Origin of the sequence: Pseudomonas sp. LAMO17WK12:I1, assembly GCF_900177315.1 — a bacterium.
Classification (GTDB): domain Bacteria; phylum Pseudomonadota; class Gammaproteobacteria; order Pseudomonadales; family Pseudomonadaceae; genus Aquipseudomonas; species Aquipseudomonas marginalis.
The window spans coordinates 402392-453726 of the sequence record NZ_FWZV01000006.1 but is presented as its reverse complement, the minus strand read 5'-3'; the positions used below and the strand labels follow the sequence as shown (position 1 = coordinate 453726).

At 61.1% G+C, this 51335-nt stretch carries 45 protein-coding genes (1 of these 45 cut by a window edge); 15 read left to right on the top strand and 30 right to left on the bottom strand.

Annotated features, from left to right (window positions below):
• Positions 1–201 precede the first annotated feature (201 nt).
• From tauD to B9N88_RS14365, 7 genes are all read right to left on the bottom strand, one after another.
• Positions 202–1038 (bottom strand): taurine dioxygenase, encoded by an 837-nt coding sequence (gene tauD, locus B9N88_RS14395; RefSeq protein ID WP_027605157.1) that lies wholly within the window; start codon positions 1036–1038, stop codon positions 202–204.
• 11 nt (positions 1039–1049) lie between these two features.
• Complete coding sequence (tauC, locus tag B9N88_RS14390) at positions 1050–1886, bottom strand: taurine ABC transporter permease TauC (protein WP_027605156.1); 837 nt, start codon at positions 1884–1886, stop codon at positions 1050–1052.
• Positions 1883–2662: a taurine ABC transporter ATP-binding subunit gene (gene tauB, locus B9N88_RS14385; protein ID WP_027605155.1), complete on the bottom strand. Its 780-nt coding sequence runs from the start codon at positions 2660–2662 to the stop codon at positions 1883–1885. The genes tauC and tauB overlap by 4 nt, the downstream gene beginning before the upstream one ends.
• 18 nt (positions 2663–2680) lie before the next feature.
• Positions 2681–3658 carry a taurine ABC transporter substrate-binding protein gene (gene tauA / locus B9N88_RS14380; protein ID WP_027605154.1) on the bottom strand — a complete coding sequence of 326 codons (978 nt, stop codon included), beginning with the start codon at positions 3656–3658 and terminating at the stop codon, positions 2681–2683.
• 189 nt (positions 3659–3847) lie between these two features.
• Positions 3848–5431, bottom strand: a complete 1584-nt coding sequence (gshA, locus tag B9N88_RS14375; RefSeq protein WP_027605153.1) for a glutamate--cysteine ligase — start codon at positions 5429–5431, stop codon at positions 3848–3850.
• Positions 5432–5645: 214 nt separating this feature from the next.
• On the bottom strand, positions 5646–6029 hold the full coding sequence (locus B9N88_RS14370; protein ID WP_051429334.1) for a PaaI family thioesterase: 384 nt from the start codon (positions 6027–6029) through the stop codon (positions 5646–5648).
• Positions 6029–8365 (bottom strand): Tex family protein, encoded by a 2337-nt coding sequence (locus B9N88_RS14365; protein ID WP_027605152.1) that lies wholly within the window; start codon positions 8363–8365, stop codon positions 6029–6031. The genes B9N88_RS14370 and B9N88_RS14365 overlap by 1 nt, the downstream gene beginning before the upstream one ends.
• A gap of 356 nt (positions 8366–8721) precedes the next feature.
• Between B9N88_RS14365 and ompR the strand changes: the two genes are divergently transcribed.
• Both ompR and B9N88_RS14355 read left to right on the top strand, forming a co-directional pair.
• Positions 8722–9462, top strand: a complete 741-nt coding sequence (gene ompR, locus B9N88_RS14360) for an osmolarity response regulator transcription factor OmpR (RefSeq protein ID WP_015373500.1) — start codon at positions 8722–8724, stop codon at positions 9460–9462.
• Between the two features lie 116 nt (positions 9463–9578).
• Positions 9579–10892: an ATP-binding protein gene (locus B9N88_RS14355; protein ID WP_027605151.1), complete on the top strand. Its 1314-nt coding sequence runs from the start codon at positions 9579–9581 to the stop codon at positions 10890–10892.
• Positions 10893–10989: 97 nt separating this feature from the next.
• Here the strand turns inward: B9N88_RS14355 and rimK are convergent, their stop codons facing one another.
• From rimK to B9N88_RS14340, 3 genes are read right to left on the bottom strand one after another with little or no spacing between them, the layout of a single operon-like run.
• Positions 10990–11895 carry a 30S ribosomal protein S6--L-glutamate ligase gene (rimK, locus tag B9N88_RS14350; protein WP_003171022.1) on the bottom strand — a complete coding sequence of 302 codons (906 nt, stop codon included), beginning with the start codon at positions 11893–11895 and terminating at the stop codon, positions 10990–10992.
• Positions 11892–12341 carry a retropepsin-like aspartic endopeptidase RimB gene (locus B9N88_RS14345; protein ID WP_169899741.1) on the bottom strand — a complete coding sequence of 150 codons (450 nt, stop codon included), beginning with the start codon at positions 12339–12341 and terminating at the stop codon, positions 11892–11894. Before B9N88_RS14345 ends, rimK begins: the two co-directional genes overlap by 4 nt.
• A gap of 46 nt (positions 12342–12387) precedes the next feature.
• Positions 12388–13167: a S6 modification regulatory phosphodiesterase RimA gene (locus B9N88_RS14340; protein WP_027605150.1), complete on the bottom strand. Its 780-nt coding sequence runs from the start codon at positions 13165–13167 to the stop codon at positions 12388–12390.
• Positions 13168–13283: 116 nt separating this feature from the next.
• On the opposite strand from B9N88_RS14340, the gene B9N88_RS14335 reads away from it, so the two are divergent.
• Positions 13284–13691, top strand: a complete 408-nt coding sequence (locus tag B9N88_RS14335; RefSeq protein WP_027605149.1) for an RNA-binding S4 domain-containing protein — start codon at positions 13284–13286, stop codon at positions 13689–13691.
• 42 nt (positions 13692–13733) lie between these two features.
• On the opposite strand, the gene B9N88_RS14330 is transcribed toward B9N88_RS14335, so the two are convergent.
• Positions 13734–14537 carry a phosphatase PAP2 family protein gene (locus B9N88_RS14330; protein ID WP_027605148.1) on the bottom strand — a complete coding sequence of 268 codons (804 nt, stop codon included), beginning with the start codon at positions 14535–14537 and terminating at the stop codon, positions 13734–13736.
• 126 nt (positions 14538–14663) lie between these two features.
• Between B9N88_RS14330 and hslO the strand changes: the two genes are divergently transcribed.
• Both hslO and B9N88_RS14320 read left to right on the top strand, forming a co-directional pair.
• Positions 14664–15566 carry an Hsp33 family molecular chaperone HslO gene (gene hslO / locus B9N88_RS14325; protein ID WP_027605147.1) on the top strand — a complete coding sequence of 301 codons (903 nt, stop codon included), beginning with the start codon at positions 14664–14666 and terminating at the stop codon, positions 15564–15566.
• 179 nt (positions 15567–15745) lie between these two features.
• Positions 15746–17287 carry a phosphoenolpyruvate carboxykinase gene (locus tag B9N88_RS14320; protein WP_027605146.1) on the top strand — a complete coding sequence of 514 codons (1542 nt, stop codon included), beginning with the start codon at positions 15746–15748 and terminating at the stop codon, positions 17285–17287.
• Positions 17288–17414: 127 nt separating this feature from the next.
• Here B9N88_RS14320 and B9N88_RS14315 read toward each other — a convergent pair whose 3' ends face one another.
• From B9N88_RS14315 to B9N88_RS14305, 3 genes are all read right to left on the bottom strand, one after another.
• Positions 17415–17771, bottom strand: a complete 357-nt coding sequence (locus tag B9N88_RS14315; RefSeq protein WP_027605145.1) for a DUF1493 family protein — start codon at positions 17769–17771, stop codon at positions 17415–17417.
• Between the two features lie 711 nt (positions 17772–18482).
• The gene (locus B9N88_RS14310; protein ID WP_027605144.1) at positions 18483–19082 is read right to left on the bottom strand and encodes a putative adenosine monophosphate-protein transferase Fic; all 600 of its coding nucleotides are present in this window, start codon (positions 19080–19082) and stop codon (positions 18483–18485) included.
• Positions 19082–19252 carry a YhfG family protein gene (locus tag B9N88_RS14305; protein ID WP_003236014.1) on the bottom strand — a complete coding sequence of 57 codons (171 nt, stop codon included), beginning with the start codon at positions 19250–19252 and terminating at the stop codon, positions 19082–19084. The genes B9N88_RS14310 and B9N88_RS14305 overlap by 1 nt, the downstream gene beginning before the upstream one ends.
• Positions 19253–19428: 176 nt before the next feature.
• Here B9N88_RS14305 and B9N88_RS14300 point away from each other — a divergent pair, with 176 nt between their 5' ends.
• From B9N88_RS14300 to B9N88_RS14290, 3 genes are all read left to right on the top strand, one after another.
• Positions 19429–20604, top strand: a complete 1176-nt coding sequence (locus tag B9N88_RS14300) for a tetratricopeptide repeat protein (protein WP_027605143.1) — start codon at positions 19429–19431, stop codon at positions 20602–20604.
• Between the two features lie 226 nt (positions 20605–20830).
• Positions 20831–22768: a RecQ family ATP-dependent DNA helicase gene (locus tag B9N88_RS14295; protein WP_027605142.1), complete on the top strand. Its 1938-nt coding sequence runs from the start codon at positions 20831–20833 to the stop codon at positions 22766–22768.
• A gap of 23 nt (positions 22769–22791) precedes the next feature.
• Positions 22792–23223: an acyl-CoA thioesterase gene (locus tag B9N88_RS14290; protein ID WP_027605141.1), complete on the top strand. Its 432-nt coding sequence runs from the start codon at positions 22792–22794 to the stop codon at positions 23221–23223.
• 82 nt (positions 23224–23305) lie between these two features.
• Here B9N88_RS14290 and B9N88_RS14285 read toward each other — a convergent pair whose 3' ends face one another.
• The 4 genes from B9N88_RS14285 to B9N88_RS14270 form a co-directional block, all read right to left on the bottom strand.
• Entirely contained in the window at positions 23306–23779 is a 474-nt protein-coding gene (locus B9N88_RS14285; protein WP_027605140.1) for a glycine zipper domain-containing protein, read from the bottom strand.
• 205 nt (positions 23780–23984) lie between these two features.
• The gene (locus tag B9N88_RS14280) at positions 23985–26333 is read right to left on the bottom strand and encodes an FdhF/YdeP family oxidoreductase (RefSeq protein ID WP_027605139.1); all 2349 of its coding nucleotides are present in this window, start codon (positions 26331–26333) and stop codon (positions 23985–23987) included.
• The gene (gene fdhD / locus B9N88_RS14275; RefSeq protein ID WP_027605138.1) at positions 26330–27169 is read right to left on the bottom strand and encodes a formate dehydrogenase accessory sulfurtransferase FdhD; all 840 of its coding nucleotides are present in this window, start codon (positions 27167–27169) and stop codon (positions 26330–26332) included. Before fdhD ends, B9N88_RS14280 begins: the two co-directional genes overlap by 4 nt.
• Positions 27170–27266: 97 nt before the next feature.
• The gene (locus B9N88_RS14270) at positions 27267–28154 is read right to left on the bottom strand and encodes a LysR family transcriptional regulator (RefSeq protein WP_027605137.1); all 888 of its coding nucleotides are present in this window, start codon (positions 28152–28154) and stop codon (positions 27267–27269) included.
• 132 nt (positions 28155–28286) lie between these two features.
• On the opposite strand from B9N88_RS14270, the gene lysM reads away from it, so the two are divergent.
• Positions 28287–28727 (top strand): peptidoglycan-binding protein LysM, encoded by a 441-nt coding sequence (gene lysM / locus B9N88_RS14265; protein WP_027605136.1) that lies wholly within the window; start codon positions 28287–28289, stop codon positions 28725–28727.
• 47 nt (positions 28728–28774) lie between these two features.
• Here the strand turns inward: lysM and yrfG are convergent, their stop codons facing one another.
• Complete coding sequence (yrfG, locus tag B9N88_RS14260) at positions 28775–29437, bottom strand: GMP/IMP nucleotidase (RefSeq protein ID WP_027605135.1); 663 nt, start codon at positions 29435–29437, stop codon at positions 28775–28777.
• 87 nt (positions 29438–29524) lie between these two features.
• On the opposite strand from yrfG, the gene nudE reads away from it, so the two are divergent.
• Positions 29525–30091, top strand: coding sequence for an ADP compounds hydrolase NudE (gene nudE / locus B9N88_RS14255; RefSeq protein WP_027605134.1), 567 nt, complete (start codon positions 29525–29527; stop codon positions 30089–30091).
• Positions 30088–30924: a 3'(2'),5'-bisphosphate nucleotidase CysQ gene (cysQ, locus tag B9N88_RS14250; RefSeq protein ID WP_027605133.1), complete on the top strand. Its 837-nt coding sequence runs from the start codon at positions 30088–30090 to the stop codon at positions 30922–30924. Before nudE ends, cysQ begins: the two co-directional genes overlap by 4 nt.
• A 66-nt stretch (positions 30925–30990) precedes the next feature.
• On the opposite strand, the gene B9N88_RS14245 is transcribed toward cysQ, so the two are convergent.
• Genes B9N88_RS14245 through rfbB form a run of 7 tightly spaced genes read right to left on the bottom strand, consistent with a single transcriptional unit; the run spans position 30991 to position 38053 of the window.
• Positions 30991–31446: a YiiD C-terminal domain-containing protein gene (locus B9N88_RS14245; protein WP_027605132.1), complete on the bottom strand. Its 456-nt coding sequence runs from the start codon at positions 31444–31446 to the stop codon at positions 30991–30993.
• 26 nt (positions 31447–31472) lie between these two features.
• Positions 31473–32849, bottom strand: coding sequence for a sigma-54-dependent transcriptional regulator (locus B9N88_RS14240; RefSeq protein ID WP_027605131.1), 1377 nt, complete (start codon positions 32847–32849; stop codon positions 31473–31475).
• Positions 32846–34654, bottom strand: a complete 1809-nt coding sequence (locus tag B9N88_RS14235) for a sensor histidine kinase (RefSeq protein WP_027605130.1) — start codon at positions 34652–34654, stop codon at positions 32846–32848. The genes B9N88_RS14240 and B9N88_RS14235 overlap by 4 nt, the downstream gene beginning before the upstream one ends.
• Before the next feature lie 36 nt (positions 34655–34690).
• On the bottom strand, positions 34691–35560 hold the full coding sequence (rfbD, locus tag B9N88_RS14230; RefSeq protein ID WP_027605129.1) for a dTDP-4-dehydrorhamnose reductase: 870 nt from the start codon (positions 35558–35560) through the stop codon (positions 34691–34693).
• Entirely contained in the window at positions 35557–36102 is a 546-nt protein-coding gene (rfbC, locus tag B9N88_RS14225; protein WP_027605128.1) for a dTDP-4-dehydrorhamnose 3,5-epimerase, read from the bottom strand. Before rfbC ends, rfbD begins: the two co-directional genes overlap by 4 nt.
• Positions 36099–36974, bottom strand: a complete 876-nt coding sequence (gene rfbA, locus B9N88_RS14220; RefSeq protein ID WP_027605127.1) for a glucose-1-phosphate thymidylyltransferase RfbA — start codon at positions 36972–36974, stop codon at positions 36099–36101. Before rfbA ends, rfbC begins: the two co-directional genes overlap by 4 nt.
• Positions 36971–38053: a dTDP-glucose 4,6-dehydratase gene (gene rfbB / locus B9N88_RS14215; protein ID WP_027605126.1), complete on the bottom strand. Its 1083-nt coding sequence runs from the start codon at positions 38051–38053 to the stop codon at positions 36971–36973. The genes rfbA and rfbB overlap by 4 nt, the downstream gene beginning before the upstream one ends.
• A 146-nt stretch (positions 38054–38199) precedes the next feature.
• On the opposite strand from rfbB, the gene B9N88_RS14210 reads away from it, so the two are divergent.
• The 3 genes from B9N88_RS14210 (at position 38200) to B9N88_RS14200 (ending at position 42778) form a co-directional block, all read left to right on the top strand.
• Positions 38200–41100 (top strand): aminotransferase, encoded by a 2901-nt coding sequence (locus B9N88_RS14210; RefSeq protein WP_027605125.1) that lies wholly within the window; start codon positions 38200–38202, stop codon positions 41098–41100.
• 121 nt (positions 41101–41221) lie between these two features.
• Positions 41222–42328: an agmatine deiminase gene (gene aguA / locus B9N88_RS14205; RefSeq protein WP_027605124.1), complete on the top strand. Its 1107-nt coding sequence runs from the start codon at positions 41222–41224 to the stop codon at positions 42326–42328.
• 234 nt (positions 42329–42562) lie between these two features.
• Positions 42563–42778 carry a hypothetical protein gene (locus B9N88_RS14200; RefSeq protein ID WP_027605123.1) on the top strand — a complete coding sequence of 72 codons (216 nt, stop codon included), beginning with the start codon at positions 42563–42565 and terminating at the stop codon, positions 42776–42778.
• Positions 42779–42849: 71 nt separating this feature from the next.
• Here B9N88_RS14200 and B9N88_RS14195 read toward each other — a convergent pair whose 3' ends face one another.
• Complete coding sequence (locus tag B9N88_RS14195; protein ID WP_027605122.1) at positions 42850–44937, bottom strand: TonB-dependent receptor; 2088 nt, start codon at positions 44935–44937, stop codon at positions 42850–42852.
• 408 nt (positions 44938–45345) lie between these two features.
• On the opposite strand from B9N88_RS14195, the gene B9N88_RS14190 reads away from it, so the two are divergent.
• Positions 45346–46662, top strand: coding sequence for an OprD family porin (locus tag B9N88_RS14190; protein ID WP_027605121.1), 1317 nt, complete (start codon positions 45346–45348; stop codon positions 46660–46662).
• A gap of 73 nt (positions 46663–46735) precedes the next feature.
• On the opposite strand, the gene B9N88_RS14185 is transcribed toward B9N88_RS14190, so the two are convergent.
• The 3 genes from B9N88_RS14185 to B9N88_RS14175 form a co-directional block, all read right to left on the bottom strand.
• Positions 46736–48865, bottom strand: a complete 2130-nt coding sequence (locus B9N88_RS14185; RefSeq protein WP_027605120.1) for a M48 family metallopeptidase — start codon at positions 48863–48865, stop codon at positions 46736–46738.
• A gap of 301 nt (positions 48866–49166) precedes the next feature.
• The gene (locus B9N88_RS14180; protein WP_027605119.1) at positions 49167–50324 is read right to left on the bottom strand and encodes an AAA family ATPase; all 1158 of its coding nucleotides are present in this window, start codon (positions 50322–50324) and stop codon (positions 49167–49169) included.
• A gap of 347 nt (positions 50325–50671) precedes the next feature.
• Positions 50672–51335, bottom strand: the 3' end of a protein-coding gene (locus B9N88_RS14175) for a TonB-dependent siderophore receptor (protein WP_027605118.1). The gene runs 1760 nt beyond the window's last position; the window shows 664 of its 2424 coding nt (coding positions 1761–2424); its start codon lies off the right edge, out of view — the gene reads right to left on this strand; it ends in the stop codon at positions 50672–50674.

Below are 51335 nucleotides of genomic sequence, written 5' to 3'. Positions count from 1 at the left end.
CTTTTAGTGAAGTTGCCAGAAAGCCAATCAGCTACCAGCTTGATTCTTTGATTCATGGGGGACTCTTGGTTCCAGGGCATGATCAGTTACCTCCTGATCATGCGTATTAGCCTGTAAACCATGTCCCCGGTTAGAAATGTAAACGATGTCCCCGGTTTGTACCGGGGCAAGCCCCCTCCCACATTTGATTTGCAGTGTGGTTTAGAACGGCACATCCCCAAGAATCGTCGCCCGATGCATCACTCGCCGTTGCGGCCGGTAGTCATCCACCGCGTAATGCTGGGTCACGCGGTTATCCCAGAACGCCACGTCGTTCTCCTGCCAGCGCCAGCGGAGGGTGAATTCCGGGCGTGTCGCGTGGGCGAACAGCAGCTTGAGGATCGCCTCGCTTTCCGCCGGTTCCAGTTCATTGATCCTGGTGGTAAACCCATCACTGACAAACAGCGACTTACGCCCGCTCACCGGATGCGTGCGCACGACCGGGTGCGACAGCGGTGGGTTTTTCCTGCGGGTTTCTTCCCAGCGCGCCAGGTCTTCGGCGCTGTTGCCAAAGCGTTCCAGCGGAAAGGATTTGGTGAAGTCGTGGGTAGCCGTCAGCCCATCGAGCAACCGCTTCAACGGCTCGGACAGCGCCTCGTACGCCGCGATGCCACTGGCCCACAGCGTATCGCCACCGTACGCCGGCAGCAGCTTGGCACTCAGCACCGCGCCGAGGGCCGGGGTGGGCAGAAAGGTCACATCGGTGTGCCATACGGCGTTGTCGCGCACGTCGGTGACGGCGGTGTCGAGGATCAGCACTTCGGGCTGTTCCGGCACGTTGGGGTAGATCGGATGGATGTGCAGGTCACCGAAGTTCGCCGCGAACCGCACCTGTTGCGGCGGGGTGATCGGCTGGCCACGGAAGAACAGCACCGAATGGCTGAGCAACGCCTGTTCGATGGCATCGCGGTGTTCGGTGCTCAGCGGCTGGGTAATATCGACGCCACTGATCTGGGCGCCCAGGGCGGTGCTCAAGGGGGTAACGGTCAGGCTGCTCATGCTGTTCTCACTCAATGTGCCTGGCCATGCCAAGGCACTAACTTACGCTGCAGGGCGCGCAGGCCCATTTCCATGGCGAAGGCGATCAGGGCGATCACCAGGATCCCCAGCACCACCACATCGGTCACCAGGAACTGCGCCGCCGACTGCACCATGAAACCCAGGCCGCTGGTGGCCGCGATCAGTTCGGCGGCGACCAGGGTCGACCAGCCCACACCCAGGCCGATGCGCACCCCGGTGAGGATGTCGGGCAGGGCGCTCGGCAAGATCACATGGCGAATCAGCTGCGCACGGGTGGCGCCCAACGACTGCGCCGCCCGCAGCTTGGCCGGGTCGACGGTGCGTACGCCGGTCGCGGTGGCGATGGCGATCGGCGCAAAGATCGCCAGGTAAATCAGCAGCACCTTGGACAGCTCGCCGATACCGCACCAGATCACGATCAACGGCAGGTAAGCCAGGGGCGGAATCGGCCGGTAAAACTCGATCAGCGGGTCGAGAATGCCGCGGGCGATGCGGTTGGCGCCGATGGCAATGCCTACCGGCACGGCGGTCAGCACCGCGAAGCCCAGGCCCAGGCCGATCCGGCTGAGGCTCGCGCCCAGGTGCTGCCACAAGGTGGAATCCATATAGCCCGTGGTCGCCAGCAGCCAGCCTTTTTGCAGCACGGCCGAGGGCGGTGGCAGGAACAACGGTTCGATCAGGCCGGTGGCGGTGACGGCCCACCAGAGGGCCAGCAAGGCCACCAGGGTCAACAGGCTGATCCAGCGTGTACTCAGGCTGCGACGCACAGGAATGACCGCGTGCGCCACCGGCTTGGCAGCGGTGGCGGGGAGTTCGTAGCTGCTCATGCGTACACCTGCCGTTGCGAGAACACTTTGCCCAGCACGTGTTCGCGGGTTTCGATAAAGCGCGGGTCGGACTTGATCGCCCGCGCCGACTCACCGGCCGCATAGCGCTGGCCGAAGTCCAGGTGCAGGCGTTCGACGATCTGGCCCGGGTTGGGCGCCAGCAGGATCAGGTCGGTGGCGAGGAACACCGCTTCTTCGATGTCATGGGTAATCAGGAACACCGGCTTGGCCGTGCGCCGCCAGACTTGCAGCAACAGTTCCTGCATCTGCTCACGGGTGAAGGCATCGAGGGCGCCGAAGGGTTCGTCCATCAGCAGCACGCGCGGGTCGGCGGCCAGCGCTCGCGCCAGGCCGACACGCTGTTTCTGGCCGCCAGAAAGCTGCCAGATACGGCGGCTGTCGAAGCCGGCAAGGTCAACCAGGGCGAGCATTTCCCGGGCGCGTACTTCACGCTGCGCCTTGGGCACGCCGGCCAGTTCCAGGCCGAAACCGACATTGGCCAACACGTCCTGCCAGGGCAGCAGGGCGTCGTCCTGGAACACCACGCCGCGTTCGGCACTGGGGCCTTTGACCGGCACGCCATCGAGGGTGATGCGCCCGGCGGACGGCTCGACAAAGCCGGCAATCAGGTTCAACAGCGAAGTCTTGCCACTGCCGGACGGGCCGAGGGCCACCAGCAATTGCTGGGGCCCCAGGTCGAGTGAAATGTCGGACAGTACCGGTTCTGTGGCGCCTGGGTACTGTGCGCTGATGCGCTCCAGTTGTAGCAAGGCCATCGCGATGAACTCCTTGAATCAGTTAGTGATGAACTTGGCGCTGACGTAAGGGGCATAGTCCGGCAGCACGGCGTCGACCTTGCCTTGTTCCTTGAGGAACGCAGCGGTATCGGTCACGGCCTTGGTGGTCGGTGCGCCCAGCAGGGTCACCTGGTCAGCGGCCAGCGGGTAGACGTTGCCTTGCAGCAGCAGCGGGATGTCGCTGGCCTTGGCGCCGGAGAGTTTCACCAGTTTGTCGACGTTGCCTGTGTCGGCGAGCCAGGCTTGTGGGTCTTTGCGGTAGGCGGCGTAGGCATCCAGGGTGACTTTGGCGAAGGCGGTGACGATTTCCGGGTGCTTCTGCGCGAAGTCCTTGCGCACGATCCAGGCATCGAAGGTCGGCGCGCCGAACTTGGCCAGCTCGCCGGAGGTGATCAGCACCTTGCCGTTTTCCTTGGCCACGCCCAGGGCCGGGTCCCATACGTAGGTAGCGTCGATGTCACCGCGCTTCCAGGCCGCGATGATCGCTGGCGGTGCGAGGTTGAGGATGGTGACTTTCGATGGGTCGATGTTCCAGTGCTTCAGCGCGGCCAGCAGGCTGTAGTGGCCGGTGGAAACGAAGGGTACGGCGACTTTCTTGCCGATCAGGTCCTGGGGACTGTTGATCCCGGAACCATTGCGCGCCACCAGGGCTTCGGCACCGCCGATCTGGGTGGCAACCAGGAAGGTTTCCACCGGCACCTTGCGGGTGATCGCAGCGGTCAGTGGGCTGGAACCGAGGTAGCCGATCTGCACGTCGCCGGAGGCGATGGCGGCGATGATGTCGGCACCATTGTCGAATTTGCGCCAGTCGATCTTGGCGTTGGTGGCTTTTTCATATGCGCCGTCGGCCTGGGCGACTTTGGCCGGGTCTACGGTGGTCTGGTAAGCGATGGTTACATCCGCCGCCTGGGCAAACAGGCTGGCACCGGCCAGGGACAACGCGGCCAGGAGGCGCAGAGGGGTTAACAGTTTCAAGGGGAAGCTCCTCAATCAGGCGGCCGAGGGTCGGCGTGTGAGGAGACTAAATGATCTAAGAATCCGAAAATAAATAACATTTTCGAATTAGCTTATGGGCGAAAGGTTGAAGCGAATCTTGAGCTTGATGAGGGCAAATGTGGGAGGGGGCAAGCCCCCTCTCACATTTTGAGCCGGGTTCGGCTTCAGTTAGTTGCTGATGGCCAGAATGCTCGCCTGGTACGAGCCGACAAACACATCAAAATCGCCCACTTCGTTCTGCTCCAGTTCCGCCTGCTGCGCCAGCGACGTGCGCGCCAGCTCTTCAAAGCGTGCCTGCTCTTCAGCCGGCAACGGCTCGCGGCGGAAGTACTCGGCGTGCACCTCGCTCTGATGCAGGGAGAACTGCGCGAAACTCTCTTTGCGCTCGGCCATCGCCGCCAGTACCTGCGCCGAAGGGGTCAGGGACGGGTCCTTGACCTTGGCCAGTTGGGCGTCCAGTGCCTGGCTGTGTTCGGTGATGCCGTGGCTTTCATCCAGCAGCGCAGCCAGCGGGGCAATCTTCTCCAGCAGCTCGGTGGCCCATTCCTTCATGTCCACGGCCTGGCCCTTGCGCTGCAATTGCAGGCCCGGGCGCCGGCCTTCCTTGACCACGCTGAGGAAGTTGGACGTGGCGTTGCCGCACTCGTTATCGGCGAACAGTGGGCTGTCGTTCAGCGCGCAGTACAGCAGGAAGGCGTCGAGGAAACGCGACTCCGGCAGGTCGATGCCCATCGGCAGGAACGGGTTGATGTCCAGGCAGCGCACTTCGATGTACTGGATGCCACGGGCCATCAGCGCCTGGATCGGCCGCTCGCCGGTGTAGGTCACGCGCTTGGGGCGGATGTTGGAGTAGTACTCGTTTTCGATCTGCAGGATGTTGGTGTTGAGCTGTACCCACTCACCGTCCTTGTGGGTGCCGACTTCGACATAGGGCGCATAGGGCGTTGCCACCGCTTCGCGCAGGCTGTCGGTGTAGCTGGCCAGGTCGTTGTAGCACGGCGTCAGGCCGGCCTGGGCGTTGCTCTGGTAACCCAGGTCGCTCATGCGCAGGCTGGTGGCGTACGGCAGGTACAGGGTGTCGGCGTCGAGCACTTCCAATTGGTGCGAGCGCCCCCTCAGGAAACCCGCGTCCAAGGCCGGCGATGCGCCGAACAGGTACATCAGCAGCCAGCTGTAGCGGCGGAAGTTGCGTATCAGCGCGATATAGGCCGTGGACTGATAGTCGCGGTCGGTGCCGACGAAGCCTTCAGTCTCCTTGAGCAGCGGCCACAGCTGTTCCGGCAGGGAAAAGTTGTAGTGGATGCCCGCGATGCACTGCATGGTCTTGCCGTAACGCAGGGCCAGGCCCTTGCGGTACACGTACTTGAGCTGTCCGATATTGGAGGTGCCGTAGTAGGCAATCGGAATGTCTTCCTCGGCCGGCAACGGGCACGGCATCGAGGGGCTCCACAGGTATTCGCTGCCGAGCTTGGTGTAGGCAAAGCGGTGGATCTTGTCCAGGCTGCTCAAGGTATCGGCCGGGTTGGGCAGGGCCGGAGTGATGAACTCCAGCAGCGATTCCGAGTAGTCGGTGGTGATCTGTTCATGGGTCAACGCGGCGCCCAGGGCTTCGGGGTGCGGCGTTTGCGCCAGGCGACCCTCACCGGTGACACGTAGGCATTCACGCTCGATGCCGTGCAAGCACTGCTCTAGCAGGGAGAGGTGTTCGCGCTTGCCGAGCAGGGCCAGGCGGCGGTTGAGAAGTTCGCTCAAGTTGGATTCCTTCACGCGTCAGTCGCCCCAATATGGGGGTGGGCAGGACGGTCTACAAGGGTGAAGTTAAAACTGGCGTGATCGCCTGGTTTTGAGTCGATTTGACCCGCGTTAAAAAAGCCTACTTCACTCCATGAATTGGGCTATAGCGCAGCAAGAAAATTCCGACGCTGTTATCGCAGCGCCGAAATTAACTCAAATCGGGGGCGGGGAGCTATAGGACAGCGAACGTGCCCTGTGCTTTTGCGACAAGTCTTTCGTCCTGATACACATCGGCCTCGACCACCAGCGTGCGCCGGCCGGCGTGAATCACGTGGCTGGTGCACAGCACATCGCCGTCTTCCACGGCGCGGATGTAGTTGATCTTGCATTCGATGGTCGCGCTCTGCTGGTCAAACCCATGGGCGCTGGAGCAGGCCAGCCCCATGGTGATGTCCACCAGACTGAAAATCGCCCCGCCATGGAGCTTGCCCGCGCGGTTGCGCAGGTGCGGCTCCAGGGTCAGGGCCACCTCGGCAACGCCTTCTTCGAGGCGTTGCAGGCGGCAGCCGATCAGTTCGCTGAACGCGCTCTGGGTCAAACCGGCGGGGATTTCCATCAGCGTTTCTTCAACTGCTTGGCGTTGGCGAACAGCGAGGCCATGGCGTTGTTGCTTGGCGCTGCGGTGGCGGTTTCCTTGCGCGGTTGACTGTTTTCAGAGCGGTTCTGCGACTGGCGCGGTGCCGAGCCAGGACGTGCACCACGGGCGCCGTCGATTTTTTCGCCGGGGGTGTCGCCCATGCGCATCGACAGGCCAACGCGTTTGCGCGGGATGTCGACTTCCATGACCTTGACCTTGACCACATCACCGGCTTTCACCGCTTCGCGCGGATCCTTGATGAACTTCTCCGAAAGCGCAGAGATGTGCACCAAACCGTCCTGATGCACGCCGATGTCCACAAACGCGCCGAAGTTGGTCACGTTGGTGACCACGCCTTCGAGGATCATGCCCAGTTGCAGGTCCTTGAGGTCTTCGACGCCGTCCTGGAACTCGGCGGTCTTGAACTCGGGACGCGGGTCGCGGCCAGGTTTTTCCAGCTCTTGCAGGATGTCGGTGATGGTCGGAACGCCGAAGGTTTCGTCGGTGTACTTCTTTGGATCCAGGCGCTTGAGGAATGCGGCGTCGCCGATCAGCGAGCGGATATCGCGGTCGGTCTCGGCGGCGATACGTTGCACCAACGGATAGGCTTCCGGGTGAACGGCTGACGAATCCAGCGGGTTGTCGCCGTTCATCACGCGCAGGAAGCCGGCGGCTTGCTCGAAGGTTTTTTCACCCAGGCGGGCGACTTTTTTCAGCGCGGCGCGGGTTTTGAACGCACCGTTTTCGTCGCGGTGAGTGACGATGTTCTGCGCCAGGGTGGCATTGAGGCCGGAGATACGCGCCAGCAGCGCCACGGAGGCGGTGTTCACGTCCACGCCCACGGCGTTTACGCAGTCTTCGACTACCGCATCCAGGCCGCGTGCCAGTTTCAGCTGCGACACGTCGTGCTGGTACTGGCCGACACCGATGGATTTAGGATCGATTTTCACCAGCTCTGCCAGCGGATCCTGCAGGCGACGGGCGATGGACACCGCGCCACGGATCGACACGTCGAGGTCCGGGAATTCCTTGGAGGCCAGTTCCGATGCCGAGTACACCGAAGCACCGGCTTCGGAGACCATCACCTTGGTCATCTTCATGGCTGGGTACTTCTTGATCAGTTCGGCGGCCAGCTTGTCGGTTTCACGGCTGGCAGTGCCGTTGCCGATGGCGATCAGGTCCACCGCATGCTTGGCGCACAGGGCGGCCAGGATGGCGAGGGTCTGGTCCCACTTGTTGTGCGGAACGTGTGGGTACACGGTGGCGTGGTCCAGCAGCTTGCCGGTGGCATCGACCACGGCGACCTTGCAGCCGGTGCGCAGGCCCGGGTCGAGGCCCAGGGTGGCACGTGGACCGGCCGGGGCGGCCAGCAGCAGGTCGTGCAGGTTGTGGGCGAAGACGTTGATCGCCTCGGTTTCGGCGCCGTCGCGCAACTCGCCGAGCAGGTCGGTTTCCAGGTGGGTGTAGAGCTTGACCTTCCAGGTCCAGCGCACGACTTCACCGAGCCACTTGTCCGCAGGACGATTCTGATTCTGGATGCCGAATTGTTGGCCGATCATGCCTTCACACGGGTGCATGGTGCCCGGCAGTTCGTCGCCGACTTTCAGCGCAGAGCTGAGAATGCCTTCGTTGCGGCCACGGAAAATCGCCAGCGCACGGTGGGACGGCATGCTTTTCAGCGGTTCGTCGTGTTCGAAGTAGTCGCGGAACTTGGCGCCTTCTTCCTCTTTGCCGGCGATGACGCGGGCGCTGAGGGTGGCTTCCTGTTTCAGGTAGTTGCGCAGTTTTTCCAGCAGGTTGGCGTCTTCGGCGAAGCGCTCCATCAGGATGTACTTGGCGCCTTCGAGGGCGGCCTTGACGTCGGCAACGCCTTTTTCGGTGTTGATGAAGCGCGCGGCTTCGGTCTCCGGGGTCAGCGACGGGTCGTTGAACAGGCCGTCGGCCAGTTCGCCCAGGCCGGCTTCCAGGGCAATCTGGCCCTTGGTGCGGCGCTTCTGTTTGTACGGCAGGTAAAGGTCTTCGAGGCGGGTCTTGGTGTCGGCGAGCTTGATGTCGCGTTCAAGCTGAGGCGTCAGCTTGCCCTGTTCCTCGATGCTGGCGAGGATGCTGATACGCCGTTCGTCGAGTTCTCGCAGGTAGCGCAGGCGTTCTTCAAGGTGCCGCAGCTGGATGTCGTCGAGGCTGCCGGTCACTTCTTTCCGGTAACGGGCGATGAAGGGCACCGTGGAGCCTTCATCCAGTAGAGCGACGGCCGCTTCGACCTGTTGTGGGCGTACGCCGAGTTCTTCGGCGATGCGGCTGTTGATGCTGTCCATAAAACCACCTGAAATTCTGAAAAGCAGCCCGCAGGCCCGGAAAACAAGGCCTTGCGCGGCTGGTTGAGCGGCCCGACCGGCGCCGCTACCTGGGTCAAGAGGCAGCCTATTGACCCTCGAAATCGAAAAAATCACGACAAGCGGGGAAAAAAAGCCCGGCAGTAAACGGCAACGATCTGACGTTGCCCTGCACGAAGGCGCCGCATTATAACCAGCGTTCTGCCCTTGGGGGGTACTGCGCCAGTGGTTGGAAGGCGAGGGTTCGCTGGCAGTAGAGGAAAAATCTGCTAACAATGCACACGGTGCGTATAACGGCAGCTACGCCATAATGCGCGCCGAGATAAGAGGAGCATCCAATGAGCAGCACTGCACAAACTGCTGAAGGCGAAAAAATTCTCATCGTTGATGATGATCCGGGGCTTAGCAGCCTGCTGGAGCGTTTCTTCAACTCCAAGGGCTACCGTGCCCGCGCGGTGCCGAACACCGAGCAGATGGACCGTCTCCTGGGGCGTGAGGTATTCAACCTGGTCGTACTCGACCTGATGCTGCCCGGCGAAGACGGCCTCACCGCCTGCAAGCGCCTGCGTGGCGCGAACAACCAGATTCCAATCATCATGCTGACCGCCAAGGGCGATGAGCTGAGCCGCATCAAGGGCCTCGAGCTGGGCGCTGATGACTACCTGGCCAAACCCTTCAACCCCGACGAGTTGATGGCGCGGGTCAAAGCCGTGTTGCGTCGTCAGGCACCGCCGGTACCGGGCGCGCCGGGCAGCGAAGACGAAAGCGTTACCTTTGGCGACTACGAACTGTCGCTGGCAACCCGCGAGCTCAAGCGTGGCGACGAAGTGCACATGCTCACCACCGGTGAATTCGCCGTGCTCAAGGCCCTGGTGATGAACGCGCGTCAGCCGCTGACCCGCGACAAACTGATGAACCTGGCACGCGGTCGCGAATGGGACGCCCTGGAGCGCTCCATCGACGTGCAGATTTCCCGTCTGCGCCGGATGATCGAGCCGGACCCGTCCAAACCTCGGTATATCCAGACGGTATGGGGTGTGGGCTATGTGTTTGTGCCGGATGGCACCGCAACCAAGTGACCGATGATTTGCAGGGCGGGCATCCTGGCGCTTGACTCCATGAGGGTCGACGGGATGCCCGGCGTCTGCAATTCTGCGAGCGCCGCTCGTTCCTGCAAGGTGTCCAGCTGTCTTCTATGAAAACCCCTCTGTGGTTCCCGCAAAGTTTCTTCTCCCGCACCCTTTGGCTGGTGCTGATCGTCGTGCTGTTTTCCAAGGCGCTGACACTGGTTTATCTGCTGATGAACGAAGACGTGCTGGTGGACCGGCAGTACAGCCACGGTGTCGCCCTGACGCTGCGTGGTTACTGGGCCGTAGACCCTGAGAACCGCGAAAAGGTCGCCAAGGCCTCGACGTTGACCCGCGTTGACGGGGCTGGTGTACCCGAGGGTGAGCAGCATTGGCCCTACAGCGAGATCTACCAGCGCCAGATGCAGGCCGAACTGGGCGAGGACACCGAGGTGCGCTTGCGCATGCATGTTTCACCTGCGCTGTGGGTAAGGGCGCCGAGCCTTGGCGATGCCTGGATCAAGGTTCCGCTGTATCCGCACCCTTTGCGGGGGCAGAAGATCTGGAACGTGTTGGGCTGGTTCCTGGCCATCGGCTTGCTTTCCACCGCGTCGGCGTGGATTTTCGTTCGCCAGCTCAACCAACCGCTTAAACGCCTGGTGTTTGCCGCCCGCCAATTGGGCCAGGGGCGCAGCGTGCGCCTGCCGGTCAGCGATACGCCCAGTGAAATGACCGAGGTGTATGGCGCCTTCAACCAGATGGCGGAGGATGTCGAACAGGCCGGGCGCGAGCGCGAGCTGATGCTGGCGGGGGTGTCCCATGACTTGCGCACGCCTTTGACGCGATTGCGCCTGTCCCTGGAGCTGATGGGCAACCATAGCGACCTCACCGACGACATGGTTCGCGACATCGAAGACATGGACGCGATTCTCGACCAGTTCCTGGCGTTTATTCGCGATGGTCGTGACGAGGTGGTGGAGGAAGTCGATCTCACGGACCTGGTGCGTGAGGTTGTCGCGCCCTACAACCAGAATGGCGAGCAAGTGCGCATGCGCCTTGAGCCGATCCAGCCGTTTGCGTTGCGTCGGGTGTCGATGAAGCGCCTGCTGAACAACCTGATCGGCAACGCTTTGCACCACGCCGGTTCGGATGTTGAAGTGGCTGCGTATGTGTCTGGCGACAGTGCTGCGCCGTACGTGGTGCTGAGTGTGATGGACCGGGGGGCGGGCATCGATCCGGACGAGCTGGAGGGTATCTTCAACCCCTTCACCCGTGGCGACCGTGCCCGGGGTGGCAAAGGGACCGGCTTGGGGCTGGCGATCGTGCGGCGGATTGCGTCGATGCACGGCGGCAATGTCGAGTTGCGTAACCGCGACGGCGGTGGCCTTGAGGCGCGGGTACGCTTGCCGCTTGGGCTTATGCTGCCAAGGGATGCGGTCTAGAAACAGCTGCAAGTTTCAAGCTTGAAGCCGCAAGAGAAAGGCGCACAGCTTTTGCCCTTTCTTGCAGCTTATAGCTTGAAGCTGACAGCTCCCGTCTCTAACCCTTGCCCTTGGTCCTGGTCATATTCGGTCCACCATTCTTCTCCAGATGTTGGATGATGATCCCCGCCACATCCTTCCCAGTGGTGGTCTCTATCCCTTCCAGGCCCGGCGACGAGTTCACCTCCATCACCAGTGGCCCATGGTTGGAGCGCAGGATATCCACACCCGCCACTGCCAACCCCATGACCTTGGCCGCCCGCAGCGCGGTCATGCGTTCTTCCGGGGTGATCTTGATCAGGCTGGCGCTGCCGCCACGGTGCAGGTTGGAGCGGAACTCTCCGGGCTTGGCCTGGCGCTTCATGGCTGCGATCACCTTGTCGCCCACCACGAAGCAGCGAATATCCGCACCGCCGGCTTCCTTGATGTACTCCTGGACCATGATGTTCTGCTTGAGGCCCATGAATGCCTCGATCACGGATTCCGCTGCAGTCGCGGTTTCACACAGCACCACACCGATGCCCTGGGTGCCTTCCAGCACCTTGATCACCAGCGGCGCGCCGTTGACCATTTCGATCAGGTCGGGAATGTCGTCGGGGGAGTGGGCAAAGCCGGTGACCGGCAGGCCGATGCCCCGCCGCGAGAGCAGTTGCAACGAGCGTAATTTGTCCCGCGAGCGTGCAATGGCCACGGATTCATTGAGGGGGAAGACCCCCATCATTTCGAACTGGCGCAACACGGCGCAGCCATAGAACGTCACCGAGGCGCCAATCCGCGGGATCACCGCATCAAACCCCTCCAGCGGTTTACCGCGGTAATGGATCTGCGGCTTGTGGCTGGCAATGTTCATATAGGCACGCAGCGTGTCGATCACCACCATTTCGTGGCCACGTTCGGTGCCGGCCTCGACCAGGCGGCGGGTGGAATACAGACGCGGGTTTCGCGACAGCACAGCAATCTTCATGCAGCACCTGGGGCAGAAATAGTAGAGACCGGGAACACCGGCTTGTCTTGAACGTACTTGACGCCGGGATTGACCACCAGGTGGCCGTCAATCAGCGCCTTGGAACCCAGCAACAGGCGGTAACGCATGGCTTTGCGGCAGGCCAGGGTGAACTCCACCCGCCATACCCGATCACCCAGTGCCAGGGTGGTGCTGATCACGTAGCGCACCTGCGCATGGCCATTGGAGCTCTTGATGGTTTTCATGGTCACCAGGGGCGCTTCGCAGCGGCGGTGACGCAGTTGCACAACGCTGCCCAGGTGCGCGGTAAAGCGCACCCACTTCTCACCGTCGCGCTCAAAAGGCTCGATGTCGGTGGCATGCAGGCTGGAGGTGCTGGCACCGGTGTCGATCTTGGCACGCAGGCCTGCCACTCCCAAGTCGGGAAGTGCCACCCACTCACGCAGACCTACAACGGTCAAATGGTCAAATGTCTTCAATATGGGTAACCGGTCAATTCGCCCACGCCTGAGGAGAAACCTCGGCCAGGGCTTTGAATGCAGGCCTGGCGAACCAGTAGCCTTGCATCAGAAATATTCCGCAGTCAGACAGAAAGTCGCGCTCGCCGGCACTTTCGATGCCTTCGGCGATGACAGTAACGTTCAACTGCTCACAGATTGTGACAATCCCCTGGACGATCACCTGGCGGACACGATCCTGGTCGACATCGCGGATCAGCGCCATGTCGAGTTTGATCAAGTCAGGTTGGAAATCGGCCAGCAGATTCAGCCCCGAATAGCCCGCGCCGAAGTCGTCGATGGCGGTCTTGAAGCCGAACTCGCGGTATTCACGCAGAATATTCGTCAAATGGCGATAGTTATCTACATGCTCGCTTTCCAGTGTTTCGAAAATCAGTTGGTTCAGCGGGAAGTTGTGCGCGCGAGCTGCCTCTAGGGTGCTGCGGATGCACAACTCCGGACGGTACACGGCGTTGGGCATGAAGTTGATGGAAAGGTGGGTTTGCATCCCAAGGGCCGCAGCACCGGCGATCGCCTGGGTGCGGCAGCGCTGGTCGAAGCGGTAGCGGTTGCTGTCATTGACCTTCTCCAGTACCGACATCGCCCCTTCGCCCTGTGTACCGCGCACCAAGGCTTCGTGGGCAAAAATCGAATGGTCCCGAAGGTCTACGATAGGCTGGTAGGCGAAAGCAAACTCGAAACCCAGGGGTTCGCTTTGCTGGCAGCCTGCGCAACGCTGTTCAGGCGAGGTGAGTGAAGTGGGAAAGTCGGTCACGGCGTATCCTCGCGAAAACAGGGTGCTACCTGGCGTATCTTAGGTGAGCCTTGAGGTTTATGCGTCGAAGGGTTTCAACGTTACAGTTGCGACATTTGTCAGAGCGAGGAATTCAAGTGGCTCAAAAGCAGGAAGAGGAAGAAAAGGTCCGTCTGGACAAGTGGCTTTGGGCAGCGCGTTTCTTCAAGACACGTGCCTTGGCCAAGGCCGCGATTGAGAGCGGCAAGGTGCATCACCGAGGCGAGCGCTGTAAACCGGGCAAAGAGCCACGTGTCGGTGATGAGCTGCAGATTCGGATAGGTTTTGACGAAAAGACCGTGGTGGTTCAGGCACTTTCCATTGTGCGCCGTGGCGCCCCCGAAGCGCAGGCGCTGTACACCGAAACCGAAGCCAGCATTGCCAGGCGCGAAAATGCGGCGGCCCTGCGCAAGGCGGGCGCCACGGGGATGACCACCGATGGCAAGCCGAGCAAGAAGCAGCGCCGCGACCTGTTCAAGTTTCGCGGCAGTGGCAATGATGACTGATTGCGCAGCGGCCCATTCAAATGTGGGAGGGGGCTTGCAGCGTTAAGGGGAGGTGCGCACGACGCTCAATCCACTGATCACTGGCAGCTTGCCAAGTAACCTGAAGATCGGCGTCGTCACGTGTAACAACGCGGCCGACACCTTCGCTGCAAACGGCGTGTAACAACCCCAGCCCAACGCCAACAGTGCCAGCAGCACCCCGCCGATGTAATCGTCCTGCCCCCAATGCGCGCCCGCTACCAGCCGCGGCATCATGAACAACAGCGCCAGGCCCCAGATCACCAGCACCTGGCCGATGCGCTTGGCGAACACGCTCATGAACATTGCCCAGATCAGCAACACCGAGGCGTGATCCCCCGGAAAGCTTTGGCTTGAGCGGTCCTTCAGCTCCCAGGTCTTCTCCAGCCCCGGGAAATAGTCGCTCATCTGGATCGCCCCGGCGATGACCATCGACGGGCTGCTGTGTTGCCAGCCCATCTGCGCCGCGAGTTTGGAAAACAGCATGCGGATAAACAGCAAGAGCAACAAAATACCGACAAAACCTAACAGGGCCTGGCGTACCTGCGCGGCTTTGAACACCCAGTCGCCGCGAATCAGCAGCATCAGCAGGATCACCCCGACCACCGCATCAAACGGCCGCAGACTGGCCACGGCCCACACGTGCAGCCATGTCGCGTTGCTCGCCAGCGGGTCGTTGAGAAGGTGAAACAGCCACTCGTCGAAAATCACACAGAGCATCTGCCCCGTGGGCCATAGCCAAAAACACAGCAGCCCGATAGCGAGTAGATTGCACAGAGCCCATCGCCGGAGGTTCCACTTGGCTTGGAACAAACCCGGATTGTTCATAAACTGTCCCTCTTCGCTCTAAATAAGCTCTCTGTTTCCAGGAGAAAGCCGCACCAAGATGGTGCTAAAGCGTTTAATTTTATAAACCTTGTAACCAATTTGTCATCAATTCAGATACCCAGACCTATGACTGATCTACCGGATACCGACTTCACCCAACGCTTCATCTTCGACGAGAGCGACGCCCGCGGCGAAATGGTTTCGTTGGAGCGCAGCTACGCCGAAGTCCTCGCCAAGCACCCCTATCCGGAGCCGGTCGCACAACTGCTCGGTGAGCTGATGGCCGCTGCTGCGTTGCTGGTGGGTACCATGAAGTTCGACGGTTTGCTGATCCTGCAAGCCCGTTCCGAAGGGCCGATTCCGCTGTTGATGATCGAGTGCTCCAGCGAGCGCGAAATCCGAGGCCTGGCCCGTTATGAAGCCGACCAGATTGCCCCGGACGCCAGCCTCGCCGAGCTGATGCCCAACGGCGTCCTGGCGCTCACCGTCGACCCGACCTCAGGCCAGCGTTACCAGGGCATCGTCGACCTCGACGGCAAGACGCTGTCGGAATGCTTCACCAACTATTTCGTGATGTCCCAGCAAGTGGGCACCAAGTTCTGGCTTAACGCCGACGGCAAGCGCGCCCGTGGCATGTTGCTGCAACAACTGCCGGCCGACCGTATCAAGGACGACGAAGATCGCGCTGAAAGCTGGCGGCACTGCATTGCCTTGGCCGATACCCTGAAAGCCGAAGAACTGCTGGGTCTGGACAACGAAACCATCCTGCACCGCCTGTACCACGAAGACCCCGTGCGCCTGTTCGACGCGCAGACGCTGCACTTCCACTGCAGCTGCTCCCGCGAGCGTTCGGGCAACGCCCTGGTCAGCCTGGGCCTGGAAGATGCGCAGAACCTGGTGGTGGAACACGGTGGCAATATCGAGATCGACTGCCAGTTCTGCAACGAGCGCTACCTGTTCGACGCTGCCGATGTAGCGCAATTGTTCGCGGGCGCAGGCATCGACACGCCTTCCGACACCCGCCACTAAAACGTTTAAGCACAGGTAAATCACCTGTCAAATGCCGGATTAGAGGCGTTCTGACGGGAGGGCCCTACTCTTTTTGGGCTTTTCTGGCATAATCCGGCCCACTTTTTTCGCGGTAGTAGTGCGCAACTTTCTACTACAAAACGTTTGGAGCACTCGGCCACAGGCCGACGGGGAACCTCATGACGCAAGCCAATAACGCCGTATACACCGATCTGAGTGTTGACGATCTGGTCAAAGAAGCCCTGCAGCGCGGTGAAGGCGTGCTTGCCGATACCGGCGCGCTGGTCGTGGAAACCGGTCACCGTACCGGCCGTTCGCCAGTCGACCGTTTCATCGTTGAAGAGCCTTCCACCCAGGATTCCATCGCCTGGGGCCCGATCAACCGCAAGTTCCCGGCCGACAAGTTCGATGCCCTGTGGGCCCGCGTCGAGGCGTTCAACAACGCGCAAGAGCATTTCGTTTCCCACGTTCACGTAGGGGCTGCCGAAGACCACTACCTGGCCGTGAAAATGACCACCCAGACTGCCTGGCAGAACCTGTTCGGTCGTTGCCTGTTCATCAACCCGGCCCAGTACAACCCGGCCGGTCGTGACGAGTGGCAAGTGCTCAACGTGGCCAACTTCGAGTGCGTGCCAGAGCGTGACGGCACCAACTCCGATGGTTGCGTGATCCTCAACTTCGCCCAGAAAAAAGTGCTGATCGCCGGCATGCGCTACGCCGGTGAAATGAAGAAAGCCATGTTCTCGGTGCAGAACTACCTGCTGCCGGCTTCCGACGTACTGCCGATGCACTGCGCCGCCAACATTGGCGAAGCAGGCGACGTGACCCTGTTCTTCGGTCTGTCGGGTACCGGCAAGACCACCCTGTCCGCCGACGAAAGCCGCTACCTGATCGGTGACGACGAACACGGCTGGGGCGAAGGCGTGGTGTTCAACATCGAAGGCGGTTGCTATGCCAAGTGCATCGACCTGTCCGAGAAGAACGAGCCGGTTATCTGGAAAGCCATCAAGCACGGCGCCGTGCTGGAAAACGTCGTGATCGACGAGGCCAAGCACGCCGACTATGCCGATGTCAGCCTGACCCAGAACAGCCGCGCCGCCTACCCGCTGGAGCACGTTGCCAAGCGTTCCGAGAAGAACCTGGGCGGCGAGCCAAACGCGGTGATCTTCCTGACCTGCGACCTGACCGGCGTACTGCCGCCCGTGTCCATCCTCAGCGAAGAACAAGCGGCCTACCACTTCCTGTCCGGCTACACCGCGCTGGTGGGCTCGACCGAAATGGGTTCGGGCAGCGGCATCAAGTCGACCTTCTCCACCTGCTTCGGCGCGCCGTTCTTCCCACGCCCGGCCGGCGAATACGCAGAGCTGCTGATCAAGCGCATCCGCGGCTTCGGCTCCAAGGTCTACCTGGTCAACACCGGCTGGACCGGCGGCGGCTACGGCGTTGGCAAGCGCTTCAACATCCCGACCACGCGCGGCGTGATCGCAGCGATCCAGAGCGGCGCTCTGATCGGTGCTGAAACCGAACACCTCGACACCATCAACCTCGACGTGCCATTGGCCGTACCGGGCGTTGAGACCGGCCTGTTGAACCCACGTAACACTTGGGCAGACAAGGCGGCTTACGATGAAGCAGCGAAGGCGCTGGCTGGTCTGTTCATCGAGAACTTCAAGAAGTTTGAAGTGAGTGATGCGATCAAGGCTGCGGGTCCGAAGTTGTAAGACTCGGTCGCTGTTAAAAAGCCGCCCCTAGTGGGCGGCTTTTTTGTGCGCGAAGGGTTAGTCGACGATAGGCAGAATCATTGCCCCTCCACCTTTGAGTTGCGGTGTGCCTGGAGCTGATCTTCGTTCAGCTCAGGTTTTCCAGTGTCTGGGTGTCCCAGCTGTGGGTCTTGATGGCCAGGTAGAGCATGCCGATGGTCAGCGGCACCTTGTCGCCATGCCCCTTGCCCCGACGCTTGAGGAACACGTCAAAGACCGGTGGGTTGAAGTAACGATAAGTGTCGTAGTCGCCGAGGTCGAGTGCGAACTCCTGCTCCAGCGCTTCCATGAGTTGCTTGGCTTCACTGCCGTCACAGCCCAGGTCGAAATTGAGTGAGGTTTGCAGGCGGATGGTCTTGTGTTTCGGCAGGCCGATTTCTTCGTGCAGCAGTTGCAGGAGTTGCTGCATCACAGGGTCTTCGGGGAAGTTGGGGGCGAGGTTCATGGTGGGGGCACGCAGGAGTGGATGAAGGGGCTGGTTGCGTTGGAGGCGGTATTTGTTTCGAGTGATGAAGAGCGCCAAGCCTATCAAGAATACAAAGACAGGTAGGAGGGGCATTCTGAGGATCACCGCTACATAGGGTAGTAGGAACGTCAAAATAAGGCCTGTTGTAAGAAATGTGACTGCGAAGTGCTTTCTGAGCATTGGGTCTGTGATTTGGTAGTGCAGCATCAAATAGATAAGGAGAAAGGAAGCGAATTGAAGGTAAAGGGCCATGTCACTAAGACCCGTCCGAGTAGACATGCATTGAGAGTGTTGACCGCGCCACCGTTTTTGCTTCAAGCAGGCATAGATTGGCCAAAGCATGCCGATTGTCAGGCACAACAGTGAAGCGATTCACTGTGAAGATGACGCCATAGTGGCCGATGTGTTGAGCCCTTTCGATGTTCACAGGTTTCTGCCGAGAAAGTTGAGACCGCGCTATTTTCATTCAGCTACGGGTAACTTCTGTAGAGGGTCAAGCGGGTGTTTGGAGCAGTTTGGGAAGGGGATGTCGCGGTGTTTGGAGGTTTCCTACAACGGTTTCCGGCATTTGTGGCTTGGCAGTGCTTGTAGGAGCGAGATTGCTCGCGAAAAACTCAAGGGCGCCGTGTTTTTTCTGGTCCATCGCCTCGCCGTTGATCAGATCATTTCCACGCAGAGCGTGAGGAACGATCACTGCCCTGCAGGCCTGCTGACACACCGCTCAAAAATCGCCACCAACCCCCGATAATCACACGCCACCGCATCGATATTCGCCGGTATCCATGCCGCGTGTTTCACCAGCCACCAGTTCACTGAAAACCCCGCGTTGACGATGATCTGTTCGAACAAAATCCGCTGCGCCCGGCCATTGCCCTCGCGGAAGGGGTGGATGACGTTGAGGTCGCCATAGGCTTCGGCAATCCTGCTTATCAACTCGGTTTGGCTGGCACCGACAAACCAGTTTGCTTCTTCCATCTGCCGGATGATCTTCGCGGCTTCCGGGGGGATGCGCTCCGGGGTGCAGAACAGGGTGTCGCCTTTCTGGATGTTCACGCTGCGCAACTCACCGGCCCAGTCGTAGATGTCACCGAACAGCGTGCGGTGGATATGTTGCAGACGGTCGAGGTCGTAGGGCGGGGGGAAGAGAGGGAGGTTGCCTACGGCGATTTCGGATAATTCCCGCTCGGCCTGGTGCAGGCGGGCTTCGTCGAGCAAATCGAGGCGGTTGCGCAGGACGCTGCTACCGGGATAGCAGTACGGATCCTGGCCCACCCCGTATTTGTCGAGCATCAGCGTGGGGTGTTGCGGTACTTGGCAAGGACGGCTTCGCGGGTCGGCAGGGGTTTGTCGACGTCGGCCGGCTGGGTGTCGAACCCTTCCAGGCGCAGGCTGGCCAGGTAATTGGAACGGCGGATCTTGTGGTAATGATCCTGTTTTTGCTCAAACGTCAGTTCGCTCATCGCAGCGTACTCCTGGGTAGCAAGGTTTGATTGTAGCGCAATGCTTCAATGGGCAGGCGGGATAAAAACCACGTCACATTTTGTATAAAAAGTCCGCCGACACCCGGAATTCAGCGTATGTTTCACCGCAAAATCTTGCAGGGCGATTTCCGCCCGCGACTTAAAGGGAGTTAGGCATGGGTTTGCTTCGTGTTGCTTCGGCGATGTCATTGTGTGCGGTGGCTTTTTCGGTCCAGGCCGGGCAGTTGCCGATCGAAGTGCTCAGTGCGGTGGTCAAGGACCAGAAAATCGCCGATGCCGAAGTGCTGCTGCAACGTAACGGCGCACAGAACGTGGTGGGCCGCACCAACGCCCAGGGCCAAGTGACGCTGACCAGTGAGGCCGCCGATGATGGGAGCAACCTGCTGATCATCAAGAAGCCTGGCTACTCCAACCTGGTGGTGAAGTGCCCCTGCGCGGGCATGACCTACGCCATCAGCCCGGTGATGGAAAACCTCGATGGCCTGCGTGTGGTGCTGACGTGGGGCAAGACGCCGAGTGACCTCGACTCCCACATGATTTTCCCCGGCAATAACATCTACTTCGAGAACCAGAAGGGTACCGATGCCGAGTTGGATGTGGATGACACCGACAGCTACGGCCCGGAAACCATCACCCTGCAGAAAAAACACTACGGCGAAAGCTACGTTTATGCCGTGCATGACTACAGCAATGGCGGCAACCCAGGTTCGCGCCAGTTATCCGACAGCGAAGCCAAGGTGTTCGTGTACATGGGCCAATCGCTGGTGCGTACCTACTACGTGCCCAAGAACCGCAGCGGCAACCTGTGGACGGTGTTCCGCATGACCGGCAGCGGCGACTTCCAGGACATCAACACTTTCAGTGGCGTGACCGTGAATGCGGCGAATGTGCTGAACGAAGTCAAACCGCTGCTGGATGACAGCGTGGCGGTCACCGCCGTCACCGTCAGTTCTTCCGTACAAACAGATGCGAAGCGTCTGAACCTGCAGGGTGAAGCGGCCTACCAGGCCGGCAAGCTGGACCAGGCCATCGACCTGTTCCGCCAGGCTATCGAGCTGGACAATGGCTTCGGCAAGGCCTACGGCAACCTCGGCCTGGCGTATCAGAAAGCCGGCAACACTGCCGAGTCGATCTGGGCCAATCGCAAGGCTATCGCCCTCGCCACCGGTGCCAATGCTGCAACCGTACGTGCAGGTGCCTACTACAACATTGCGCGGATCTACGAAGCGGCGGGGCAGTTCCCGGATGCATTGCGTCACTATCAACTGGCCAAGGAACAGAAGGCCAACCCGGTGTATGACACGGCGATTGAGCGGGTGCAGAACCGCTGATTCAGCTGTAGCGCAGGTCTGAAATGTGGGAGGGGGGCAATCCCCCTCCCACATTTGGTTTGTGGTGTTCCTACAGCCACAGTCGAACTTGTCAAATTTGGCCCAAGGCCATTGCTGCACCCTGTGTATCATCCTGTCTCTTTTTTCCATGCGACCTTTCTCGATTCGCTGAGCTTACTGGGCTACGTTTTTAAGCCACCTTCAGCGGTCAATGGAGTGACAGCCTATGCACGACACCCTCCAGCAGGTCTTTGGTTATCCACAGTTTCGTCCGGGCCAGGAAGAAACGGTCAGCGCCGTACTGGCAGGTCGTTCGGCTGCGGCCATTTTTCCTACGGGATCGGGCAAGTCCCTGTGTTACCAACTGTCGGCGGTGTTGCTGCCACACCTGACGCTGGTGGTGTCGCCGTTGTTGGCGTTGATGCAGGACCAGTTGGGCTTCCTGCAACGCCACGGTATTTCGGCGGGCAGTATCGATTCGGCGCAAAGCCGCGAGGACGCCAATGACGTGATGGCACGCGCGCGGTCGGGCGAGCTGAAAATCCTGATGATTTCCGTGGAGCGCTTGAAGAACGAGCGTTTTCGCCACTTCCTGCAAAGTGTGCAGATCTCGCTGCTGGTGGTGGATGAGGCGCACTGTATTTCCGAGTGGGGCCACAACTTCCGCCCGGATTATTTGAAGCTGCCGGACTACCAGCGCCAGTTCAAGATCCCGCAAGCGCTGCTGCTGACGGCTACGGCCACGCCCAAGGTGATTGCCGACATGCAGGCCAAGTTCGCCATTGCGCCGGACGACGTGGTCACCACGGGCTTCTACCGGCCCAACCTCAACCTGTTGGTGGAGCCGGTCGCCGGTGCGGACAAGCGTCGTCGCCTGGTGCAGTGGATGAGCGAGCGGGCCAGCCAGCCCAGCATCGTCTACGTCACCTTGCAGAAAACCGCCGAGCAGATTGCCGAGCATCTGAACCGCAACGGTATCCAGGCCGAGGCGTATCACGCCGGCTTGCCCCACGACAGGCGTGAGGGCATCCAGCAGCGCTTCATGGGCGGGCGCTCCAATTGCATCGTCGCTACCATCGCGTTTGGCATGGGCATCGACAAGAGCGATATCCGCAATGTGGTGCATTTTGACCTGCCCAAATCCATCGAGAACTACAGCCAGGAAATCGGCCGTGCGGGGCGTGATGGGCAGCCCTCGGACTGCCTGGTTCTGGCCAACCGCGACAGCCTCAATGTGCTGGAAAACTTCGTGTATGGCGATACGCCGGAGCAGGACGGTATTCGGCGGGTGCTGGAAGAGTTGCAGGCCGCGCGCAGTGAAGGGCAGTGGGAGTTCCTGCTGAGGTCGCTGTCGGACCACAGCAACATCCGCGAACTGCCACTGAAGACACTGTTGGTGCAATTGGAGCTCAAGGGCGTGATCGCGCCGCGCTATGCGTTTTATGCCGAATACCGCTTCAAGTACCTGGTCGAGCCCGAGGCTCTGCTTACGCGTTTTTCCGGCGAGCGCCAGCAGTTTGTCGCGGCGATCATCCAGGTGTGCAAGCGTGCGAAAACCTGGGCGACCGTGGATTTCGATGCGCTTTACCAGCAACACAATGCCGAACGCAGTCGGGTGGTGAAGGCCTTGGATTACTTCCAGGAACAAGGCCTGATCGAGTTGGAAAGCAAGCAGATGACGGAGGTCTACAGCCTGCTGGATACCGAGTTTGATCCACAGGTGTTGAGCGCCGAGTTATACACAGGCTTCAAGCAGCACGAGGTGACGGAAGTGGCGCGGATTCACGCCATGCTCGATCTGTTCGCCACCGAACATTGCCTGGGGCAGCGCCTGGCGCGTTACTTTGGTGATGAAAATGCACCGCAGCGCTGCGGGCACTGCTCCGTGTGCCACGGTCACGTCGCGCATTTGCCGGCGCCGCCGAGCCTGCCGCCACTTGTGGATAAAAACTTCATGGGGCTGTGCGGTGATTTTATCCACAGGCATCATGAGCACACCGGACAGTTGCCGGGCGCTGAGCGGCTGACACGGTTCCTGGGGGGTATCAGCGTGCCGTTGTTTACCAAGTTGAAGGCGCGGGGCATTCCCGGTTTCGCAGCGCTGGAAGACTACCCCTACGCCGACGTGCGTGAGTGGGCCCAGGCCCACTTGAGTGACCTGTAACCCTACTTTCATGAGACCTGCCCATGCCTGACTCGATGCCGCAACGCGCCGATTACCGTCACTTCCAGCCGATCATCACGCGTTGGCACGACAACGATGTGTACGGCCATGTGAACAATGTCACCTACTACAGCTTCTTCGACACGGCGGTGAATACCTACCTGATCGAACAGGGTGGGTTGGATATTCATGACGGTGAGGTGGTGGGGTTTGTGGTGAGTTCGGCGTGCGATTACTTCGCGTCGATTGCCTTTCCCGACCGCCTGGACATCGGCCTGCGGGTGGGCAAGCTGGGCAACAGCTCCGTGCAGTACGAGTTGGCGGTATTCAAGGCAGGCGAAGATGAGGCCTGTGCGGCGGGGCGCTTTGTGCATGTGTTCGTGGATCGGGGGACGAACCAGCCGGTGACGATTCCGGGGATGTTGCGCGAGGCGTTGCAGCGGTTGGTTGTCTGACTTCGGCGTTGCAGGCACCACGGAACCCAATGTGGGAGGGGCAAGCCCCCTCCCACATTGATTTTGCAGTGTTCTTTAGCGCTTAGCGGTGACGGTAGTGATGCTTGTTCTTGCGATGCCCGTAGGCATGGCCGCGGCCGCGATGGTCGTCGCGGTCATAACGGCGGCTATCACGACTACGACGATCATCGTCATCGCTCTTGTTGCCCATGTAGTTGCCCAGCGCACCGCCCGCGCCACCGCCGGCCGCTGAACCGATCAGTGCCCCGGTGCTGCCGCCGACACTGCGGCCCACCACGTTGCCGCCGGCTGCGCCCAGTGCGCCGCCAATGGCTGCTTCGCCGCGGCTGCGCTTGTCGGCGCCGACCGCACTACCGCCTGCGCCGCCCAGGGCCGCGCCGATGGTCGAACCGGTGTTGCCGCCCAACTGCTGGCCGACAACCGAGCCTAGAACCCCGCCCAATGCGCCGCCCACACCGGCTTCGGTGGTGCCACCGGCCATGGCTGCGCCACTGACCAGGCCAAGGGACAACAAGAGAATCGAGGAGAACTTCATAGAGAGACCTCAAGAGGATGACGGCGCGATCCTGAGGCTGTATTGACATGGTTACAATAGAAATCCGACCAGTAACACGAGTTGTACACAATTCTCTAAGTTACTGTTTTAGCTCGGGAACTTAAGTAGTTTTTGCGAGTCTTTAGCTACTTCGGAACGGCCGCTTTTATGCAAAAGCGGCCTTTTTTGTGCCCGAAATGATCAGTCAGGCCGAACGCGCCATGATCAGCCCATTGTCACTGGCAGCTTCCAAACGTATCGCCACGAACTTCGACGTCGGTGTATGGCTGCCATCCCCGGTGCTTTCCAGCGGCACCAACGGGTTCACTTCCGGGTAGTAAGCCGCAGCCTGCCCCGCCGGAATATCAAACGCCAGCAAGGTGAAGCCCTTCACACGACGCTCGCGGCCGTCTTCCCACAACGACACGATGTCGGCTTTCTGCCCCGGCTTGAAGCCCAGGCGGATGATGTCGGCTTCGTTGACGAACAGCACGTCACGCTGGCCTTTGACCCCGCGATAGCGGTCGTCCAGGCCATAAATGGTGGTGTTGTACTGATCGTGGGAGCGCATCGATTGCATGATCAGATCCGGCACGTGGCCCGTGGCGTGGGTGCGCTCGTGGATCAGGTCCTTGGGCAGAATGTTCGGGCGGAAGTTGGCACGGCCCGAAGGCGTGTTCCAGCGCCGGGCACCGGCAGAGTTGCCCAGGTAGAAACCACCGGGGTGTTTCAGGCGTTCGTTGAAGTCCTTGAAGCCTGGGATGGTATCGGCGATCAGGTCGCGGATGCGGCTGTAGTCGGCCACCAACCAGTTCCAGTCCACCGGTTTGCTGCCCAGGGTTGCGGCGGCGATGCCGGCGAGGATGGCCGGTTCTGATTTCATCAACTTCGACAGCGGCTGCAGTTGGCCATTGGAGTCATGGACCATGCTGAACGAGTCTTCCACCGTCACCGCTTGCGGACCTTCGGCCTGGATGTCGATGTCGGTGCGGCCCAGGCACGGCAGGATCAGCGCGTCTTTGCCGTGCATCAGGTGGCTGCGGTTGAGCTTGGTGCTGATCTGCACGGTCAGGTCGCAATTGCGCAGTGCTTCGAAGGTGCGCGGGCTGTCCGGGGTGGCTTGGGCGAAGTTGCCCCCCAGGCCGATAAACACCTTGGAGCGACCTTCAAGCATGGCGTGGATTGCTTCCACCACGTTGTGCCCGTTGGTGCGCGGCACCTGGAACTGGAAGCGCCGCTCCAGGGCGTCGAGGAACGCCACCGGTGGGCGTTCGTTGATGCCCATGGTGCGGTCGCCCTGCACGTTGCTGTGGCCACGCACCGGGCACAGGCCGGCGCCGGGGCGGCCGATGTTGCCGCGCAGCAGCATCAGGTTGGCGATTTCCTGGATGGTCGGCACCGAGTGGCGGTGCTGGGTGATACCCATCGCCCAGCACATGATCACGTTCTTGCCCTTGGCGTACATGCGCGCCGCTTGCTCGATCTCGACCAGGGTCAGGCCGGACTGTTCGACGATTTCATCCCAGGAGGTATCGTCGATCTGGCCCAGGTAATCCAGCACGTTGGCCGTGTGTTCATTGAGGAAGTCGTGGTCGAACACGGCTTCCTTGCCTTCGGCCTGAGCCTGGCGCTCCCACAGCAGCAGGAACTTGGCCATGCCGCGCAGGATGGCCATGTCGCCACCCAGGGCCGGGCGGAAGTACGCGGTGTTGGTCGGCTTGTCGCCGTTGGTGAGCATTTCCAGCGGATGCTGCGGATGCTGGAAGCGCTCCAGGCCGCGCTCCTTGAGGGGGTTGATGCACACCACCTGGGCACCGCGTTTGACCGCTTCACGCAGCGGTTCGAGCATGCGCGGGTGGTTGGTGCCGGGGTTCTGGCCCCAGACGAATATCGCATCGGCATGTTCGAAGTCATCAAAGGTCACGGTGCCTTTGCCGACCCCCACGCTCTGCGCCAGGGCCACGCCGCTGGCCTCGTGGCACATGTTCGAGCAGTCCGGGAAGTTGTTGGTGCCGTAGGCGCGCACAAACAACTGGTACAGGTACGCCGCTTCGTTACTGGCACGGCCCGAGGTGTAGAACTCGGCCATGTCCGGGCTGGGCAGGGCGTTGAGGTGCTTGCCGACCAGGTCGAAGGCCGCTTCCCAACTGATGGGGGTGTAGCGGTCGGTTTCGGCGTCGTAGCGCATCGGCTCGGTCAGGCGGCCCTGGTACTCGAGCCAATAGTCGCTTTGCTCCAGCAGCGCGGTGACGCTGTGCTTGGCGAAAAACGCTGCGTCAACGCGGCGCTTGGTGGCTTCCCAGTTGACCGCCTTGGCACCGTTCTCGCAGAACTTGACCATGCCGCTTTCCGGCGAGTCGCCCCAGGCGCAGCCCGGGCAGTCGAAGCCGCCGTTCTGGTTGGTCTTGAGCATCATGCGCAGGTTTTTCAGCGCGTTGTCGCTGGTCAACCACGCCTGTGCCACGCTGATCAGCGCACCCCAGCCGCCAGCCGGGCCCTTGTAGGGCTTGTAGCGCGGGGTTGGGGTTTGGTCGGCTTGATGATGATTGCTCACGGCTGGTTCTCCATCGCAGGGCTGTAGACCCGCGGCGCACTTTTCTGCGGCAGGTGGATGAGATTGAGGTGATGCCGGCGAGCCCATTGCAGGGCCAGGCCGGTGGGCGACGACAGGCTGACCAGGGTCTGAATGCCCGCGCGCAGGACTTTCTGGATCAATTCGAGGCTGCAACGGCTGGTGACAATCGCCAGCCCGCCGTCGGTGCGGACCCGTTGGCGGATCAGCGCACCGATCAACTTGTCGAGGGCGTTGTGCCGGCCGATGTCTTCACGGCCCATTAGCAATTCGCCCTGGTTATCCATGAACACGGCCGCATGCACAGCGCCGCTGTACTGGCCCAAAGGCTGGAACGCACTGATGCGCTGGCGCAGGCCGTCGAGCCATTCGGCAGGCGGCAAGGGCGCGCCGGGCAGCACTTGAAGGTCCGGCAGGGCCTGTTCCATCGCTTCCACTCCGCACAGGCCGCAGCCGCTGGTGCCTGCCAGCTGGCGGCGCTGCTGCTTGAGGTTCCAGAACGCACGGCTGGAGATCTGCACCTGAGCGTATTGGGCCGAACCCGAACCGCTGAGTTTCAGATCATAAATATCGCTGACGTCGGCGATAATGCCGCTGCCGATGCTGAACCCGACAATAAAGTCTTCCAGGTCCGTGGGCGTGACCAGCATGACGGCCTGGCTGATGTCGTTATAGGCAATCGCCAACGCTACTTCTTCGGCCAAGGCGGTGCTGGCGACTTCAGTGTGCTCAAGGTTGCAAAACTGGTAGCTCTGGCTGGCGACGGGCGCGGACGCTTCCGGAGCAGGCGCCGCGCAGACTGGGCGCTTGGCGTTCATGGGGCAGTACCACCGGCGGATTGATCAGTGTTTAGACTAGGCGCGACAAAGCGTCGCGTCTAATTGCCAGTACTGATCTACCGATAGATGACGTCGATCAAGACTCTGTTTGCGATTTCTGAAACAGCGCGAAACACGCCTCTGCCAATGCCGAACGCGGCGCGCTGCGCCGCATGATCAGGCCCAGGCGCGCCAGGGTGTGGGCGTCTTCGATGGGTTGCAGGCGCAAATGTTCGGTGAGGGCGTCCAGGCCGCCGTCCAACGGCATGACGGCGCAGCAGAGTCCGCCATGCACCGCTTGTAACAACTGATGGACGGCGTCGGTTTGTAACAGCGGCTGCGGGTGCAGGCCCCGGCTGTGGAAGTTGTGGTCGATGGACTGACGGAAGTGCATGCCACTGGTGAGCATGCCCAGGGGCAGTTCGATCAAGGCCTCCCAGCTCAGCGGCTTGTCGCCAAAACTGAAATAGCGCTGGTCGTAGAGCAGGCCCATGCGGGTTTCGCCGAGGGCCAGGGAGTCGAAGCGCTCGTTGTCCAGGCGATCGAGGTAGGACACGCCCAGGTCCAGGCGATTGCTCGCCAACTGTTCGAGGATCTGCTCGGAGCTGAGGGCCGACAGCTCAAAGCGCAGGCTCGGATGCTCCTTGTGCAGTTGTTGCATCAACGCCAGCGGATCAAAGCTCGACAACGGCACCACACCCAGGCGCAACGTACCCACCAGGTTGCCACGGCAGGCGGCGGCTTCGGCCTGCAAACCGTCATAGGCCGCCAGCACCGTGCGTGCCCAGGCCAGCACGCGCTCGCCGGGGGCGGTGAACCCTTCGAAGCGCTGGCCGCGATTGACCAGCGGCAAGTCCAGCTCTTCTTCAAGGTTGCGCAGGCGCATCGAAAGGGTTGGCTGGGTGATGTGGCAACGCGCCGCGGCCTGGCCGAAGTGACGGGTCTCGTCGAGGGCGATGAGGAATTTCAGCTGCTTGATGTCCATCTTCGCTCCAGGGCTTATTCCAATGGCGGGGGGATTCTAGCGCGTTTGCGTCTTTGGTCGGGCTGGAACACAAGTCTGCCGGACTGGTCTAGTCTTGGGCATCTGGAAATCAACTACCAAGGAGAGCGCACTATGAGCATTTTCAGCTTTATCAAAGAAGCCGGCGAAAAGATTGTCGACCTGTTGACGCCGGGTAATGCCAACGCGAGTGAGCAGTTGAAGGAACACGTAGCGAAGGTGGGTCTGGGGAATCCGAATGTGCAGACCACGGTGGATGGCGACAAAGTGACCGTGACCGGTGAAGTCGCCACCCAGGAAGAGAAAGAGAAGATTCTGCTGGCGCTGGGTAACATTCAAGGCGTGGCCAGTGTGGATGACCAGATCACCGTAACCGGCCCGGCAGTTGCCGCCGCCCGTTTCGTCGTGGTGAAAAAGGGTGACACCCTCAGCGCGATCTCCCTGACGGTGTACGGTAACGCCAACCTGTACAACAAGATCTTCGAGGCCAACAAGCCGCTGTTGTCCCATCCGGACAAGATTTACCCAGGGCAGACACTGCGTATTCCTGAGTAATACACGGGCGAAAAGGTGGGAGGGGGGCTTGCTCCCTCCCACAGGGTTCAGAGCCCGGCAATGAGATCGCGGTAGTCACCGACTGCTGCAAATTCAGCCGTGTCCTTTGGCCCCTTTTTGCTGTCCGGCTCTTTCACCGCCAGCAAATGCCCCACGCCAAACGCCTGGGCACTGCGCAGGATCGGCAGGGTGTCGTCGATAAACAGGCTGCGAGCCGGATCGAACTGGATGTCAGCCTGCAAGGCATCCCAGAACTGCGGGTTTTCCTTGGCGAAGCCGTAGTCGTGGGAGCTGATCAGTCGCTCGAAATACGGCGCCAGTTCAATGCGCTCCAATTTCAACGACAGCGAATCACGATGGGCGTTGGTGATCAGGATCACGCGCTTGCCGGCCTGTTTGATCGCCGCCAGGAAGATGTCGGCATCCGGGCGCAGGGCGATCAGGTGGGCGGTTTCCAGCTTGAGCTCGCGCACCGGGATGTTCAGTTCCGCACTCCAGAAATCCAGGCAATACCATTGCAACTGTCCGGCGTTACGCTCGAACAGAGGCTGCAACTCCATCTCGGCCATGGCCCGGCTCACCCCGTGCAGTTCGGCGTAACGCTGGGGCAGGTGTTCCATCCAGAAATGGTTGTCGTAATGCAGGTCGAGCAGGGTGCCGTCCATGTCCAGCAGGACGGTGTCGATGGCGTGCCAGGGCAAAGAGGGCATGGTGCGGTCTCATGTAAGTAAAGATATCCGACACAGACAATCGGAAAAGCCACGGTATAGTAACCCGATCACGCCAAGGAGCCGCTTATGCGCCAGAAACCCACCGTCCTCGCCCGCGAAATAGTCGCCAGCAGCCGTTTGTTCCGCGTGGAGGAAGTGCAATTGCGCTTTTCCAATGGCGTTGAACGGACCTACGAGCGCCTGGTGGGCCGCGGTGCCGGCTACGGCGCAGTGATGATCGTGGCGATGATCGACGAAGATCATGCGTTGCTGGTTGAAGAGTACTGCGGCGGTACCGATGAGTATGAGCTGTCCTTGCCCAAGGGCCTGATCGAACCCGGCGAAGACGTGCTGGCGGCGGCCGACCGGGAACTCAAGGAAGAGGCCGGCTACGGCGCACGGCAGTTGGAACACATTACCGAGCTGTCGTTGTCCCCTGGCTACATGAGCCAGAAAATCCAGGTGGTGCTCGCCACCGAACTCTATGAAGAACGCCTGGAAGGTGATGAGCCCGAGCCGATGCGTGTGGACCGGGTCAACCTGCGCGAGCTGTCGCAGCTTGCGCAAAACGAGCAATTCAGCGAAGGCCGCGCCCTGGCGGCGTTGTACCTGGTACGAGATTTGTTGATTCAGCGTGGAGCGTTTACCCCATGAGCGAACTGTTTTTAGGCCACCCGTTTATCGCCCCTGTGATCGAACTGGCCCGCCAGGCGGGTGAAGTGATCCTGCCGTACTGGCGCGCCGATGTGGCGGTGACCTCCAAGGCCGATGATTCGCCGGTCACGGCGGCCGACCTGGCCGCCCACCATCTGATTCTTGCGGGCCTTACCGCATTGGACCCGAGCATCCCGGTGCTGTCCGAAGAAGACGCTGACATCGACCAGAGCGTACGTGCCGGCTGGCAGCGCTGGTGGCTGGTGGACCCGCTGGATGGCACCAAGGAATTTATCGCCGGCAGCGAAGAATTCACCGTCAATATTGCCCTGGTCGAACAGGGGCGCGTGGTGTTCGGCGTGGTGTCCATGCCCACCAGTGGCCGTTGCTACTTCGGTGGTGCCGGCCTGGGGGCGTGGCGTTCCGACGTGAACGAAGCGCCCAGGCAGATCCAGGTGCGCGAGGCCCCGGCAGTGGGTGAGGCGTTCACCGTGGTCGCCAGCCGCCGGCATACCAGCCCCGAGCAAGAGCGTCTGCTGGACGGTTTGAGCGAAGGGTTGGGGGAGTTGAAGCTGGCGAATATCGGCAGCTCGTTGAAATTCTGCCTGTTGGCCGAGGGCAGTGCCGATTGCTACCCGCGGCTGGCGCCGACTTCGCAGTGGGATACGGCGGCGGCCCAGGGTGTATTGGAAGGGGCGGGCGGCGAGGTGCTGGAGTTGAGTGGCGAGCCGTTCAGCTATCCGGCGCGGGCGTCGTTGCTGAATCCGTTTTTCCTGGCGTTGCCGGCGAAGGCGGCGTGGCGTGAGCGGTTGCTGACCTTGGCCCGCTCTTAATACCTCAGCCGATCTGAATGTGGGAGGGAGCAAGCCCCCTCCCACATTTTTTTTGTGTATTGGCTTCTAGCGGTGCAAGACGTATTGGCCGGTAAACGTAACGGCCCGCTCTTCACTGCCCTCATTCACGATCCAGGTGTCCAACGCCAGCCGCGCCCGGCCATAGCGCCTGTAGGTCGCCAAAAAACGCTTCCACACCTTCTCCTCCGGTGCCGCGCAAATGGCGGTCGCGTCGTGCGTCACCGGCAGCGGATAACTGATCTGCCCTTCCTGAATCACGATATGCCCGTCTTCAATCCCTTCCTCGCGCAGTTGCAGGTGCATCCAGCCCCAACCCGCCAGCACCGCGCCGCAGTAGAGGCTGCCGCCGAACATGGTGCTCTTGTGGTTGATATTGGCGTGCAGGGGCAGATGCAGTCGCAGTTGCCCGTCTTGCCAGTCGAGCACCTTGAGGCCCATTTCGCGGGTCAGGGGGATGTCGTGGTGGAGGATGGATTCCAGGTAACGGCTGTCGCGGCTCATGGCGGCCTCTTGGTGGGTGGGCAGGGTCATTCGTCGTCAGTGCTTGGGTTGGCGAAGTTCAGGCCGTGCTTGCGCAATTTGTCGTGCAGGGTCTTGCGCGGTACGCCGAGGGCTTCTGCGAGGCTGCGCATGGAGCTGTGGGGGCGGGTCAGTTCGGCGGCGATCAGGCTTTTTTCGAACTGCTCGACCTGTTCGCTCAAGCCGCCCGGCGTGGAAGTCAGCACGCTGCTGGCGGGGTTGTCCGGGGTGCTGTCCAGCGCCAACTCCAGGCCCAAGGCGAAGCGCTCGGCGGCGTTCTGCAATTCGCGCACATTGCCCGGCCAGCTATGACGCAACAGCAGGGCACGCTGGCCCGGTTGCAGCTCATGCAACGGCAGGCCATGGCGGCTGCTGGCTTCGTCGGCGAAGTGCTGGAACAGCATCAACGCATCTTCACCGCGCTCGCGCAGTGGCGGAATACGCAACGGCGCGACGTTGAGGCGATAGTACAAGTCGGCGCGGAAGCGGCCCTGGTCGGCGGCCAGGCGCAGGTCTTCCTTGGTGGCGGCGATGATGCGGATATCCAGCGGGATCAGCTGATTGCCGCCGAGGCGCTCCACCACACGCTCCTGTAACAGACGCAGCAGCTTGACCTGCACGTCCAGGCTCATGCTTTCGATTTCATCCAGGAACAAGGTGCCGCCGTTGGCGAATTCGAATTTGCCGATGCGCCGCTTCTGCGCGCCGGTAAAGGCGCCGGGCTCATGGCCGAACAGTTCGCTTTCCACCACCGACTCGGCCAACGCCCCGGCATTGATCGCCACAAACGGCCCGCTGCGCCGGCTCGACAGGTCGTGCAGCGCGCGGGCCACCACTTCCTTGCCGGCGCCGGTTTCGCCGAGGATCAGCACATCTGCGCGGGTTGCGGCCAGGGCGCCGATCTGCTCGCGCAGGCGCAGCATCTGTGGCGAGTGCCCCACCAGGCGGGTGCTCAGTTGTTGGCGGTCGCTCAGGGCCAGGCGCAGGCTGCGGTTGTCGAGCACCAGCCGGCGCAGGGCCAGGGCGCGGCGCACGCTGTCGAGCAGGGCGTCGCTGGCGAAGGGTTTCTCGAGGAAGTCATAGGCTCCCGCGCGCATGGCCTGCACCGCCAGCGGCACGTCGCCGTGGCCGGTGATCAGCAGCACCGGCAGGTCCGGATCCTGGCCGTGCAGCTCGGCCAGCAGCTCCAGGCCGTCCATGCCGGGCATGCGGATGTCGCTGACCACCACGCCCGGCCAATCCCGCGACAGGCGCGCGGTGAGGCCGGTGGCTTCGCCCAGGGGCAGGACGTTCAGCCCGGCCAGGTCCAGGGTCTGGCACAGGGCCTGACGCAAGTGCGGATCATCGTCGATCAACACCACCTGAATCTGGTTATCGATACTCATACACTGCGGTCCTCGGACGGTTGCAGACTGACGCCCGGCGAGCCGGCACGCAATTTCAGGGTTAACAGCGCGCCACCTTCCTTGTGGTTGGCAAACAGCAGTTCGCCGCCAAAGGCACGCATCAGGGTGTCACAGATCGCCAGGCCCAGGCCCAAGCCCTGGGTGCGGGTCTTGGTGGTGTAGAACGGTTCGCTGGCGCGGCCCAGGGCTTCCATGCAAAAGCCCGGGCCGTTGTCGCGAATGTACAGGTTGACGCCCTGGGCGGTGGTTTCGGCACTCAGCCACAGTTTGCGCGGCGGGCCTTTTTCGGTAAGGGCGTCGAGGGCGTTGGCCAGCAGGTTGCCCAGTACCTGGCGCAGACGGGTTTCGCCGGCCTGTACCCACAGGGTCGCTTCCGGCAAATCGCGGATCAGTTCCACTTCCATCGAGCGCCGCCGCTTGGCCAGGAGTGCCAGGGCGTCGTCGAGGGCGGGTTGCAGGGCCACGCTCTCCGGCGCGTGCCGGTCGCGCCGGGCGAAGGCGCGCAGGTGGGCGATGATCGAGGCCATGCGTCCGGTCAGTTCGCTGATCAGCTTGAGATTGCCCCGGGCATCGCTGGTGCGCTCGTGGTCGAGCAGGATCTCGGCGTTTTCCGCATAGCTGCGAATCGCCGCCAGGGGTTGGTTGAGTTCGTGGCTGATACTCGCCGACATGGTGCCCAGCGCTGACAGCTTGCCCGCCTGCACCAGGTCATCCTGGGCGCGCACCAGTTCCTGCTGGGCGTGTTCGCGCTCCAGCACTTCCTGTTTGAGGCGCCGGTTCAGGCCTTCCAGATCGCTGGTACGTTCGACCACGCGCATCTCCAGCTCGCGGCGGGCCTTGGCTTCGAAGGCGATGCGGTCCAGGTAGTGGCGACGGCGCTGCATCAACAGGCCCAGCAGCAGCATCAACACCAGCAACGTGGCGCCGCCCACGGCGACCACCGTGCGCACCGGGCGGCTGATCAAGGATTGCGGTGCAAGGATCTCCACATTCCAGCCGGTCTCGGCAATGGCGGTGGATTGGCGCAGCCATGCGCTGCTGCTCAGGCTCAAGGGTTGCGGGTCGCGCGTGGGGTAGGGCTGGATGGCGATGATGGCCTGGCGTTCTTCGGCGGTCAGCGGCCGGGTGGCACGGAAGCGCCATTGCGGGCGCGACGTGAGGATCACCACGCCGTTGTGGTCGGTGACCAGCAGTTGTTCCGGGGTATTGCCCCACAGGCTTTCGGTGTGGTCCAGGTCGACCTTGACCACCAGTACGCCGATGATCGTGTCGCCATCGCGCACGGCGGCGGCGAAGAAATAGCCGCGCTTGGCCGAGGTGGTGCCCAGCCCGAAAAACCGTCCCAGGCGCCCGGCCATGGCTTCGCTGAAATAGGGCCGGAACGAGAAGTTGCGCCCGACGAAACTGTCCTGCTTGTCCCAATTGGACGCGGCGAGGGTCTTGCCGGTGGTGTCCATCAGATACATCACTTCCACCCCGGCCTGGGCGGCGACGTCCTTGAGCAGCATGTTGGCGTTGACCAGGTTGGTACTGACCTGCGGCGCGGCCAGCGCCGTGCGCAAGGCCGGCAAGTCGCCGAGGATCTGCGGCAGCACTTCATAGCGATGCAGGGTGCCCAGCAGGTTGGCGACGTACAGATCGAGGGTCTGGCGGTTTTGCCCGGCCAGTTCGCTGCGATAGTAACGCTCGGCCAAGTGCTCCAGCGGCCACAGCAACGGTGCCAGGCACAGGGCCAACAGGGCGAGGCTGCGCCAGCGGGGTCTTCGCGGAAGGGGTGGAGTCATGGGAGTCGTGCGCCTGTGGGTACAGGCGCATTATGCCTAGTGCTGCCCGGCAAGACACTCGCGCAATGCGTCTTGCCACAAGGGCTGGCTGACGCGCCATTGCAGGCGCAGGTGGCTGCAATCGAGGCGTGAGTTCAGCGGGCGCCGGGCGGGCGTCGGGTAGGCGCTGGACGGGATCGCCTCCAGTTCGGCACAGGCGCGGCCACTGGCGCGCAGGTGCTCGCCAATCGCCTGGGCAAAGCCGAACCACGAGGTTTCACCCTCGGCGGTCAGGTGGTAGATGCCCCATTCCCCGGCCTTGCCCGCCTGCCAGCGTTCGATCAGGGCGCGCGTACTGGCGGCAATGGTCACGGCCCACGTCGGCGCGCCGATCTGGTCGGCGACGATGCGCAGGTGGGGTTTTTCTTGCAGCAGGCGTTGCATGGTCAGCAGGAAGTTCTTGCCGTGGTTGGAGTAGACCCAGCTGGTGCGCAGGATCAGGTACTGGCCTCCCACTGCGGCAATCGCCTGTTCACCCGCCAGTTTGCTCTGGCCGTAGACGCCCAAGGGGTTGGGCGTGTCTGCTTCGGTGTAGGGCCCAGGCTTGCTGCCGTCGAACACGTAGTCGGTGGAGTAGTGGATCAACGGGCTGCCCAGGGCCTTGGCTTCCTCGGCGAGAATTCCGGGGGCGGTGGCGTTGATGGCGAAGGCGAGGTCCGGTTCGCTTTCGGCCTGATCCACAGCCGTGTGGGCGGCGGCGCTGATGATCAGGTCGGGGCGGTGGGCGCGCACCTGCTGGCGGATGCGCTTGGCGTCGGCCAGATCGAGGTGCTCGCGGCCGAGTACAATCAGTTCGCCCAGGCCCTGGAGCTGCTGTTGCAGTGCCTGGGAGACTTGGCCATGTTGGCCGGTAATCAGGATTTTCATGGGAACAGATCGGCGTCCATCAGCAGTTTTCCAGCCTGGTCCTTGGCGGACAGTTGCGGCGGTTCGCTCAGTTGCCAGTCGATGGCCAACGTCGGGTCGTTCCACAGGATGCTGCGTTCCGCACTGGGCTGGTAGTAGTCGGTGGTCTTGTACAAGAACTCGGCGGAGTCGCTCAACACCACAAAGCCATGGGCGAAGCCTTCCGGCACCCACAACTGGCGATGGTTCTGTGCCGACAGACGCACGCCCACCCATTGCCCGAAATTCGGCGAACTGCGGCGGATGTCCACAGCCACGTCCAACACTTCACCGGCGGTAACCCGCACCAGTTTGCCCTGGGTGTGTTCCAGTTGGTAATGCAGGCCGCGCAGCACGCCTTTTTGCGAGCGCGAGTGGTTGTCCTGGACAAACTCGCGCTTGAGCCCGGTGGCCGCTGCAAAGGCGCGAGCATTGAAGCTTTCGTAGAAAAAACCACGCTCGTCACCGAACACCTTGGGCTCGATGATCATTACGCCAGGGAGTGAGGTGTCAACGACGTTCACCGGTTGTCTCCCGCCAACGTGTACAGGTATTGGCCGTAGCCGGTCTTGCCGAAGTATTGGGCGCGTTCGAGCAGATGGTCGCGGTCGATCCAGCCGTTGCTGTAGGCGATTTCTTCGAGGCACGCCACTTTGAGGCCCTGACGGTGTTCGATGGTCTGCACGTACTGTGAGGCTTCCAGCAGGCTGTCGTGGGTGCCGGTGTCGAGCCAGGCGAACCCTCGACCGAAGCGCTCTACCTGCAAGTCACCGCGCTTCAAATAGGCGTTATTGACGTCGGTGATTTCCAGCTCGCCGCGAGCCGAGGGCTTGACGGCTTTGGCGATGCTGATCACGTCATTGTCGTAGAAATACAGGCCGGTGACGGCATAGCTTGATTTGGGCGTAGTCGGTTTTTCTTCGATGGACAGGGCGCGGCCTTCGCTGTCGAAGTCGATCACGCCGAAGCGCTGCGGATCCTTGACCCAATAGCCAAATACCGTGGCACCTTTGCTGCGCTTTACCGCTGCATGCAGCTGCTCGCTGAAACGCTGGCCGTGGAAAATGTTGTCGCCCAGGATCAGGCACACGGGGTCGCTGCCGATGAACTGTTCGCCAATCAGAAAGGCCTGTGCCAAGCCGTCCGGCTGCGGTTGTTCGGCGTAGCTGAAGCTGACGCCGAACTGGCTGCCATCGCCCAGCAGGTTGCGGTATTGCGGTAAGTCCGCCGGGGTGGAAATCACCAGGATTTCTTTGATGCCCGCCAGCATCAGCACCGAGATCGGGTAGTAGATCATCGGCTTGTCATACACCGGTAACAGCTGCTTGGACACACCCAGGGTGATGGGGTGCAGGCGGGTGCCGGAGCCGCCGGCCAATACGATTCCTTTCATCATGCGATCAGATCCCTCGTGTCGGTATTGCCCAAGCGTTCACCCTGATAACTACCGTCCTGGACCCTGCGGCACCATTCCAGGTTATCGAGGTACCACTGCACGGTTTTGCGCAGCCCGGTGTCAAAGGTTTCTTCGGGTACCCAGCCCAGTTCGCGTTCGATCTTGCCGGCATCGATTGCGTAGCGTTGGTCGTGGCCTGGACGGTCTTTAACGAACGTGATCAGGTCGGTGTATTGCTCCACGTCGTGGGGATGTTGCGGCGCCAATTCCTCCAGCAGGGTGCAGATGCTGCGTACTACGTCGATATTCTTCTGTTCGTTGTGGCCGCCGATGTTGTAGGTCTCGCCGACCACGCCGTGTGTCACGACGCTGAGCAGTGCCCGGGCATGGTCTTCGACAAACAACCAGTCGCGCACTTGCAAACCATCACCATAGACCGGCAATGGTTTGCCCGCGAGGGCGTTGAGGATAACCAGCGGGATCAACTTCTCGGGGAAGTGGAAAGGCCCGTAGTTGTTGGAGCAATTGGTCAGCAGCACGGGCAGGCCGTACGTGCGGTGCCAGGCGCGGACCAGGTGGTCGGACGCGGCTTTGCTGGCCGAGTAGGGCGAGCTGGGCGCGTAGGGTGTGGTTTCGCTGAACAAGTCGTCCACGCCGTGGAGGTCGCCGTAGACTTCGTCGGTGGAAATATGGTGGAAGCGAAACGCACGTTTTTCTGGCTCGGCGAGTGTTTGCCAATAGCCACGGGCGGCCTCCAGCAGGCTGTAGGTGCCGACGATATTGGTCTGGATAAAATCCGACGGGCCATCAATCGAACGGTCGACGTGGGACTCGGCGGCCAGGTGCATGATCGCGTGGGGTTCGAAGCGTGCGAGCACGGCGCTGACGGTGGCCTGATCGATAATATCGGCCTGGACGAATTCATAGCGGCTATTGGACGCGATGCTGGTCAGCGATTCCAGGTTGCCGGCGTAGGTGAGCTTGTCGAGGTTGAGCACCTCGTGCTCGGTGTGCCGAATCAAGTGACGTATCAAAGCAGAACCGATAAAACCGGCGCCACCGGTAATGAGAATGCGCATGTCGGGGGCCCTTTCCTTAGACGAACGTTTAGCGAGTGCAGCATAGCCTGTGTTGGCGTGACGGGCAGGACGGCATGTGTACGGGGGTTGCGTAACCCCCCTGAAAGGTGGCGATATACACCTCTAAAAATTCGAGGTCATCCCCCATGCTGCTCGCCACGTTGATCCATCGCGCCAATCTACCCTGCCCGCAAGTAGGCCCCGACCAGGCAGCGCAATTGCTCGAGCAGCACTACGGCCTCACGGGCACCCTGCAATCACTGGGCAGCCAGCAAGACCTCAATTACAAAATCGACAGTGCCCGCGGTCGGTTTGTTCTGAAAATCTGCCGGGGCGACTATGCGGCGATTGAGCTGCAGGCCCAGCACGCGGCCCTCGACACCCTGCAGGCCGTGCGGGTGCCCAAGGTCATCAAGGCCCTGGACGGTGAAGAACTGCTGAGCGTGACGGTCGATGGCCAGCCCCTGCACGTGCGGCTATTGGACTATATCGACGGCCAGCCGTTGACCCATCTGCCGCATTTGGGGCGCGACGTGATCGCAGGCTTCGGCGACCTGTGCGGGCGCATGAGCCGCGCGCTGGCGGATTTCTCCCACCCTGGATTGGACCGTACCCTGCAATGGGACCCACGCCATGCCCGGGAACTGATCACCTATCTGTTGGCCACCCTGGAAAACCTGCCCCACCGCGCCGCACTGGAACAGGTGGCCGAGCAGGTTGAACAGCGCATTCGCCCCCTGGCCGACCGCCTGCCCTGGCAAGCGGTGCACATGGACATCACCGATGACAACGTGGTGTGGCAGCGCGATGCGCAACGGCACTGGCAACTGCAAGGCGTCATCGATTTCGGCGACCTGGTGCACACCTGGCGGATTGCCGACCTGTCGGTGACCTGTGCGGCTCTGTTGCACCATGCCGAGGGCGACCCGTTTGCCATCCTGCCGGCGGTCCGGGCCTGCCATGCCGTGACCCCGTTGCAACGCGAGGAATTGCAGGCGTTGTGGCCACTGATCGTCGCCCGTGCGGCAGTGTTGGTACTAAGCAGCGAACAGCAGCAACGCCTGGATCCGGACAACACTTACCTGTTGAAAAACGCCGAACACGAGTGGGAAATTTTCCATGTGGCGACGTCGGTGCCGTTTGAACTGATGGAGGCTGCGATTCTCGGCAGTGTCGGTGAGACGCTGCCGTCGATTGCCAGCCAGGACTTCGCGCCGTTGCTACCGGGCCTGGTGGGGCGTGAGTTCGCGCTGATCGACCTGGGTGTGCTCAGCCCGCATTTCGAAGCCGGCAACTGGGAACTGCCCGGCATTGATCGGCAACTGCTGGATCAGGCGGCGGCGGTGCATGGGCTGGCGGCAAGTCGTTATGGCCAATATCGGCTGTCGCGTACCTGCCCGGACAGTGCCACCGAACCGCAGACTTTCCCCCTCCACGTAGAGCTGCATCTGCCCCATGGCACGGTGTTGGAGGCGCCTTTTGCCGGAACGCTGCATCAGGACGCCGATGGCCTTGTGAGCGTGCAAGGGGTGGAGCTGAGCGTGCGGTTGTGGGGCGTGGACACCCGGTTGAAGCACGGTTCATTGCTGGTGGAGGGGCAGGTTCTCGGTGAGGTCCATGGGCCGCTGACCGTGCAACTGTGCCGTGCCGACCTCGAACCGCCGCTGTTTTGTACACCGTCCCGGGCATTGGCCTGGCAAGCCTTGTGCCCCTCGCCTGCGGCATTACTGGGACTGGCCTGTGATGCCGAACCGGAACTCGACCCCCACGCCCTGCTGGCCCGGCGTGATGCCAGTTTCGCCCGCTCGCAGAAGCACTATTACGTCGACCCGCCACGCATCGAGCGCGGCTGGCGCAACCACCTGATCGATATGCAGGGCCGTTCCTACCTGGACATGCTCAATAACGTCGCCGTACTGGGTCACGGCCACCCGCGCATGGCGGCGGTGGCGGCGCGGCAATGGTCGCTGCTCAATACCAACTCGCGGTTTCACTATGCCGCCATTGCCGAGTTTTCCGAGCGCTTGCTGGCGCTGGCGCCGGCGGGCATGGATCGGGTGTTCCTGGTCAACAGCGGCACCGAGGCCAACGACCTGGCCATCCGCCTGGCCTGGGCCTACAGCGGTGGGCGCGACATGCTCAGTGTGCTGGAGGCCTATCACGGCTGGTCGGTGGCGGCGGATGCGGTGTCCACCTCGATTGCGGACAATCCCCAGGCCTTGAGCAGCCGCCCGGAGTGGGTCCATCCGGTTACCGCGCCGAACACCTATCGCGGTGAATTCCGCGGGCAGGACAGTGCGCCGGACTACGTACGAAGCGTGGAACATAACCTGGCGAAAATCGCTGCGAGCAAGCGCCAACTGGCCGGGTTTATCTGTGAACCGGTGTACGGCAACGCCGGCGGCATCTCCCTGCCGCCGGGTTACTTGCAGCAGGTGTACGGGTTGGTGCGTGCCCAAGGCGGCGTGTGCATCGCCGATGAAGTGCAGGTGGGCTACGGCCGCATGGGGCACTTTTTCTGGGGCTTCGAAGAGCAGGGCGTGGTGCCCGACATCATCACCATGGCCAAGGGCATGGGCAATGGTCAGCCACTTGGCGCGGTGATCACCCGTCGCGAGATCGCCGAGGCATTGGAGGCCGAGGGGTATTTCTTCTCATCGTCGGGGGGCAGCCCGGTAAGTTGCCGGATCGGCATGGCGGTGCTGGATGTGATGGAAGAAGAAAAATTGTGGGAAAACGCCCAGGTGGTCGGCGGGCATTTCAAGGCGCGGCTGGAAGCACTGATCGACCGTCATCCCCTGGTAGGCGCGGTTCACGGTTCCGGTTTCTATCTAGGCCTGGAGTTGGTGCGTGACCGGCAAACCCTGGAGCCCGCCACCGAAGAGACCACCCTGTTGTGTGATCGATTGCGAGAGTTGGGGATTTTCATGCAGCCGACTGGCGATTATTTGAACATCCTCAAGATCAAGCCGCCGATGGTGACCTCCAAACGTAGCGTGGACTTCTTTGTCGACATGCTGTCGAAGGTGCTGGATGAGCAACTGTAAATAATCGATTGTTATCGGTCATTGGCTGTCATATTTTTCATTCATGCTGTTTATTCTCTTCTAAGGCCGATTTTTATCCGTTATAAAGTCGGCCTTTACCCCATTCGGAGTCCTGATCGCCATGACCACCCTGCACAGCACCCCCCGCGCCGATGGCTTCCATATGCCCGCCGAATGGGCGCCACAGACCCAAACCTGGATGGTGTGGCCCGAGCGCCCGGACAACTGGCGCCTGGGCGGCAAGCCCGCGCAGGCGGCTCACGTGGCGGTGGCCAAGGCCATCGCACGGTTTGAGCCGGTGACCGTGGCGGTTTCTGCCGGCCAGTACGAAAACGCCCGCGCCCGCCTGGACCTGCCGAATATCCGTGTGGTGGAAATGTCCAGCGATGACGCCTGGGTGCGCGATACCGGCCCGACGTTCGTGATCAACGACCGTGGCGAAGTGCGCGGCGTGAACTGGGATTTCAACGCCTGGGGCGGTTTTGACGGTGGCCTGTACTCGCCGTGGAACCGCGACTCGCAGGTGGGCGGCAAGATCCTCGAAATCGAGCGCGCGCCGCGTTACCGCACAGAGGGCTTCGTGCTGGAAGGCGGTTCGATCCACGTCGACGGCGAAGGCACCCTGATTACCACCGAGGAATGCCTGCTCAATCGCAACCGTAATCCGCACCTCGACCGTGCCGAAATCGAAGCGGTGCTCAGCGCCAACCTGGCTGTGGATAAGATCATCTGGCTGCCGGACGGCCTGTTCAACGACGAAACCGACGGCCATGTGGATAACTTCTGCTGCTACGTGCGCCCGGGCGAAGTGTTGCTGGCCTGGACCGACGACCCGCAAGACCCGAACTACGCGCGTTGCCAAGCCGCCATGGCCGTCCTGCAAAGCAGCACCGACGCCCAGGGGCGCTCGTTCACGGTGCATAAAATGCCGATCCCGGGGCCGTTGTATGCCACTGAGGAAGAGTGCGCAGGGGTCGATCCGGTGGACGGCACACAGGAACGTAATCCGACCGTGCGGTTGGCGGGTTCCTACGTCAACTTCCTGATCGTCAACGGCGGCATCATCGCGCCAAGTTTCGACGACCCGTTGGACGCTGAAGCCAAGGCTATCCTGCAGGACCTGTTCCCGCAGCACGAAGTGGTGATGGTGCCGGGCCGTGAACTGTTACTGGGTGGCGGTAATATCCATTGCCTGACCCAACAACAGCCGGCCCCGCATAAAAACTGAGTGCAGTTGTAACAACGCCTTTCCGGCAACCGGGCGTCCCTCGGTTTCGGTCTCTACAGCAAGCCCACGGCCCAGCACGGTCGTGGGCTTTTTTGTGTCCGCCCACCTATAAACACGCGACATTGGCATAGCTCTTGTATCGGTGTTGCCCCAGTGTCCCAGGGTGATGACCGCACAGTTCTGTCATAAACCTTGAGTAAGTTAGCCGCTCACGCAGCAGGAGAGAGCGCCGAAATGAATGCCAATATCAACCCGATGTACACGCGCACCTTCCACCCTTCGCGGGTTGACGGTGACGCGATCCATGCGCTGGGGCTCTGGTTGAAGGAAAACGGCTCGCGACAAGCCAGGCAGCAGCCGGATTTGCGCAGTGTGATGAGTGAACGCTACCCGGTGGGGTTGTTCAGCGAGGCTGAAATGCACGCGTTGTGCGAGTTGATGAGTAACTAACGAAATAGCCTTGGCTTCATCGCAGCTGCCTCGCTTGCGCTCGGCAGCTGCGATAAGAAGGGGGTTTACGTTTAGAAGCTATAAGTGCCCGTCACCACCAGGTTACGCGGCTCGCCCGGCTGAATCTGCGCCACACTGGTCGCCGATTCGTAGTAGGTCTTGTCGGCGATATTGTTCAGCGCCGCGCGCACATCCCATTCTTTCTGCCGGAACCCGACCAACGCGTCCCAACTGCCATAACCCGGCAGCACCACGGTGTTGAGGCTGTCGGCATAACGGTCGCCGACCAGGGTCAAACCGGTTTCCGCGTACCAGCCCATCTCCGGTTTCCAGGTGATGAACAGGCTTGCATTGCGCTTGGCCACGTCGCTGACGCGCTTGCCTTCAAAGCCGTTGTTGTCCTTCTCGACCTTGGCATCCTGCAGGCCGACACCACCGCGTACAGACCAGTTGCCGACGATCTTGCCGGTGGCTGTCAGCTCCACGCCGCGCGAGCGCTGCAGGCCGCTGAGCAGGGTAATGGTGCGGTCCAGCGGGTCGCTGGTGCGGCGGTTGTAGAGTTCCAGTTCGTACACCGCCAGGGTGGTGCTCAGGCGATCGTCGAGCCAGTCGCTTTTTACGCCGATCTCTTTTTGCTTGGTCAGCTCGGGGCTCAGGTCGTTGACGCTGCCGGCGGCGTTCGGGGTGATACCGATCAGGCCGCCACCGGCCGGTGAGAAGGTCTTGCTCCACGAGGCATAGAACGAGTGGTGTTCCAGGGGCGTCCACACCAGGCCAAAGCGCGGGCTGGTGCTGTGGCTTTTGACGTCTTGTCGGGTATTGAGCAGTTTGTTTTTGGTGTCCACTTCGAAACGGTCGTAACGCAGGCCGGCCAGCACTTGCCACTGGTCGTTCAGACGCAGTTGGTCTTGCACATACAGGGCGCGGCTTTCGACTTCGGTGTGGTTGTTACTCGATACGCTCATGCGCCCGGTGTGGCTCAGGCGACGGTTGGGCTGGTTGAGGTCCAGGGCTGGCACGGCCTGGCCACCGCGGTTCACAGCAGTGGCGGTGTACAGCTTTGGATCGCGGCGCTGGCTGCCCAGCTCCACGCCGGTGAGCAGGCGGTGTTCCAGGCCGAAGGTGCTGAAGCCTCCTTCCAGCTCGACGTTGTTGAAGACGTTGAGGGTGGTCAGGTCTTGCTGCCAGCGTTGGCGCGTCACCCGATTGGTCGAGGCAACATAGGCGGTCTGGTAGGTGTTGTCGAAATCGCTGTCGAGCTTGAACACGCCGAGGGTCTGGCGCAGTTGCCAGTTGTCGTTGAGTTCGTAGGCCAGCTTGGAGCGCAGGGACTGGGTCTTGTCGTCGATGTAATCGCGGCTGTCGCCGTAGGTGGTGCTGCGACTGACGTCGGCGGGGCGTCCGTTGACGCCGGGGATGCCGCGATCCGGCGTGCGGTTGTAGCGGCTGTATTCGTATTGCACCAGCCAGTTCAGATCCGGTGTGAGCTGCCAGCTCATGGACGGTGCGAACAGTTGGCGATTGCCGCTGACGCCGTCGCGGAAGCTGTTGTTGTCCTGGTTGCCCATGTTCAGACGCAGGCTGATGTTGTCGGTGGGGTCGGTGCTCAGGTCGGCATACACACTGCGCAAATCGTTGCTGCCGCCCTGGGCCTCGATGCTCGACTTGCGCCCGGCCGTTGGCAGTTTGCTCACGCGGTTGACGATCCCGCCCTGGCCGCCTCGCCCGTAAAGCACGGCTGCCGGGCCTTTGAGCACTTCGATGCGCTCGATGTTGTGCAGGTCGCGCACGTACTGGCTGTCGTCGCGAATGCCATCGAGGTAGAAGTCGTTGCTCGCGTCGAAGCCACGGATGCGCAGACTGTCGAAGCGCGTGTCGGCGCCGCTGCTGACGTTGGGGATGCCGCTCAAGGCCTGGCCCAGGTCGTTGGTGCCGTAGGCGCGCAGGCTTTCGGTCTTCACCGAGTCGATGGCCTGGGGCACATACCGTACCGGTGTGGCGGTGCGGGTCGCGGTGCTGGTTTCCTTGACGCGCGGGTCGTCTTCGTCAGCTTCGGCGCTGATCGAGGTTTCGGGCAAGGTGGTGGCGGCACAGGCAAAACCGGCAGACAGCAGAACAGAAAGCCCAAGGGTCATGGGCGTCAGGCGAAGGGCAGGCATGGTGGAATGCATCCAAAGGGTTTGGCAGGAAAAAGCACGCTAATGGTAATGCTTTGCATTTGCGTGCGTTATCCATTACCAAACGTATCGGCTTTGAAATATGTTACGAGATATGTTTCGTGGGTCGTTAAAGACAGAATCTGGTCGTTTTCAGAAAGGCAGTAGGCCTTTGCTTAGAATTATTTCGCCTAAATACAGACGATTCACGAAATTGACACATAGTTCAACGCGCGACTAGGATTGCGCCCAACGCCTGTGGCTAACAGCCATGACTCATCCAATAAGAAAAGGCCCGCGGCATGTTCAGTCGTCCGCGGGCCTTCTTTTTTCGGAAAAGTCGACACCAGAAAAGCGACATGGAGCCTGGTGTCATCGCGCGTACTCAACCCGTAATAAGGAATACAAAAAATGTTGAAGCAACGGATGAGTCTGATCGCTCTGGGGATTTTGAGCGCATCGACAGCAATGGCAAACGACCAGGAGCAATCCAAGGGTTTCGTTGAAGACAGCCACCTGAACATCGCAGCCCGTAACGCCTACATCAGCCGCGACTACAAAAACGGCAAGCAAGACAAAGCCGAATGGGGCCAAGGCTTCATCGGCAAGTTCGAGTCCGGCTTCACCCAAGGCACCGTCGGTGTGGGTGTGGACGTGATTGGCCAATATGCTATCCGTCTGGACGGTGGCCAAGGTCGCGCCGGCGCGGGGGGGATCGACTTCTTCAAGCAGGGTAATGGCACCACCAACCCAGATGGCTCGGCAAACCCTGGCTCGGCACCACACGACCTGGCCAAAGGCGGCGCAGCGGTCAAGTTCCGCGTCTCCAACACGGTGCTCAAGTACGGTGATCAGTTCCCTAACGTTCCGGTCCTGGCCTACGACAACTCCCGTCTGCTGTCCGAAACGTTCACGGGTACGTCGATCGTCTCCAAAGAGATCGCCGGCCTGCAACTCGACGCCGGTCACTTCACCAAGGAAGCTCGCAAGAGCGCCGAAGGTACCGACAGCGGCCGTCTGAAAAGCATCGACTACGTCGGTGGCAGCTACAAATTCACCGAAAACCTGTCGGCCGCGCTGTACGCCTCCGACATGCAAGACGTGCTGAAGAAGCAATACGTCAACGTCAACTACGTGCTGGCCCTGCCAGAGAAACAGTCGCTGACCTTTGACTTCAATGGCTACAAGACCAAGCTGGACAAGAGCTTCGCCCTGGAAAACCAAGGCAGCGAAGACGCTCGCGACAACAAGATCTGGAGCCTGGGCGCCACATGGGCTGTCGGCCCGCACAGCTTCACCGTCGCTCACCAGCGCAGCACGGGCGACACCGGCTACCTGTACGGCGGCTACCGCAACGCTGGCGGCATCGGCGACGGCGGCAACACCATCCTGCTGGCCAACTCCTACTGGTCCGACTTCAACGGCAAGGACGAGCGCTCCTGGCAAGCCGGCTACGGCCTGGACTTCAGCACCTTCGGCGTGCCTGGCCTGACCTACAACGTGGCCTACGTGCGCGGCACCAACATTGACGACGGTTCCAACCGTGGCAATGGCACCGAGCGCGAGATCTTCAACCAGTTCAAATACGTCGTCCAAAGCGGCCCGGCCAAAGACCTGAGCCTGCGTGCTCGTGCGTCCTGGTTGCGCGTTTCCAGCAATGCCGACAAGTACAACGTAGGCGGTAACGAAATCCGTCTGTTCGCCGACTATCCGATCAACGTTTTCTAAGTGATCGCACCTCGCGCCTGATTCCAGGCGATAAAAAACCCCGACTGGTTCGGGGTTTTTTTATGGGTGTGCATCAGTCCTCGCGGCTCTGCAAAATCTTGCGCGCCAACGCCGCATTCTTGTAGTCGAGCATCAAGGACAACCCCTCATAAGGTTCGATCTTTTTATTGTCGATACACAGCTGTGCCATCAGCAGCAGCACCTGGCGTTTCTTCTTGTTGACCCGCACGCCGGGTACACCGAACGCGGTCTTGCGCATTGCCGGTAACGGCGCCTCGGGCGTCAGTTGAACGGTTACCCAGATGCCCTGGACAAACTGCAACGTGATCTCCTCGATATGTTCGATGGGCAGCGGTTGCACCAGGTTATTGAACACAAAATGCTCCGGTGTCAGGCGCAACGCGGTCTGCGGCGCGCGCTTGAATCGACGGATGCCCAGCCACAGCAGGCCCAGCCCGATAAGGCCCAGGCACGCGCCCGCGCCGACTGCCGACAGCGGCGTGCCTTTCAAACGCTCCGGGGCGAGCCAGACTCGACTCAGGATAAACAGGGCCGCCAGCACAAAGGGCAGGCCCGACACCGCCATCAGCACCCCGCGCCATTGGCCGCCTTCATGCAGGCTGCGCTCACCCTCGGCCGAAGCGGCCAAGGTTTCCAGCAGCTGGGTGTGCGCGCTGTTCTCCGACACCGCCACGTCCATCACGTCGCGAGACAGCTGCTCGCGCACTGCCTGGGGGGCACTGAAATAGGCATCCATCTGCGCATTCGCTACGTCGCTATCCACCTCGCGGGTGGCGCTGCGCAGGGTATCGTCCAGTGGCACGTGCAGCGCCTGCAGGCGTTCGCCATTGGAGGGGTGGGAGTCGGTGGGATGGGGTTGATGAATCTCCAGGGCTTCGGCTGATGGTTGCAATTCACACTCACGCAAGCTCGCGAATACGGCGTCGGGCAGATCGGTAGCCGCGCCTGCTTCACACAACGCCAACAAGGCATCCTCAACGTGCGGCTGCACCACCGACACCCGCAACAACGCCGAAGCCGCCGCCGCAGGGCCCGCCAACTGCGCGCCGGCAGCGTCCGCCAGCAATTCACGCTCACGGCTCCAGTGGTTCACCGCGTCATCAAAGCGCTGCATGAAAAACACACCGAACATGAACGACGGCCGCATCAGCCGTCCCTGGATAAAATCGCTGGTCAGCATCGTGTTCAATAGCGCTTCGAGGCTGCGATTGACCCCATCGTAGATCGGTAAAAAGCGCAGGCTGTATTCCGTGTCCTGCCCCACAAAGTGCGCCAGCTCATGGCCGATCACCGCGCTGATTTCTTCACGGCTCAGCAGGCCCAGATACAGCAACGGCACATGCAAGGTGCGCCCCTGCAGCAAAGTATTCGCCGGTTGCACAGTGGCCGCGCTGGAGGTCACGTAAAAGCCCTGGGCCAGGCTCACCACGATGTGGTCCGGTGGCAGCGCGCCGAGCCTCTCCGCCAATTCGTCCACATGGCGCCACAACCCTGGAGCCAGCACGGGCGTCACCACCTGGCCGAACATCTCCAGCGGCTCGGGCTTGAACATCCCCAGCATAGGGCGCAGCTGTCTGAGCAACTGCCAGATCGAATACACACAGAACGCCGCGATCACCCCCAGCACCGCCATCAGCTTGACTTCGCCACTGCCCAGCCGGCCGATATGCCACATCCCCAAGCCTTCGAAACTCAACGCCAACGCGACGGCCGCCGCCACCGCCACCACATGGCCCACCAGCACATAGGGCAACAGGCGGCTGCCCAGGGAGAACGCCTGCAATAACCTCTCCCGTGACTGCCGTGCCCGCCGCCCGGCCCAGTACGTACCCGCCAATGCAGCCGCACCAATCAACGCCGCCGACAGACCCAAGCCCATCACCCACGGCGCCAGGACCCGCATCGCACGGTTCACGCGGTGGGCAATGGGCAGCTCGGCTTCGATTTTTTCCAGACGCGAGAGGGCCGTTTGCACGCTGATTTTTTCATCGACCAGGGCGACCATCGCCGTCGGCTCCTTCGCCGCCAGCGCTTGGAGTTGCTGTTTAGCGGTAGTCACCGTGACGTGGTAATCGACCAGCGCCGTGGTGGTTTCGTCAGCACGCTGACGCTCCCAGCCACCGAGGGCGGCCAGCAGCAGCGGGAAAACGATGAGGAGGCAGATCAGTTTGAGGGCGTTCATGGGAGTCCGTTCACGACGCAGGGATGTTCAGGTTTATACCGAAAAAAACGCCCCTGGGTATCTACACCACCCTCAAATGCGGGCACGCAACTCTGTGGTGAGCGGGCTTGCCCCGCGCCGGGCTGCGCAGCAGCCCCAATAAAGGCACTGAGATTTTACTAAGCGCCTGGTTTTGGGGCCGCTTCACAGCCCTACTTACAGCCCGGTATTCCCAGGCGACTCCAACACCTTCACCACATCATCAATAGCGGACCTACAAAGTCCAAGCATGTGACTAAGGTGGAAAATTTATTGCTTGTCCCTACCGCCCCTCAATCAACGCACGCTCCTCCAACCAAATCTCCTGAACAAACTGATCCGTAATCGCATAAATCCCATGCCCTCGCCGCATGATGATGTTCTCCGCCACCAGCGCAATCACCACGGGTTGAATCTCTTCAACCCGCACTTCGCGACCTACCGTCTTTGAATATTCCGCAGCTGCATCGGTAGAGAAAATCCCCCGAGCATCGCCTTCCGTAGCCGCGATCTTGTTGAAAATCGCCTGAGCCAGGCTGCCCAGCTGTTCGACTTTTTCAAGCTCAATACTTGCCGCCGCTGAGCGTAAGGTGCTGGCAATCACGGGGAGGAAAAGATCAGGATCACCGCCCTGTTGCAGTAGCTGACGCAATGCCTTGAGCATTTCCTCAGGTCGATTGCCCAGGGTATTGAAGGCTTCGACAGCGACTTCAAGTGAGGGGAGCTTTTCCTTCTTCACCGTCATTGCCAGTCGGTTGAGCAGGAATTCAACGTAGTCACCCTTTAGCAGTGGATACGCGGCCGATGTCGCGCCGGAAAACGCTTGGTTGCGTTTGGCGGTCAGCTCGCTTACCTGGGCTCTGTGGGAGCCTGTGCCGATAAAGAGGAAGTAGCCCGGCGTATTCGGGCGCGGGTTGATTGCATCACGAGCAGCCTTGAGGGCCAGGAGCAGTTGGTTGCCATCGTCGGAGGAAATGGCATGTTGCACCTCGTCGATGATCAGCACGAGATCGGTCTTCGCTTGGTCGACGACCTCTGCGAGTGCTTGCGCCAATGTGGGGCCGTCGGCGTTGCCGATGCTGTCGAGTTTGAAACCGAACTTGAATCCTGCTGCGCCCAGATCGACATTGCTGACTCGCTTGAGCATTTCCAGGATTGAAGAGCCCGGCGTTTGCAGTTCTTTCAGGGTCTTGTGGATGGCGTTGTGCACGAGCGTTGCCGGGTTGGCCAGCGTATCGCTCCATAGGTCGACGTAAATCACCAGGGCGCCTGCTGCTTCCAGGGCTGGGATAAGGTCGTTGCGCAGGAAGGTCGTTTTACCTGTACGGCGCAGGCCAGACAGAAAAAGACCTGAGCGTAGACCTTCATCTAATACGCCTGGATTGAGAAGCTGGTTTGCCATCGATTCAGCCAGTTCAGGGCGCTGAAATATGCTGCTCATGCAATTATCCCTTTTTATGGATACGCCATAATTATTGCCAATACATAATTTAGCATAAAGGATGAAATCCGGAGCTTTGGCGCGAAAAGAGGTGATTCAACAGGAGGTGAGGCGTGGAGGGGATGATCGAGGATGAATATATGGTAAACCTCCTGAATTCGAACGTTGTCGATCATCCCTTCCGTAGAGAATAGGCAGGAATCCGCCAAAAGCTGCCGTGGCAGCAGGCTGCCGAAAGCAGTCCGCTGTCAACGCCCTCTATCGGCCGACGCTGTTGAAATATCGAGTACGAAAGCGGTTTTGTCTGGCAATTGCGCTACGTGCCGATCCGGTCGCCAAGGGGGTGCTTACCAGTTGTAACTCACCGATCCGGTCACATTTCGGCGATACCCGTATTTGCAGCTGTCGCCGGTGTAACCACACTGGGAGACATAGGTTTCGTCGGTCAGGTTGGACGCATTGAGCGCCAGCTTCGCCCCTGCATAGGATGAAGACAGCTTGCCCAGGTCGTAGCTCAGGCTGGCGTCAAACAGCGTGTAGTGGGGAATGCCTTCGCTGTTTTGCGAGTCGATATAGCTCTTGCCGACATAGCGTACTCCTCCCCCTATCGCCAAGCCCGATAGCGCGCCGCCCTGAATGGTGTATTGCGACCAGAGCGAGGCCAGTTGTTCAGGGGTATTGCCAGGTTGATTGCCTTTCTCATCGGCCGTATTGCTGCGGGTAATTTCAAGGTGTGAATAGCTGTAGTTGGCCATCAACTCCAGCGCATCGGACACCTGCGCCTTGCTTTCCAGTTCGATACCGCGCGACTGGATTTCTCCGGTCGCCACCGAGAAACGATTGTTGGCAGGATCGGCAGTCAGTACGTTTTGCCGCGTCAGGTCGAACAGCGAGACGGTCACGTAGCTGTCACTGCCCTTGGGTTGGAATTTGATCCCGACTTCATACTGGCGACCGGTTTCGGGTTCGAACGCACTGCCGTCACGCGCCACCGCCGTGATGTTAGGGAAA

Coding starts and splice junctions, on each gene's coding strand:
- B9N88_RS14210 (WP_027605125.1), top strand. CDS start 38,200: ATGCTGCTCGCCACGTTGATCCATCGCGCCAATCTACCCTGCCCGCAA.
- B9N88_RS14180 (WP_027605119.1), bottom strand. CDS start 50,324: ATGAGCAGCATATTTCAGCGCCCTGAACTGGCTGAATCGATGGCAAAC.
- rfbB (WP_027605126.1), bottom strand. CDS start 38,053: ATGCGCATTCTCATTACCGGTGGCGCCGGTTTTATCGGTTCTGCTTTG.
- ompR (WP_015373500.1), top strand. CDS start 8,722: ATGAGCAGCACTGCACAAACTGCTGAAGGCGAAAAAATTCTCATCGTT.
- yrfG (WP_027605135.1), bottom strand. CDS start 29,437: ATGCCCTCTTTGCCCTGGCACGCCATCGACACCGTCCTGCTGGACATG.
- rfbA (WP_027605127.1), bottom strand. CDS start 36,974: ATGATGAAAGGAATCGTATTGGCCGGCGGCTCCGGCACCCGCCTGCAC.
- tauB (WP_027605155.1), bottom strand. CDS start 2,662: ATGGCCTTGCTACAACTGGAGCGCATCAGCGCACAGTACCCAGGCGCC.
- hslO (WP_027605147.1), top strand. CDS start 14,664: ATGACTGATCTACCGGATACCGACTTCACCCAACGCTTCATCTTCGAC.
- B9N88_RS14270 (WP_027605137.1), bottom strand. CDS start 28,154: ATGGACATCAAGCAGCTGAAATTCCTCATCGCCCTCGACGAGACCCGT.
- B9N88_RS14370 (WP_051429334.1), bottom strand. CDS start 6,029: ATGGAAATCCCCGCCGGTTTGACCCAGAGCGCGTTCAGCGAACTGATC.
- B9N88_RS14185 (WP_027605120.1), bottom strand. CDS start 48,865: ATGAACGCCCTCAAACTGATCTGCCTCCTCATCGTTTTCCCGCTGCTG.
- B9N88_RS14295 (WP_027605142.1), top strand. CDS start 20,831: ATGCACGACACCCTCCAGCAGGTCTTTGGTTATCCACAGTTTCGTCCG.
- B9N88_RS14300 (WP_027605143.1), top strand. CDS start 19,429: ATGGGTTTGCTTCGTGTTGCTTCGGCGATGTCATTGTGTGCGGTGGCT.
- cysQ (WP_027605133.1), top strand. CDS start 30,088: ATGAGCGAACTGTTTTTAGGCCACCCGTTTATCGCCCCTGTGATCGAA.
- B9N88_RS14240 (WP_027605131.1), bottom strand. CDS start 32,849: ATGAGTATCGATAACCAGATTCAGGTGGTGTTGATCGACGATGATCCG.
- B9N88_RS14190 (WP_027605121.1), top strand. CDS start 45,346: ATGTTGAAGCAACGGATGAGTCTGATCGCTCTGGGGATTTTGAGCGCA.
- tauD (WP_027605157.1), bottom strand. CDS start 1,038: ATGAGCAGCCTGACCGTTACCCCCTTGAGCACCGCCCTGGGCGCCCAG.
- B9N88_RS14365 (WP_027605152.1), bottom strand. CDS start 8,365: ATGGACAGCATCAACAGCCGCATCGCCGAAGAACTCGGCGTACGCCCA.
- aguA (WP_027605124.1), top strand. CDS start 41,222: ATGACCACCCTGCACAGCACCCCCCGCGCCGATGGCTTCCATATGCCC.
- B9N88_RS14200 (WP_027605123.1), top strand. CDS start 42,563: ATGAATGCCAATATCAACCCGATGTACACGCGCACCTTCCACCCTTCG.
- rfbD (WP_027605129.1), bottom strand. CDS start 35,560: ATGAAAATCCTGATTACCGGCCAACATGGCCAAGTCTCCCAGGCACTG.
- B9N88_RS14355 (WP_027605151.1), top strand. CDS start 9,579: ATGAAAACCCCTCTGTGGTTCCCGCAAAGTTTCTTCTCCCGCACCCTT.
- rimK (WP_003171022.1), bottom strand. CDS start 11,895: ATGAAGATTGCTGTGCTGTCGCGAAACCCGCGTCTGTATTCCACCCGC.
- B9N88_RS14285 (WP_027605140.1), bottom strand. CDS start 23,779: ATGAAGTTCTCCTCGATTCTCTTGTTGTCCCTTGGCCTGGTCAGTGGC.
- B9N88_RS14315 (WP_027605145.1), bottom strand. CDS start 17,771: ATGAACCTCGCCCCCAACTTCCCCGAAGACCCTGTGATGCAGCAACTC.
- B9N88_RS14195 (WP_027605122.1), bottom strand. CDS start 44,937: ATGCCTGCCCTTCGCCTGACGCCCATGACCCTTGGGCTTTCTGTTCTG.
- fdhD (WP_027605138.1), bottom strand. CDS start 27,169: ATGAACGCCAAGCGCCCAGTCTGCGCGGCGCCTGCTCCGGAAGCGTCC.
- B9N88_RS14235 (WP_027605130.1), bottom strand. CDS start 34,654: ATGACTCCACCCCTTCCGCGAAGACCCCGCTGGCGCAGCCTCGCCCTG.
- lysM (WP_027605136.1), top strand. CDS start 28,287: ATGAGCATTTTCAGCTTTATCAAAGAAGCCGGCGAAAAGATTGTCGAC.
- tauC (WP_027605156.1), bottom strand. CDS start 1,886: ATGAGCAGCTACGAACTCCCCGCCACCGCTGCCAAGCCGGTGGCGCAC.
- B9N88_RS14330 (WP_027605148.1), bottom strand. CDS start 14,537: ATGAACAATCCGGGTTTGTTCCAAGCCAAGTGGAACCTCCGGCGATGG.
- B9N88_RS14310 (WP_027605144.1), bottom strand. CDS start 19,082: ATGCTCGACAAATACGGGGTGGGCCAGGATCCGTACTGCTATCCCGGT.
- nudE (WP_027605134.1), top strand. CDS start 29,525: ATGCGCCAGAAACCCACCGTCCTCGCCCGCGAAATAGTCGCCAGCAGC.
- B9N88_RS14305 (WP_003236014.1), bottom strand. CDS start 19,252: ATGAGCGAACTGACGTTTGAGCAAAAACAGGATCATTACCACAAGATC.
- B9N88_RS14245 (WP_027605132.1), bottom strand. CDS start 31,446: ATGAGCCGCGACAGCCGTTACCTGGAATCCATCCTCCACCACGACATC.
- B9N88_RS14320 (WP_027605146.1), top strand. CDS start 15,746: ATGACGCAAGCCAATAACGCCGTATACACCGATCTGAGTGTTGACGAT.
- B9N88_RS14290 (WP_027605141.1), top strand. CDS start 22,792: ATGCCTGACTCGATGCCGCAACGCGCCGATTACCGTCACTTCCAGCCG.